60 protein-coding genes, 1 other RNA gene, 1 pseudogene and 1 other annotated feature (1 of these 63 running past the window's edge) are annotated in these 56,681 nt (G+C 44.9%); of the genes and pseudogenes, 3 read left to right on the plus strand and 59 right to left on the minus strand.

Going from position 1 to position 56,681, the window contains the following annotated elements; genetic code table 11:
- Positions 1 to 170: 170 nt before the first annotated feature.
- The 14 genes from AC2JF7_RS06800 to AC2JF7_RS06865 form a co-directional block, all read right to left on the minus strand.
- A complete protein-coding gene (locus AC2JF7_RS06800) occupies positions 171 to 692 on the minus strand; it encodes a TetR/AcrR family transcriptional regulator (protein WP_500727938.1) in 522 nt (173 codons plus the stop codon).
- 253 nt (positions 693 to 945) lie between these two features.
- Complete coding sequence (locus tag AC2JF7_RS06805) at positions 946 to 2,307, minus strand: DEAD/DEAH box helicase (protein ID WP_500727939.1); 1,362 nt, start codon at positions 2,305 to 2,307, stop codon at positions 946 to 948.
- A complete protein-coding gene (locus AC2JF7_RS06810) occupies positions 2,300 to 3,256 on the minus strand; it encodes a DHH family phosphoesterase (RefSeq protein ID WP_500727940.1) in 957 nt (318 codons plus the stop codon). Before AC2JF7_RS06810 ends, AC2JF7_RS06805 begins: the two co-directional genes overlap by 8 nt.
- Before the next feature lie 53 nt (positions 3,257 to 3,309).
- The gene (dinB, locus tag AC2JF7_RS06815; protein ID WP_500727941.1) at positions 3,310 to 4,446 is read right to left on the minus strand and encodes a DNA polymerase IV; all 1,137 of its coding nucleotides are present in this window, start codon (positions 4,444 to 4,446) and stop codon (positions 3,310 to 3,312) included.
- Positions 4,439 to 5,887, minus strand: coding sequence for a glucose-6-phosphate dehydrogenase (gene zwf, locus AC2JF7_RS06820; protein ID WP_500727942.1), 1,449 nt, complete (start codon positions 5,885 to 5,887; stop codon positions 4,439 to 4,441). The genes dinB and zwf overlap by 8 nt, the downstream gene beginning before the upstream one ends.
- Positions 5,888 to 6,071: 184 nt before the next feature.
- Complete coding sequence (gene yajC, locus AC2JF7_RS06825) at positions 6,072 to 6,521, minus strand: preprotein translocase subunit YajC (RefSeq protein WP_500727943.1); 450 nt, start codon at positions 6,519 to 6,521, stop codon at positions 6,072 to 6,074.
- Positions 6,522 to 6,586: 65 nt separating this feature from the next.
- A complete protein-coding gene (gene ruvB, locus AC2JF7_RS06830) occupies positions 6,587 to 7,609 on the minus strand; it encodes a Holliday junction branch migration DNA helicase RuvB (RefSeq protein ID WP_500727944.1) in 1,023 nt (340 codons plus the stop codon).
- A 36-nt stretch (positions 7,610 to 7,645) separates the two neighbouring features.
- Positions 7,646 to 8,230, minus strand: a complete 585-nt coding sequence (gene ruvA / locus AC2JF7_RS06835; protein WP_500727945.1) for a Holliday junction branch migration protein RuvA — start codon at positions 8,228 to 8,230, stop codon at positions 7,646 to 7,648.
- A 7-nt stretch (positions 8,231 to 8,237) separates the two neighbouring features.
- Positions 8,238 to 10,118, minus strand: a complete 1,881-nt coding sequence (mutL, locus tag AC2JF7_RS06840) for a DNA mismatch repair endonuclease MutL (RefSeq protein WP_500727946.1) — start codon at positions 10,116 to 10,118, stop codon at positions 8,238 to 8,240.
- 2 nt (positions 10,119 to 10,120) lie between these two features.
- The gene (mutS, locus tag AC2JF7_RS06845; RefSeq protein WP_500727947.1) at positions 10,121 to 12,721 is read right to left on the minus strand and encodes a DNA mismatch repair protein MutS; all 2,601 of its coding nucleotides are present in this window, start codon (positions 12,719 to 12,721) and stop codon (positions 10,121 to 10,123) included.
- Between the two features lie 146 nt (positions 12,722 to 12,867).
- Positions 12,868 to 13,515, minus strand: a complete 648-nt coding sequence (gene pcp, locus AC2JF7_RS06850) for a pyroglutamyl-peptidase I (protein WP_500727948.1) — start codon at positions 13,513 to 13,515, stop codon at positions 12,868 to 12,870.
- 197 nt (positions 13,516 to 13,712) lie between these two features.
- Positions 13,713 to 15,344 (minus strand): chaperonin GroEL, encoded by a 1,632-nt coding sequence (gene groL / locus AC2JF7_RS06855; RefSeq protein ID WP_500727949.1) that lies wholly within the window; start codon positions 15,342 to 15,344, stop codon positions 13,713 to 13,715.
- 16 nt (positions 15,345 to 15,360) lie between these two features.
- Positions 15,361 to 15,645 carry a co-chaperone GroES gene (gene groES / locus AC2JF7_RS06860; protein WP_500727950.1) on the minus strand — a complete coding sequence of 95 codons (285 nt, stop codon included), beginning with the start codon at positions 15,643 to 15,645 and terminating at the stop codon, positions 15,361 to 15,363.
- Positions 15,646 to 15,830: 185 nt separating this feature from the next.
- Positions 15,831 to 16,466, minus strand: coding sequence for a redox-sensing transcriptional repressor Rex (locus AC2JF7_RS06865; RefSeq protein WP_500727951.1), 636 nt, complete (start codon positions 16,464 to 16,466; stop codon positions 15,831 to 15,833).
- Positions 16,467 to 16,731: 265 nt separating this feature from the next.
- On the opposite strand from AC2JF7_RS06865, the gene AC2JF7_RS06870 reads away from it, so the two are divergent.
- On the plus strand, positions 16,732 to 18,654 hold the full coding sequence (locus AC2JF7_RS06870; RefSeq protein WP_500727952.1) for an ABC-F family ATP-binding cassette domain-containing protein: 1,923 nt from the start codon (positions 16,732 to 16,734) through the stop codon (positions 18,652 to 18,654).
- Between the two features lie 205 nt (positions 18,655 to 18,859).
- Here the strand turns inward: AC2JF7_RS06870 and tsaD are convergent, their stop codons facing one another.
- From tsaD to AC2JF7_RS07070, 40 genes are all read right to left on the minus strand, one after another.
- Positions 18,860 to 19,909, minus strand: coding sequence for a tRNA (adenosine(37)-N6)-threonylcarbamoyltransferase complex transferase subunit TsaD (tsaD, locus tag AC2JF7_RS06875; RefSeq protein ID WP_500727953.1), 1,050 nt, complete (start codon positions 19,907 to 19,909; stop codon positions 18,860 to 18,862).
- Between the two features lie 2 nt (positions 19,910 to 19,911).
- The gene (gene rimI, locus AC2JF7_RS06880) at positions 19,912 to 20,475 is read right to left on the minus strand and encodes a ribosomal protein S18-alanine N-acetyltransferase (RefSeq protein ID WP_500727954.1); all 564 of its coding nucleotides are present in this window, start codon (positions 20,473 to 20,475) and stop codon (positions 19,912 to 19,914) included.
- Complete coding sequence (gene tsaB, locus AC2JF7_RS06885) at positions 20,459 to 21,199, minus strand: tRNA (adenosine(37)-N6)-threonylcarbamoyltransferase complex dimerization subunit type 1 TsaB (protein WP_500727955.1); 741 nt, start codon at positions 21,197 to 21,199, stop codon at positions 20,459 to 20,461. The genes rimI and tsaB overlap by 17 nt, the downstream gene beginning before the upstream one ends.
- A gap of 25 nt (positions 21,200 to 21,224) precedes the next feature.
- Entirely contained in the window at positions 21,225 to 21,743 is a 519-nt protein-coding gene (locus tag AC2JF7_RS06890; protein ID WP_500727956.1) for a folate family ECF transporter S component, read from the minus strand.
- A 52-nt stretch (positions 21,744 to 21,795) separates the two neighbouring features.
- Entirely contained in the window at positions 21,796 to 22,533 is a 738-nt protein-coding gene (locus tag AC2JF7_RS06895) for an acyl-[acyl-carrier-protein] thioesterase (RefSeq protein ID WP_500727957.1), read from the minus strand.
- Between the two features lie 9 nt (positions 22,534 to 22,542).
- Positions 22,543 to 23,397 carry a 16S rRNA (cytidine(1402)-2'-O)-methyltransferase gene (gene rsmI / locus AC2JF7_RS06900; RefSeq protein ID WP_500728014.1) on the minus strand — a complete coding sequence of 285 codons (855 nt, stop codon included), beginning with the start codon at positions 23,395 to 23,397 and terminating at the stop codon, positions 22,543 to 22,545.
- A gap of 1 nt (position 23,398) precedes the next feature.
- On the minus strand, positions 23,399 to 23,743 hold the full coding sequence (gene yabA / locus AC2JF7_RS06905) for a DNA replication initiation control protein YabA (protein WP_500728015.1): 345 nt from the start codon (positions 23,741 to 23,743) through the stop codon (positions 23,399 to 23,401).
- Between the two features lie 9 nt (positions 23,744 to 23,752).
- Entirely contained in the window at positions 23,753 to 24,613 is an 861-nt protein-coding gene (locus tag AC2JF7_RS06910) for a DNA polymerase III delta subunit-related protein (RefSeq protein ID WP_500727958.1), read from the minus strand.
- Positions 24,613 to 24,936: a cyclic di-AMP receptor DarA gene (darA, locus tag AC2JF7_RS06915; RefSeq protein WP_500727959.1), complete on the minus strand. Its 324-nt coding sequence runs from the start codon at positions 24,934 to 24,936 to the stop codon at positions 24,613 to 24,615. Before darA ends, AC2JF7_RS06910 begins: the two co-directional genes overlap by 1 nt.
- A gap of 5 nt (positions 24,937 to 24,941) precedes the next feature.
- Positions 24,942 to 25,589, minus strand: a complete 648-nt coding sequence (tmk, locus tag AC2JF7_RS06920) for a dTMP kinase (RefSeq protein WP_500727960.1) — start codon at positions 25,587 to 25,589, stop codon at positions 24,942 to 24,944.
- Between the two features lie 186 nt (positions 25,590 to 25,775).
- A complete protein-coding gene (locus AC2JF7_RS06925; RefSeq protein WP_500727961.1) occupies positions 25,776 to 27,293 on the minus strand; it encodes a glycosyltransferase in 1,518 nt (505 codons plus the stop codon).
- Positions 27,294 to 27,396: 103 nt separating this feature from the next.
- Positions 27,397 to 27,627: a YaaL family protein gene (locus tag AC2JF7_RS06930; protein WP_500727962.1), complete on the minus strand. Its 231-nt coding sequence runs from the start codon at positions 27,625 to 27,627 to the stop codon at positions 27,397 to 27,399.
- The gene (gene recR, locus AC2JF7_RS06935; RefSeq protein WP_500727963.1) at positions 27,627 to 28,226 is read right to left on the minus strand and encodes a recombination mediator RecR; all 600 of its coding nucleotides are present in this window, start codon (positions 28,224 to 28,226) and stop codon (positions 27,627 to 27,629) included. The genes AC2JF7_RS06930 and recR overlap by 1 nt, the downstream gene beginning before the upstream one ends.
- A complete protein-coding gene (locus AC2JF7_RS06940; protein WP_500727964.1) occupies positions 28,227 to 28,556 on the minus strand; it encodes a YbaB/EbfC family nucleoid-associated protein in 330 nt (109 codons plus the stop codon).
- Between the two features lie 18 nt (positions 28,557 to 28,574).
- Positions 28,575 to 30,398 carry a DNA polymerase III subunit gamma/tau gene (gene dnaX, locus AC2JF7_RS06945; protein ID WP_500727965.1) on the minus strand — a complete coding sequence of 608 codons (1,824 nt, stop codon included), beginning with the start codon at positions 30,396 to 30,398 and terminating at the stop codon, positions 28,575 to 28,577.
- A 53-nt stretch (positions 30,399 to 30,451) separates the two neighbouring features.
- Positions 30,452 to 30,548, minus strand: an RNA gene (gene ffs, locus AC2JF7_RS06950) — signal recognition particle sRNA small type.
- A gap of 27 nt (positions 30,549 to 30,575) precedes the next feature.
- The gene (gene tadA, locus AC2JF7_RS06955; protein WP_500727966.1) at positions 30,576 to 31,103 is read right to left on the minus strand and encodes a tRNA adenosine(34) deaminase TadA; all 528 of its coding nucleotides are present in this window, start codon (positions 31,101 to 31,103) and stop codon (positions 30,576 to 30,578) included.
- Entirely contained in the window at positions 31,103 to 31,723 is a 621-nt protein-coding gene (locus tag AC2JF7_RS06960) for a class I SAM-dependent methyltransferase (protein ID WP_500727967.1), read from the minus strand. Before AC2JF7_RS06960 ends, tadA begins: the two co-directional genes overlap by 1 nt.
- A gap of 434 nt (positions 31,724 to 32,157) precedes the next feature.
- Positions 32,158 to 32,946 carry a CAP domain-containing protein gene (locus AC2JF7_RS06965; protein ID WP_500727968.1) on the minus strand — a complete coding sequence of 263 codons (789 nt, stop codon included), beginning with the start codon at positions 32,944 to 32,946 and terminating at the stop codon, positions 32,158 to 32,160.
- Positions 32,947 to 33,434: 488 nt separating this feature from the next.
- On the minus strand, positions 33,435 to 33,800 hold the full coding sequence (gene rplL, locus AC2JF7_RS06970; protein ID WP_500727969.1) for a 50S ribosomal protein L7/L12: 366 nt from the start codon (positions 33,798 to 33,800) through the stop codon (positions 33,435 to 33,437).
- A 49-nt stretch (positions 33,801 to 33,849) separates the two neighbouring features.
- Complete coding sequence (rplJ, locus tag AC2JF7_RS06975) at positions 33,850 to 34,359, minus strand: 50S ribosomal protein L10 (protein ID WP_500727970.1); 510 nt, start codon at positions 34,357 to 34,359, stop codon at positions 33,850 to 33,852.
- Between the two features lie 32 nt (positions 34,360 to 34,391).
- Positions 34,392 to 34,517 (minus strand) — a sequence feature (ribosomal protein L10 leader region).
- A gap of 33 nt (positions 34,518 to 34,550) precedes the next feature.
- Positions 34,551 to 35,219 (minus strand): phosphate signaling complex protein PhoU, encoded by a 669-nt coding sequence (gene phoU / locus AC2JF7_RS06980; RefSeq protein ID WP_500727971.1) that lies wholly within the window; start codon positions 35,217 to 35,219, stop codon positions 34,551 to 34,553.
- 15 nt (positions 35,220 to 35,234) lie between these two features.
- Positions 35,235 to 35,990, minus strand: a complete 756-nt coding sequence (gene pstB, locus AC2JF7_RS06985; protein ID WP_500727972.1) for a phosphate ABC transporter ATP-binding protein PstB — start codon at positions 35,988 to 35,990, stop codon at positions 35,235 to 35,237.
- A 12-nt stretch (positions 35,991 to 36,002) separates the two neighbouring features.
- Positions 36,003 to 36,803 (minus strand): phosphate ABC transporter ATP-binding protein PstB, encoded by an 801-nt coding sequence (gene pstB, locus AC2JF7_RS06990; protein WP_500727973.1) that lies wholly within the window; start codon positions 36,801 to 36,803, stop codon positions 36,003 to 36,005.
- Positions 36,804 to 36,812: 9 nt separating this feature from the next.
- Positions 36,813 to 37,706 carry a phosphate ABC transporter permease PstA gene (gene pstA, locus AC2JF7_RS06995; protein ID WP_500728016.1) on the minus strand — a complete coding sequence of 298 codons (894 nt, stop codon included), beginning with the start codon at positions 37,704 to 37,706 and terminating at the stop codon, positions 36,813 to 36,815.
- Between the two features lie 7 nt (positions 37,707 to 37,713).
- Positions 37,714 to 38,706 (minus strand): phosphate ABC transporter permease subunit PstC, encoded by a 993-nt coding sequence (gene pstC, locus AC2JF7_RS07000; RefSeq protein WP_500727974.1) that lies wholly within the window; start codon positions 38,704 to 38,706, stop codon positions 37,714 to 37,716.
- Complete coding sequence (locus tag AC2JF7_RS07005) at positions 38,699 to 39,574, minus strand: phosphate ABC transporter substrate-binding protein (RefSeq protein WP_500728017.1); 876 nt, start codon at positions 39,572 to 39,574, stop codon at positions 38,699 to 38,701. The genes pstC and AC2JF7_RS07005 overlap by 8 nt, the downstream gene beginning before the upstream one ends.
- Before the next feature lie 372 nt (positions 39,575 to 39,946).
- Complete coding sequence (rplA, locus tag AC2JF7_RS07010) at positions 39,947 to 40,639, minus strand: 50S ribosomal protein L1 (RefSeq protein ID WP_500727975.1); 693 nt, start codon at positions 40,637 to 40,639, stop codon at positions 39,947 to 39,949.
- A gap of 71 nt (positions 40,640 to 40,710) precedes the next feature.
- On the minus strand, positions 40,711 to 41,136 hold the full coding sequence (gene rplK, locus AC2JF7_RS07015; protein ID WP_034980336.1) for a 50S ribosomal protein L11: 426 nt from the start codon (positions 41,134 to 41,136) through the stop codon (positions 40,711 to 40,713).
- A 123-nt stretch (positions 41,137 to 41,259) separates the two neighbouring features.
- On the minus strand, positions 41,260 to 41,808 hold the full coding sequence (gene nusG, locus AC2JF7_RS07020) for a transcription termination/antitermination protein NusG (protein ID WP_500727976.1): 549 nt from the start codon (positions 41,806 to 41,808) through the stop codon (positions 41,260 to 41,262).
- 104 nt (positions 41,809 to 41,912) lie between these two features.
- Positions 41,913 to 42,083, minus strand: coding sequence for a preprotein translocase subunit SecE (gene secE / locus AC2JF7_RS07025; protein WP_500727977.1), 171 nt, complete (start codon positions 42,081 to 42,083; stop codon positions 41,913 to 41,915).
- Positions 42,084 to 42,089: 6 nt separating this feature from the next.
- Positions 42,090 to 42,239, minus strand: coding sequence for a 50S ribosomal protein L33 (gene rpmG, locus AC2JF7_RS07030; protein ID WP_500727978.1), 150 nt, complete (start codon positions 42,237 to 42,239; stop codon positions 42,090 to 42,092).
- 188 nt (positions 42,240 to 42,427) lie between these two features.
- Entirely contained in the window at positions 42,428 to 42,646 is a 219-nt protein-coding gene (locus AC2JF7_RS07035; protein ID WP_500727979.1) for a P8 family protein, read from the minus strand.
- Positions 42,647 to 42,712: 66 nt separating this feature from the next.
- Positions 42,713 to 43,288, minus strand: coding sequence for a sigma-70 RNA polymerase sigma factor region 4 domain-containing protein (locus AC2JF7_RS07040; protein WP_500727980.1), 576 nt, complete (start codon positions 43,286 to 43,288; stop codon positions 42,713 to 42,715).
- 249 nt (positions 43,289 to 43,537) lie between these two features.
- Entirely contained in the window at positions 43,538 to 44,296 is a 759-nt protein-coding gene (gene rlmB, locus AC2JF7_RS07045; protein WP_500728018.1) for a 23S rRNA (guanosine(2251)-2'-O)-methyltransferase RlmB, read from the minus strand.
- Complete coding sequence (locus AC2JF7_RS07050) at positions 44,283 to 44,726, minus strand: Mini-ribonuclease 3 (protein WP_500727981.1); 444 nt, start codon at positions 44,724 to 44,726, stop codon at positions 44,283 to 44,285. Before AC2JF7_RS07050 ends, rlmB begins: the two co-directional genes overlap by 14 nt.
- Positions 44,719 to 46,149 carry a cysteine--tRNA ligase gene (gene cysS, locus AC2JF7_RS07055; RefSeq protein WP_500727982.1) on the minus strand — a complete coding sequence of 477 codons (1,431 nt, stop codon included), beginning with the start codon at positions 46,147 to 46,149 and terminating at the stop codon, positions 44,719 to 44,721. Before cysS ends, AC2JF7_RS07050 begins: the two co-directional genes overlap by 8 nt.
- Before the next feature lie 382 nt (positions 46,150 to 46,531).
- Positions 46,532 to 48,037 (minus strand): glutamate--tRNA ligase, encoded by a 1,506-nt coding sequence (gene gltX / locus AC2JF7_RS07060; RefSeq protein WP_500727983.1) that lies wholly within the window; start codon positions 48,035 to 48,037, stop codon positions 46,532 to 46,534.
- 75 nt (positions 48,038 to 48,112) lie between these two features.
- Positions 48,113 to 49,489 carry a DNA repair protein RadA gene (radA, locus tag AC2JF7_RS07065; protein WP_500727984.1) on the minus strand — a complete coding sequence of 459 codons (1,377 nt, stop codon included), beginning with the start codon at positions 49,487 to 49,489 and terminating at the stop codon, positions 48,113 to 48,115.
- Positions 49,490 to 50,041 (minus strand): dCTP deaminase/dUTPase family protein, encoded by a 552-nt coding sequence (locus AC2JF7_RS07070; protein WP_500727985.1) that lies wholly within the window; start codon positions 50,039 to 50,041, stop codon positions 49,490 to 49,492.
- Between the two features lie 115 nt (positions 50,042 to 50,156).
- Between AC2JF7_RS07070 and AC2JF7_RS07075 the strand changes: the two genes are divergently transcribed.
- Both AC2JF7_RS07075 and pepC read left to right on the plus strand, forming a co-directional pair.
- Positions 50,157 to 50,459, plus strand: coding sequence for a hypothetical protein (locus AC2JF7_RS07075; RefSeq protein WP_500727986.1), 303 nt, complete (start codon positions 50,157 to 50,159; stop codon positions 50,457 to 50,459).
- Between the two features lie 258 nt (positions 50,460 to 50,717).
- A complete protein-coding gene (gene pepC, locus AC2JF7_RS07080; protein ID WP_500727987.1) occupies positions 50,718 to 52,064 on the plus strand; it encodes an aminopeptidase C in 1,347 nt (448 codons plus the stop codon).
- 86 nt (positions 52,065 to 52,150) lie between these two features.
- On the opposite strand, the gene AC2JF7_RS07085 is transcribed toward pepC, so the two are convergent.
- From AC2JF7_RS07085 to AC2JF7_RS07105, 5 genes and pseudogenes are all read right to left on the minus strand, one after another.
- Positions 52,151 to 52,444: a nucleoside triphosphate pyrophosphohydrolase gene (locus AC2JF7_RS07085; protein ID WP_500727988.1), complete on the minus strand. Its 294-nt coding sequence runs from the start codon at positions 52,442 to 52,444 to the stop codon at positions 52,151 to 52,153.
- Positions 52,445 to 52,464: 20 nt separating this feature from the next.
- Positions 52,465 to 53,944, minus strand: a pseudogene (galT, locus tag AC2JF7_RS07090) (UDP-glucose--hexose-1-phosphate uridylyltransferase).
- Positions 53,945 to 53,957: 13 nt separating this feature from the next.
- Positions 53,958 to 55,124, minus strand: coding sequence for a galactokinase (locus AC2JF7_RS07095; RefSeq protein WP_500727989.1), 1,167 nt, complete (start codon positions 55,122 to 55,124; stop codon positions 53,958 to 53,960).
- Positions 55,125 to 55,360: 236 nt separating this feature from the next.
- Positions 55,361 to 56,296: an AAA family ATPase gene (locus AC2JF7_RS07100; protein WP_500727990.1), complete on the minus strand. Its 936-nt coding sequence runs from the start codon at positions 56,294 to 56,296 to the stop codon at positions 55,361 to 55,363.
- Between the two features lie 102 nt (positions 56,297 to 56,398).
- Positions 56,399 to 56,681 carry the 3' end of a 2,3-bisphosphoglycerate-dependent phosphoglycerate mutase gene (locus AC2JF7_RS07105; RefSeq protein WP_500727991.1) on the minus strand. It continues 392 nt past the right edge of the window, so only the last 283 of its 675 coding nucleotides appear in the window; its start codon lies beyond the right edge, outside the window; the stop codon is at positions 56,399 to 56,401.

Here is a 56,681-nt window from a genome sequence, read left to right on the forward strand (position 1 = left end):
AGCTGCTCTTCTTTGTCAAGCGCTTTTGCTTAAGATTTTTGCTGCCAGGCCCTTGAATTCTTACTGCTCTGTGCCTGACGACAGTTATTAATACTAGCAAGAATCTAGCCCTTTTGCAAGTCTTTTTTATATAAAAAAGGATGTTATTTTTTACATCCTTGAAAAAGCCTTTAGTAGATGCCCTTCTTACTAGTGTTTTCAATATGTGTTAGTAGCAAGTTGATGCACTGGTATACATCCCTAACGTCTTGTTTGCACTCATGGAGTACCCAGTTGTATACCACAGCATATATCCCATTTGCCACCAGCTCAACTTGTCTAACTGAAAAAGCTCCACGCGGCCTAATATAATTTTCAATTGATTGGGCTAATTCTTTTCTGAGCCCATTATAAAACTGGCGCGGATCTTTTGAAAGCAAAATAATATTCATGAAAAAGATTTTGTTTTCCCGGATTTTTATGAGCGTACGGTAAAACATTTGCCCTATTTTTTCTCCATCTGCAGCGCGCAAATTTCTTCTCAACTGCAACTTTAAAACAGATAAAAACATGTCGCCCATGTCATGATAGTGCTGGTAGAAAACGCCCCGTTGCAACTTAGCCTCCCGACAATAATCAACCACAGTATATCTAGTTTTAGTATACTTGGAGAGCCTACGTCGCAAAATCCGCTCTGAAGTGGTCTGTGCCATCTCTTACTTCCTCCTCTCTAGACATCTTTTGTTATGTAAACGATTTTACTATTAATTTATCAAGGATTATATTAGCTGACAAGTGCAACTTGGATTTTTTATAAAACAAAAGATGTCAATTCGATTTTGCTGGCGCTGCAAGACGTAGACGGTGCGGTGCTTAAGAATATTTGTGTAATAAAAACCGTACAAAAAACGTCTACTGGGCTTTAAACCTGCAGTAGACGTTATTGATTGAATAGCGATGACTATTTTACTCTTTTTCAGCGCGGCGGGCTTTGCGTTGCCGCTTGGCCTTTCTGATCTGATGGCGCTGCTCAAGCTTACGTTTTTGAGCCTTGTCTTTTTGAATTACCTGCTTGATCTTCTTCTTATAACCCGGCTTGCGCTTGTTCTTGACCTTTTTAACGTAGCCTTTAATCTTGGTATCAACTTCATGAGTCTTGAGATTGCGGTTATTACGACTGTGATAATGTTTGCGGGGCACTAACTCCTTATTTTTGATTTCAACAAAATCAAAGTGGATTCCCATCTTTTCCAGACCAGCAATGCGGTTCATTTCTTCTTCGCGGATCAAAGTTACGGCATGGCCTGACAAGCCGTTGCGGCCTGTGCGACCAATACGGTGAACCACAAATTCCAGTTCACGTGGAATTTCGTAATTGACCACAAGGCTTACGCCATCAATGTCTAAGCCGCGTGCAGCCAGGTCCGTAGCCACTACATACTGGTATTGGTCAGCCTTTACCTCACGCAAAGTACGTTTGCGCTCGCGCTCAGTGATGCCGCCGTGAATCTTGGCAACGCGCAAGCCCTGATCCTGCAGGAAAGATGTTAATTCATCCACTGTCTGCTTGGTATTTGCAAAAACCAGGGCCAAATATGGCTGTCCCATTGTCAATAATTGGTACAAAATCCGTTTGCGGTTCTTTGAACCAACATCAATTAGATCATTCTTAATTGTAGGCGAAATTACCGCGGGATTATCAATAACAATTTGCTCAGGCTTAGACATGTACTTGCGCAAAAAAGTCGTCAATTTAACCGGAATAGTGGCTGAAAAAGCAGCTTGCATTGTCGCCTTAGGCAGGCGCTGAGCAATAAAGTCAATGTCAGCCAAAAAGCCCATATCTAACGTCATATCAGCTTCATCAATGATAAAGTCTTTAACATAGTCTAAAGGCAGAAGCTTCTTTTCGACAAAGTCCTGCAAACGACCAGGTGCGGCAATAACCACTTGTGGTCGATGGCTGGCAATCTTCTTTAACTGCCGCTCACGATCACTGCCACCAGCGAGGTAAGCAATTACAATTTCCAATCCAGCCGCATCCCGCAGTTGTCGAGCCACCTGGTACAACTGGTCGGCCAATTCTCGACTTGGCGCTGTCAAGATGACCTGCGGATAAGCCAAACTTTCGTCGACATCATTTAATACCGGAATCAAAAAGGCATGTGTCTTACCGGAGCCAGTAACAGCCTGCACCACTGCATTTTTGTGTGCCAACAAGACTGGAATGACCTCTTCTTGCACCTTAGTCGGCATGCGGAAGTTGATCTTTGCTAGACCTGCCCGGATCTCGGCTCTTATGCGTTCATCGCTAAAAATATTATTCATGTTGTTCTTGATATTCCTTTGTTGCTTGGACTAGTTCTGCAAAAATCTGCTTGACCTCGTTCATATCCTTGGCATTGGCTCCACTGGCCAGAGCATGACCACCGCCATCATGCTGGGCAGCCAACTCATTGATAATTGGACCCTTAGACCGGTAGTGTACGCGAAATGTACCGTCAGGCTTTTCCACAAAAACGTTCCACGCAATGATGGTTTTAATTCGACCGGGAGTCGAAACTGTGCACGATGCCTGGTCAGAGTTCACACCAAGCTTAGTCAATGTGTCCTGGGTTAAGACCGCATAAGCAGCACCGCTCGGGTCAACTTTCATGTATTCCAAAACTTCGGCCTGCAGCTTAGCCTGCTCAAAGGTCACATCACTAATATTAAGGGCAATTTCATTAATGTCGATGCCGGTAGCAGCCAACTTAGCTGCTACCATAAAGGTATGCTCAGTGGTTTCAGGGTACATAAATCGGCCTGTGTCACCAACAATGCCGGCATAAAGCGGGTAGGCAACTTCTGCTGTAATTGGCAGGTGTTCTTCCAGTAAAAAGTCGGCAACAATCTGCGAAGCAGCTGGAGCCTCATCATCGACAAAGCTCATGTCTGCATATGGTTCAACGTCGGGGTGGTGGTCAATCTTAATCAAGAACGCACCTTGGTCGTACATTTTGTTAGAAATACGGGCAGCATTGCCAGTATCAGTTGTAATTACCAGGGCACCCTGGTAATCTTTGGCAGTCACTTGGTCCATCTGGTTGATCCAGGCCAGGTCGCCTTCGTCGTTTTCGCCAGCACACAGGATCCGCTTGTCTGGGAACTTGAGCCGCAAAGAGCGGGCAAGTCCGGCTTGAGAACCTAGTGCATCAGGATCAGGACTCGTGTGCCGGTGCAAGATAATGGTGGGGTATTGTTCAATTTTTTGGTATATTTGCGCAAATGTATTCATTTATTTCTCCTTCAGATATTTTTTATACTTTACTAGTTTAACAGAAAAGTGACTTATTCAGAAAACAAGTCCAAATCAACATTTTCAAATTCCGCTTCAGTAAAATCAGTAGCTGTCACTCCGAGCAGTCTGATCCCATCCCGCAGAAAAGGAGACGAAATCGGTTCAAACAACTCACGGGCCGCCTCATAAATTTCCCCTTGCTGGTTGGTTGCATGGTCTAATTTCCGTCTTTTGGTAACTGTTTCAAAATGATTGTTGCGTATTTTCAGCACAATCGTATGGGCATAAAAATCGTGCTCCTGCAGCTTCTGCACCAATTCGCCCACATAGGTTCTAATCTTGGTTAAAGCGGCCTGCTCTTCATACACGCAAGGTTCATAAGTCCGCTCAAGGCTAATTGACTTGAGGTTGCGCTCATCGTCTGGAACCACTTGCGACAAGTCGATGCCATGCGCATGTGCAGCCATTAAGTATCCCATCCGGTTGAAGTGCTTGATCAAGTCGCGCACAGGCATCTTTTGCAAACCAGCACCCGTATAGATGCCCATATCAGCCAGCTTTTCCTGGGTCTTGGGACCAATACCATGAAACTTGGCGATCTTCTGCTCGGCTAGAAAAGTTTGAGCCTCATTAGGCAAAATAACTGTCCGCCCAAAAGGCTTGGAATATTCTGAACCCATTTTGGCTAAAAATTTGTTGTAGGTGACCCCAAAAGAACAGTTGAGTCCAACTTCTTTTCTAATCTGCATCTGCAAGTCAATAGCCAGCTGCACGGCTGAAGTTGCGCCCAGCTTGTTAGTGGTCACATCCAAGTATGCTTCATCTAGAGCAATGGACTGGACTGTATCCGTAATTTCATGCATCATTTCATGGATTTCTGCAGAAACCTGCCGATACTTGGCGAAATCCGGTGGCAAAAAGACCAGCTTGCCTTGAGGAACCAGTCGCAAGGCCTTGATTGCAGGCATGGCCGAATGGATGCCAAACTTGCGGGCAGCATAATTGGCAGTGGCAACTACCCCGTGACCATTATTTTCGCGCGGATCCTGGCCAATTACCAGTGCCTTATCCTTGAGCTCAGGGTGGTCCCGGGTTTCAACTGCAGCATAAAAGGCATCCATGTCAATATGAATGATTCGCCGGTGCGTATCATTTTGGGGCAATAGCAGCTCGCTTTCATTACTCATAAATCCAGCGCTCAGTTGGCGTTTCAAAAATATTGTTGGCAGCTTTCGGGCCCATCCGGTAAGGCGCATACTGGACAGGACCCTGACCATTTTGGTTATCCTGATCCCAGGCTGCTTCAACCGCATCAATGAATTTCCAATAGTTTTTCAGTTCGCTCCAGTGCGTAAAGTTGGTTGAATCATTGACAAAGACATCATGCAATAAGCTCTCATAGCCATCGGGCACCTGGTTGACTTCTTTCTCAGTGAAAGTGTAGTTCAGGTTTTCACGTCGAATGCCAGGAGCCGTGATCTTCTTGCCATTAATGGTGATGTAGATCTGCATGTCAGGGTCAATGACAATGGTGATGTTGTTGGAGTGGGCTTGACCATAAAGATTGGACATGTGCTTCAAGACAATATCAATTCGGCTCTTCTTCTCCCGCATTTCCTTGCCCGTCCTAAAGTAAATAGGCATTCCAGCCACAGGACCCTGGCCAAACTTAACTTCACCGGCCACATAAGTCTCCGTATTAGAATCAGGGCTAACATTCGGCTCCTGCCGGTAGGCAAAGGTTGAATCACTGCCCAGGTACTGCCCCCGGACAAAGTGACGGGTAATTTCAGCTTGGCTAGGAATAATCAAGCTGTCCAAGAGTTCTTGCTTAGCCGCATGAATGCTCTTGGCAGTTAGGTCGGCAGGCTCCGGCATTGCCAGTAAGGTAATAATTTGAAAAATATGGTTTTGAACCATATCGCGTAAAGCCCCCGATGTTTCATAGTACCCGCCCCGAGCCTCAACGCCTAATTGCTCACCTAGTGTCACTTGGATATTTTTAATTGTGTCCTTATTCCAAACGTTCTTAATCAAGGGGTTGGTCAGCCGCAAAGGCAAGATATTCTGGACCATCTCCTTGCCCAAGTAATGGTCTATTCGAAAAATATCGTCTTCAGCAAAGGAAGCAGTAATCTGCTGGTTCAATTCCTTAGCGGAAGCTAGATCCCGACCAAAGGGCTTTTCCACCACAATCCGGTTAAAACCTGAGCTAGTGAGGTGTTGGTCATTGATGTGTTCTGCAATTGTGCCAAAAAAGCGCGGTGCCATCGCCATGTAAAAAATCCGGTTGCCGCGTGCACTGTACCAGTCGTCAAGCTCTTGAGCCAGGGTCTTAAGCGTCTCGTAGTGGTCAACATTCGTCACGTCGTGAGATTGGTAGTAAAAGTGACTAATAAAGGCGGCCAGGTCATTCTCGTTGACTTCGCTGTGGGTTTCATGAACAGCCTCTTCTACCTGCTCACGTAAATATTCATGTGTCCACGGACGCCGGGCAGTCCCAATGACGGCGAAATTATCGTGAATCAGTCCCTGCTCATACAGGTTAAATAGGGCTGGATAAAGCTTGCGGTGGGCTAAGTCGCCACTACCGCCAAAGATAATCATAATGACTGGAATATTTTTCATGAAGAGATCCTTTCCACTAACTACTCTGTGTCAATCTTATTTTATAATACTTTGCCTGTAAACTGCAGATATTGACCAACAATAATTAAGAATCCTTAATTTTACGGCTAATGCCCCTAAGAGGCAAAGAAAAAAGTGCCGATTGGCACTTTTTATTGCTTAATTTGACCTGATCAAATTAGTCTTATTCTTTTTCTGATTTTTGCTCAGACTCTGCTTTAGAATCTTGCTTATCTGCTTCAGGCTTGTCTGCTGGTGCTTCTGCTTTACCTGCTTCAGGAGCCGTAGGTTCTGCTTTTCTGTCACTACTTGCAGCAGGAGTTTGTGTTAGAGCCGGTGCTTCAGGAAGAATCTGTTGCACTGCCATGCGACTGAAAGTCAGGTAGATCCCGTCGGCATCAACAACCACTGTCTTGTCCTGGGTATTAACAGAATCGATTTTGCCGTGCAAGCCATCAATTAAGACAACGTGGTCACCCTTCTTCAGTTCATTCATCATTTCCATTTTCTTTTGTTGCTGCTTCTTTTGCGGCTTAATCATTGTAAAGTACATCAGGGCAATCAAGCCGATGAAAATAGCAATTGTCCATACATTGCCCATACCATTATTAGCTGCTAAAAATAAATTATTCACATTTACACCTCATCATTTAAAAAATACCAATTACTTAATTATACAAAAATTCGTATCCCTTTGCACTATTTGTGTGGAACCTGCAACCCTAATTGCAGATACGCCTTTTCAGTCACCATCCGACCACGGGGCGTCATCAAAAGAAAACCATGCTGAAGCAGGTAGGGCTCATAAAGAGATTGGATGGTCTCAACATCTTCGCCCGTGTTGGCAGCAAGGGTGCGAATGCCCACGGGGCCTCCGCGATAATTCTTAATGATCACTTCAAGTATCTTGCGGTCGGTCTGGTCTAAGCCTTCATCATCAACCTGCAACTGCTTAAGCGAACTTGCCGTAGTTGCAAAGGAGATTACTTTTTCACCCTTGACTTGGGCAAAGTCACGCACGCGCCGGAGCAAGCGGTTGGCTACCCGGGGCGTCCCACGTGACCTGCGAGCTAATTCATGGGCGGCCTGGGGTTCAATCTCAATATCAAAGACATTGCTGGAACGTGCAATAATCTTGCCTAATTCTTCCACGCTGTAATATTGCAAGTGTTCAACAATGCCAAAACGCCCACGCAAAGGGGCCGATAATTGTCCAGCCAAGGTTGTAGCACCAACCAAAGTGAATGGCGGTAATGGCACATGGACCGCATGCGTTGTCTGACCCTCGCCAATAACAATATCAACATAATAGTCTTCCATTGCTGAGTAGAGTACTTCTTCAATCGGCTTGGCCAGCCGGTGAATTTCATCAATAAACAAAATATCGCCAGGGTTAAGGTCGGTCAGCAGGGCTACTAGGTCTCCGGCCTTCTCAATTGCTGGGCCGCTAGTGCTCTTTAGATGGACGCCTAGTTCATTGGCAATCACAAAGGCCAGCGTAGTCTTGCCAAGGCCTGGTGGTCCATATAACAAGACATGGTCAAGGGCCTCGTCGCGCTTCTTAGCAGCCGCAATATAGACGGCCAGTTCTTTTTTAACTCGTTCTTGTCCCAGATACTCACTTAGGGTCTGTGGACGCAGTGAAAATTCTGCCTGCTCTTCTTGCGTTCCTTGGCTTTCACTGGAAACGACTGGTTTTTCTTTATCTGCCACTGACTTCACTTCCCTTTTGCTTGTTTATTTCCATTATAACAAGAATTACTTCTTCAAGAGCAGGGCCAAGCCTTTTTTAATATATTGTTCGGCTGTGGTCTCGTCTTCTGCCGCCAATTTTGGCGTGATCCGGTCAACCTCTTTTTTAGTGTAGCCCAGCGCAAGCAATGCCAGTAGTGCATCGTTTAATTCCGGCGAGACATCCTGGTCGCTCACCTGATCAAGCCGCTGGACATAGTCGCCCAGCTTGCCTTTTAGATCAAGCACAATCTGCGAGGCTGTCTTCTTGCCTACGCCTGGAAAGTGGGTCAAGTACTTGACTTCCCCTTCTTCAATTGCTGCTGCCAGTGAATTGCTATCCTCTGCGGCCATAATTGCCAGGGCTGATTTGGGACCAATGCCGCTGACGCTAAGCAATTTTAAAAATAGGCCCTTATCCTCAGCAGACTGAAAGCCGTAGAGTGTAATACCAGTGTCGCGTACCACTTGTTCAATAAAAACGCGCGCCTTTTGTCCTTCTTGGTATGCAAAAGGCGTGGGACTATAAACTTGATATCCTACTCCGCCCACGTCAACAACGATGTAGTTGGGCTTGATTGCGGTAATTACCCCACTTAAATATTCATACATAAGTTATTCATCCTTTTTTAAACATTTTGCGCACTTCGCCTTGGCGCAGACGGACAAGTACGACATTGCCCTTGGCATCGTGGTAGGGATCAGCCAGTTGGCGCAAACTGGTCAAAAGCTCCCCGCATTCAGCTGCAGTGAGCTTTTTGCGACCCGAAACCTGCCGCTGTGCCTGGTCAGCTGCGACGCGCTTGATTAGACTGGCTGCATTATTGCGGTCTACATTCAAGTAAGAATCCAAAATTGCCCGCACATTGCTCTCCACGTCGCCATCCAGCCAAGTGGGGTAAGACCGCAAGATAAAGGTATCCTGCCCGAAGTCTTCCAAAAAAAGACCAATCTTGTTAATTTCCTTAAGCTTACCCTTAATTTGCAGAAAGTCCAAACTGCCAAATTCTAAAATCAGTGGTGTAAGAAGACCCTGCTGGGCAATTTTCTGTGCGGTTAGTTCTTTTTTGATCTTGTAAAAGGCAATCAAGCGGCGAGCTGCCACTTGGTCAACCAGGTATAAGTCCCCAGCTGCTGTTGCAATAATATAAGCATCGGTTTGACCCACTAGCTTGAGTTCTGGCAGGCTGCTGGCCAAAACTTCATCCCCACTTGAAACAGTCACCTGCTCCTTGGGAACGGGAGAAAAGGGAGTGAGTTGCTTTTGTCTAGCAACATTTTCACGCCATGTTTTAGTTAGCAAGTAGCGGTCATCATCGCGCGGAACCGTCAAATCAACGTACTGCGTTTGCTTTTGCCCTTCAAGCTTAACGGGTTCGGCTTCATGCACCTCATCATAATCAGATTTCTGGCGGGTAGTTTCAACCACATTTTTATTCAAGTTGAACTTCAGCTGGTCGACCAGTGTTTCAGTTTTGGCCGCATTTAGGTTGTCCAGCGCCCCTCCTTGAACAGTCTGCGAAGACAATACCTTGCTAATTGCCCTTGTAATCAGCCGTCCAAGTTCTCTTTCCTTAGACAGCCGTACCTCCCGCTTGGTGGGATGAACATTGACATCAACTAGCAGGGGATCTGTCTTAATCTTAATCACGGCAACAGGATAATGTTTTGCGGCCAGGTTCATCCCATATCCATCCATTACTGCAGCAGCCAGGTGAAAGTTTTTAATGTAGCGGCCATTGAGCAAAATGGAGACATAATTGCGGGTAGAGCGCGTCAATTCTGGTTTTGAAACCATGCCGGAAAGCTCAAAGTCCGTGTCGCTGTCCTTAATAGGCAGCATCTTTTCTGCAATATTGCGGCCATAAACACTGGCAACAGCCTGGCTCAAACTGCCATTGCCAGCCGTCTTGAGCAGCGTCCGGCCCTCATTGACCAGTGTAAATGCAACTTGGGGATAACCGAGTGCTATTCGGTTTACAATATCAACAATTTTCATCGTTTCAGTACGGGGGCTGCGTAGGTACTTAAGCCGCGCCGGGGTGTTGTAGAACAGGTCGCGCACTGTAATCTGTGTACCCTTGGGAGCTGCTGCATCTTCTTGAACTTTTTTAACACCGGCATCAAATTCAGCTCGACTAGCAATTGTTCCCGTTGAATTGGTCAGAATCTCGCAATGGCTGACAGCTGCAATTGAAGCTAGCGCCTCACCGCGAAAGCCTAATGTAGCAATGTTGAACAAGTCACGTTCGGTTGCAATCTTGCTGGTTGCATGACGCGTAAATGCCAGGTCAATCTGGTCACTGGCAATACCGCGGCCATTATCTTGAACCACAATTTGCTTGAGACCAGCATCTACAAAGTCGATATAGACACGGCTGCTGCCCGCATCAAGCGCATTTTCCACTAGTTCTTTGACCACACTGGCTGGCCGTTCAATCACCTCACCGGCTGCGATTTGATTGGTTAAATTAACTGACAGTTCATGAATTTGTGCCATGATTAGTGTTCATCCTTTAAATCTTCCTGCCAGTTTTCAACCAGCTGCATCACTTGCAGCGGTGTTTGGTCGGCCAAGTAAAGATTAGAAATTTCATCAAGAATATCCCGCTCCTTGTCCGTCAGGTTGTCAGCAGCAGGTTCTGGTGCAGGTGCAGCTTCTTCACTGACATCACCGCTGCTAAACAAGTCCAGTTGGGCGGCAGTCGGGGTCATGCTGCTGCCTTGCGCTTCCAGACGCTTTAGCAACTTGGTTGCCCGGCGCAATACCTTGCGCGGCATCCCAGCAAGTTGAGCTACGTGGATTCCGTAGCTTTGGTCTGCTGGTCCTGGTAAAATTTTATGCAGGAAAATCAGCTTGCCATTCTCCTCGGTAGCACCGACGTGGATGTTTTTCAGGCGCGAGAACGTTTGTTCCATCACCGTCAACTCGTGAAAGTGCGTCGCAAATAGAACCTTGGCTCCCACCTCATCATGCAAATACTGAACAATTGCACCAGCTAGTGCCATGCCGTCATAAGTGGCTGTCCCGCGGCCAATTTCATCAAATAGGACTAGGCTGCGCTTGGTGGCATGCAAAAGTGCATCATTAGCCTCAGTCATTTCAACCATGAAGGTGCTTTGACCAGAAATCAAGTCATCTGCTGCTCCAATACGGGTGAAGATTTGGTCAAAAATCGGCAAGTTAGCCTGCTCAGCCGGAACAAAAGAACCAACTTGGGCCATCACCACAATTAGAGCCAATTGCCGCATGTAGGTGCTTTTACCTGACATATTGGGACCGGTAATAAGGAAAATATCAGTATCTTCGGCCAACTTGACGTCGTTAGGAATGTAAGAACCTGCCTTCATTACTTGTTCTACTACCGGATGGCGACCCAAAGTCACTTTAACATCCTGGTTGTCAGTATGAAAATGAGGACGGCAATAATTGTTTTCTTCCGCAATCTGGGCAAAGGAACAGTAAACATCAAGTGCTGCAACTTGGCCAGCCAGTTCCTGCAAGGCCGGAATATACTTTTTAACTTCGTCGCGCAGTTTGACAAACAAGTCATACTCCAAGCCAGTAGACTTGGTCTGGGCCTCCATGATCAAGTTTTCATGCTCTTTCAACTCCGGCGTAATGTACCGTTCTACATTGGCCAGAGTCTGCTTGCGCGTGTAGCGATCCAGTGGGACTTTACTCTTGTTGGAATTTGTCACCTGCAAATAGTAACCAAAAATCTTGTTGTAGCCCACTTTGAGCGTTTCAATGCCCGTTTTTTGGCGCTCTGATTTTTCCATTTCAGTTAGCCACTTTTTGCCGTTGTTCATTGCATCGCGGTAGCGGTCCAACTGACCATCCACCCCACTACGGATCAAGCCTCCTTCAGTTGTTGACACAGGGGGTTGATCAACAATCGTTGAACTGATCAATTGGGCTATGCCCTTCAAGGGGTCGACTTTTTGCGCAAAGCTTTCAAGGACCTTGCTGCCGGATTTTTCCATCGCTGCAATAATGCTAGGAATAGCCCCCAGTGAATGCGCTAACTGCAAAAGTTCCCGTGCATTTACATTGCCAAAAGCAATATGTCCGGTCAGGCGTTCCAGGTCATAAACACCTTTAAGCGCGTCAATCACGTTCTCACGCGTAAAGTAGCCATCAAGCAGGGCCTGGACCATTTCTTGACGCTCAGTCAGTTCTTCAACTTCTAGGAGGGGCCGAGCCAACCACTGCTTAAGCAGGCGTCCACCCATTGCCGTATGCGTCTTGTCAAGCACCCAAAATAGGGAGCCCATCTTTTTACCAGTTTTAGCTGATGCAGTTAGTTCCAGGTTATCCTGGACTGTATGTGACATTTGTAAGAACTGACTAACTTCATAGCTGCGGGCAACTTGCAAATGGGCCAAGCTACGCTTTTGCGTTTGCAGCAAGTAGCCTACCAATTGCTTAACTGCCTCTTTTTCCGCATTATTAGTCAGCTTTTGCTGGGCAAAGGAAACCTCGGCATGTTTACCCGTTAGTTCAGCCGGCGCAGATACTGTGATATTGGCCTTATGCAAAAACTCTTTGTCCTGATCGCTCAAGTGGCCATTATAGACTACTTCCTTGGTCCTAAGCGACAGCAATTCATTTGAAACAGCCGCAAACGTCTTCAAATGCGTCGCAAAAATTTCACCAGTCGACAGGTCGCTGTAAGCCAAGCCAAAGCAGTTTTTGGTCATAACGACCGAGGTCAGATAGTTCGACTCTTTGGCCTCGCTGGGCTTATCTCGCATCAGCGTTCCAGGCGTTACCAACTGGATGATTCCGCGCTTAACCATGCCGTTAGCCTTCTTGGGATCTTCCAACTGTTCACACAGGGCAACCTTGTAGCCCTTTTCGACTAGCGTATTGAGGTATGAGTCAACGGCAGAATGCGGCACGCCTGCCATCGGAATCGGATTTTCAGACTTATTAGACCGGTGTGTCAAGGTCAATTCTAAAATTTGGGCACCCTTGATTGCATCTTCTTCGAATAATTCATAAAAGTCGCCTACCCGGTAAAAAAGGAAGGCATCAGGATATTGCTTTTTGATTTCATGGTATTGTTCCATCATTGGAGTGAGATTATTATTTGCCATATATTCCTCTTCTTCTCTGACTTGTTATTATTATACGCTAAAGACCCCTTCAAAAGAAAAAAAGACCGCGTTTAAAACGATCTTCTTTCCATATTGAACTAGTAGTCTAGATGAAATCTTTGTCATCTTAGCCAAATACGCAATGGCTATGCGATATAGCCTTCAACAATCTTGCTGTCCTCTTGGCCATCCAAATACACAATTGCTTCAATTGCAGCCGTGATTCCCCGGACATCATCAAGCAGACTAAGACTAGGCATGCCAGTGTGGTTGACCACTTGTTCCGGTAGAAAAGGGATATGGAGAAAGCCAGCCTTGAGACGATGAAATTCCTTGTCAATCATATACTGGACTTGGTACATGATATGGTTACAAACAAAGGTTCCAGCCGTCGTTGAAAGAGTCGCTGGCAGACCGACCTGGCAAATCGCCTGGACCATCGCTTTAACTGGCAATTGACTGAAGTAGGCATTTTGTCCATCCTTTTGGATTGGCGTTCCTATTGGTTGGTGACCCTGGTTGTCAGCAATTCGGCCATCATCAAGGTTGATGGCCACAAGTTCTGGCGTTATGGCAGACCGGCCACCAGCTTGACCGATATTCAAGACATAGTCCGGCTTTGCTTGAACAATTGCACCGTGCACAACACGAGCACATTCACCAAAAACCGTTGGAATTTCCTTTTTAATAATTTGGGCACCTGCAATTTCATTAGGCAGGCGTTTAACCGCCTCAATTGCTGGGTTAACCCTGTCCTCTCCGAAGGGATCAAAGCCTGTGACTAAAATTTTCATGCTCATACGCTTTCAATATCAGTATCAATAATGTGTTTTTGCTAAAGTCATGCTTATATACTGCCATGAAAACAAGTCAATGACAAGCAAATAGGAATTATACCAAGGGTAGCAAGCTTGTTCCTATGCAGTTTAAAGCACCTGGAAAACAAAAAAGGACCGCACGTGTGCGATCCTTTAAATATTGGGATTTTTAATTACATCATGCCAGGAGCACCAGCGCCTGCACCCGCAGCTGGATCAGCAGCTGGCTTGTCTTCAGGAATTTCAGCAACAACTGCTTCAGTTGTCAACAAGAGGGCAGCAATTGAGGCAGCATTTTGCAAAGCAGTCCGCGTAACCTTGGTCGGGTCGATAATACCAGCCTTAACCATGTTCTCCCACTTGCCGTTAGCTGCGTTGTAGCCGACTTCGTTGTCTTGGCCTTCCAGCTTGTTCAAGATAACTGAGCCATCTTCACCAGCATTTTCAGCAATTTGGCGAACTGGAGCAGTCAAGGCATGGAGAACAATGTTGATACCTGTTTGTTCATCGCTATTGTCACCTTTGAGGTTCTTAACAACGTCCATTACATTGATCAAAGCAGTACCACCACCGGCAACATAGCCTTCATCAACGGCAGCCCGAGTTGAATTCAAAGCGTCTTCAATCCGGTAACGGCGTTCCTTAAGTTCAGTTTCAGTAGCGGCACCAACGTGGATAACTGCTACGCCACCAGTTAACTTGGCCAGGCGTTCTTGCAGCTTCTTCTTGTCAAAGTCTGAAGTGGTTTCTTCAATCTGCTTTCTGATTGAATCTTCACGATCTTTGATTGCTTCATCAGAACCAGCACCATCAACAATAGTTGTGGAGTCCTTGGTAATGGTGATACGACGTGCTTGACCTAATTGATCAATCTTGGTGTCCTTAAGTTCAAGACCTAAGTCTTCCGTAATAACTGTACCACCAGTCAAAGCAGCAATATCTTGCAATTGTTCCTTGCGCCGGTCGCCAAAGCCTGGAGCCTTAACAGCAACAACGTTAAAGGTTCCACGGATCTTGTTCAATACCAGAGTTGGCAGAGCTTCGCCCGAAACATCGTCAGCAATAATAAGTAATGACTTGCCTTGTTGAACAATTTCTTGCAAGAGTGGCAAAATGTCTTGAATGTTGGAAATCTTCTTGTCAGTGATTAAAACGTAAGGATTATCCAAGTCTGCTTCCATTTTGTCGTTGTCAGTTACCATGTATTGTGACAGGTAACCGCGATCAAACTGCATCCCTTCAACTACAGACAGTTCAGTTTCGATTCCACGGGAATCTTCAATTGTAATCACACCGTCGTTGCCCACCTTCTCCATTGCGTCAGCAATCAAGTCGCCAACTTCTTTGGAAGCTGAAGAAACAGAAGCAACTTGGGCAATTTGATCCTTGGATGAAACCGTGTGGCTAATCTTGTGCAATTCATCCGTCACGGCTTTAGTGGCCTTCTCAATTCCGCGGCGAACGCCCACTGGGTTGGCACCGGCAGTAACATTCTTCATGCCTTCACGGATAATTGCTTGGGTTAATACAACTGCAGTCGTAGTCCCGTCACCGGCAATATCATTGGTCTTTTGTGCAGCTTCGGCAACCAACTTGGCGCCCATGTTCTCGTAGTGGTCCTTAAGTTCAATTGCCTTAGCAATAGTCACACCATCGTTAGTGATGTCTGGATTGCCGTAAGATTGCTCCAAAACAACGTTTCTGCCCTTAGGACCAATTGTGGCCTTAACAGTGTCAGCTAACTTATCAACACCCTTTAATAAAGAACGTCTTGCTTTCTCTGAAAATTTAATATCTTTTGCCATTTTATCTGCTCCCTAATTACTTAACGATTGCTAGAATGTCTTTTTCATGAAGGACTAAGTACTTCTCACCATCATACTTAACGTCAGTGCCAGAGTACTTATCGTAAAGAACAACGTCACCCTTCTTCACAGTCATTGGGATCTTGTTGCCATTTTCAGCATAAGTTCCTTCACCAACAGCGATAATTTCGCCCTCGGTTGGTTTTTGTTTAGCATTAGAAGCAAGGACGATTCCGCCTACGGTCTTTTCTTCTTCATCTTTAACTTTAACGATCACGCGATCACCTATTGGTTGTAACACGTTTGTCCCTCCTAATTATTGAAATATTTTTTTGTCAACTGTTAGCACTCATATTTGCCAAGTGCTAACTTACAATTAAGATAATAACCCCTTTGCGCTAAAAATGCAAGAAAAAATTAGCACTTTTTTAGTTAAAGTGCTAATTTGCTTTTTTCTTAATATTGGCGGTTTTTTAAAAGGTCTTGCTATTTGCTTTTGTCACTGTCAAGAAAGTAGATCAGAGTTTGGAGCTCGGTGGCCAGGTCAACATTTTGAATCCGCACGCCAGTCGGCGCTGAAAGTCTAATCGGCGTGAAGTTCATAATTCCCCTAATGCCAGACTCAATCATTTCATCAGCAGTGCTCTGGGCAGTGTCAGCCGGGACGGTGAGGATGGCAATTGAAATCTGTTGGTCACTCAGCTGGGTCTTGAGCTCGCTCATCTCATAAACGGGAACGCCGCTCAGAATTTTACCCGTAATTTTAGGATCTATATCAAAAGCACAGGAAATGCGAATATTGTTGCTACGCTTAAAATTGTAGTTAAGCAGGGCATGACCTAAGTTGCCCACACCTACCAGAGCCACATTGGTCAAAGTATCCTGGTTCAGAATCTTTTTAAAAAAGGAAAGCAAACTCTTTACATCATAACCATACCCACGCTTGCCTAAAGCACCAAAGTATGAGAAGTCGCGCCGAATCGAAGCACTATCAACCTGAACTGCCTCTGATAATTCAGTTGAAGAAACTTTTTCTTTGCCCGCTTCATTCAAGATGATCAGATAACGGTAATAAAGTGGTAACCGTTTGGCCGTTGCCGTGGGTATTTTTATTTTTTCCATTTTTTAAAGAGCCTCCAAATTTGTTCTTGTGATTTGTTCATCAATCAGTATTATTCTACCTACATTTTAGCAAGATATGCAAATATTTTTTTCACAATCTATCAAATTTTATCATAATGTTATGGTCTTGTATAATTGACTTTATTATTGTAACCCAGTAAGGATGCCTGACTTAATATAGGAAAACAACAAACCAGCGAGCAGGCTGGGAATCTATTCCAGCTTTTCCCTTTCGTATGCTAAAATGGTCACTAGGTGAAAAAATATGATAATTGCACAAGGACACGACTTAGAAAAACAATTTGGGGCTAACACACTCTTTAGTCACGTCAATTTTTCAATTGCAGCAAACGCACGCATTGGATTAGTAGGACCAAACGGGGTAGGCAAGACTACCCTGCTCAAAATTATGACTGGCGAAGAAGAGGCCACGCACGGAGAATTTACTGTTAACAAGGATACCGCTGTTGGCTACATTGCCCAGGAAAATGGCTTAAACGAAGAGAACAGTATTTGGGATGAAATGGAGAGTGTTTTTGCTCCTATCATCAACATGGGGAAAAAGCTGGCCCAGATGCAGCAGTCAATTGCAGACCATCCCGAAGACCGGGCCTTGCTCAAGCAATACGACCAAATGCAGTTCAGCTTCGAAGAAGAAGGCGGTTATACTTATCAGGCTGATATCAAGAGTATTTTGAATGGCTTTAACTTTCCTTCAAGCACGTGGACCAAGATTATTGGCAGCCTTTCAGGCGGTGAAAAAACTCGCCTGGCCTTTGTCAAACTCTTATTGCGCAAGCCACCCCTGCTCTTGCTTGATGAACCAACCAACTACTTGGACATGGACACGCTGGACTGGCTAGAAAACTTCCTTAAAAGTTATACAGGTGCCATCTTGGTAGTATCACACGACCAGTACTTTTTGGACCACCTGGCCACGCAGATTTTCGAATTGCAGTTTGGTCACTTGACTGCCTTTAAGGGCAACTACTCTGACTACGTAAAAGAGCGCGAATTGCGCGACCGCCAACAGGAAGAAGCCTTCGAAAAGCAGCAAGAAAAAATTAAAAAAGATGAAGAATTCATCCAGAAAAATATCGTCCGGGCCACAACAACTAAACGGGCCCAAAGTCGGCGCAAGCAACTGGAAAAAATTGAGCGAATTACGCCACCCAAACATAAAAACAAGGTGCGGATCAATTTTGCAAGTGAACGACCGTCAGGCAAGGAGGTACTGATCCTGCATGACTTGACCATCGGCTACCCTAACAAGACGATGGTGCAAGATATTTCTTTGCAGGTCAACAAGGGCGACCGGGTTGCCGTTATCGGTGCCAACGGCATTGGGAAGTCAACCCTGCTTAAAACTATTATGAAAAAGCTAACTCCTAAAGGTGGATCCATTAAGTATGGTGCCTCTTTGGATATCGGCTACTACGACCAGGAGCTTCAGCTATTGCAACCTGGTAAAACCGTATTAGACACGATTTGGGACCGCCACAAAATGATGCCCGAAAAAGATGTGCGGTCAATTTTGGCTAGTTTCCTGTTTACGGCCAAGGACATTGACAAGACTGTCGGACAACTATCTGGGGGCCAAAAGGCTCGGTTGACACTGATCGTTTTAGCGCTGGAACACAACAACTTTTTATTGATGGACGAGCCCACCAACCACTTAGACCTTGAAGCCAAAGAGGTCTTAGAGCAGGCACTGCAGAAGTTTGACGGCACCCTGCTCTTTGTCTCTCATGACCGCTACTTTATCGACCAATTAGCCAACAAGATTGTCGAAGTTAAAGATGGATCTGCCCAAGTGTACGACGGTGACTATACTTACTACTTGGAAGAAAAAAACAAGCGCGAAAATGCTGCCAGCACGGCTGAAGCTTCTTCGATAGCTACGAATCCATCAGGGGAAAAGACGACCAAACTATCCTACCAGGAGCAAAAGCAGCGTGATTCGCAAAAGCGCAAGTTGGAACGGGCCGTTGATGATCTTGAAGCCAAGATCGACCAACTTGAACAAGAACAAGAAAATATCCAAAACCAGATGGCTGACCCAGAAATTGCGACCAACTTTGACAAGCTGGGGCCGCTGCAAGACCAGCTGACTGCAATTCAAACAGACTTGAACAAGGCCAACAGTGACTGGGAGCAAGCCTTGACAGAACTAGAAGATTTTGAATAAAAATTAAAAATGATTTGGAACAGTACTGCTGCTCCAAGTCATTTTTTGTGTCTAATTTTATTTTTAACAATTTATTCGCCACGTCAATGGACGTGATGGAAGTGTCACCTGCTTGCAATCAAGGTAACCTAGTCGCATTCTGCCGCAAATTCTAGGCAAAGAAAAATCCAATCTCCAAAATAAGGGACTGGATTTTTTAATGTTATTAATCAAGCATGGTGTGAGCATAGGGCAGTTCCAGCGATGGATCTGCGTTCAAGGTCAGGTCCGCAAACTTGCCTGCTTGATAAAGGTTGTATGCAGCTGCCCCAATCATGGCTGCATTGTCGCCGCACAACTTCAATTCGGGCAGGATAACCTTGGGCGTCAGACCATCTGGCAAAGCAGCAATTTCAGTCCTCATCCGCTCACGCAAGCCGTGGTTAGCCGCAACGCCGCCGCCCATGATAAAAGTTTGCGGCTGGTATTGCTTGATTGCCCGGATTGTCTTGTGCGCCAAGACATCAATGACAGAAGCTTGGAAGCTGGACGCAAGGTCATACTTGTCCATTTTTTGGTGAATCTGGTCAGCATGGTGGCAGGTGTTGATGAAGGCACTCTTTAAGCCAGAAAAAGAAAAGTCATAATCATCATCTTCCATCATTGCCCGTGGAAAGTTAAAGGTATCCTTTCCCTTTTGCGCCCACTCGTCAATCGTCTTGCCTGCAGGATAATTGACGCCTAGTACGCGTCCAATCTTGTCGTAGGCCTCGCCAGCAGCATCATCCCGGGTGTCGCCAACAATTTCGAAGTGAATTGGGTCTTTTAACAAAACAATTTCCGTATGACCGCCTGAAACTTGCAGTGCTAGTGCTGGATACCTAATCTCATCTGTCAGCTGAGCGGCTATGATGTGACCCATAATATGGTCCACGCCAATTAAAGGCAGGCCCGTAGCCATCGACGCTGCCTTGGCCGCACTAACACCAATCAAGAGCGCACCAACCAGTCCGGGCCCGTAAGTCACAGCAATTGCATCAATATCCTGCCAAGTTGCATTGGCTTCAGCCAATGCCTCCTTGGTAATCTGACTGATGACCTCAATATGGTGGCGACTTGCTACCTCGGGTACCACGCCGCCAAAGCGTTGGTGGCTTTTAATCTGCGTGGCCACGATCAGACTTTCAACCTCGCGGCCATTTTTAACCACAGCGGTAGAAGTCTCGTCGCATGAGCTTTCATAGGCTAAAATACGGATATCTTTTTTACTATCCAAAACTAATCCCCTTCTTTAATTGCGGTGAGCTGCAGCACCATCTTCAGACCATCCTGGTGCACGTCCTGGTAATAATTGGGGTGCACACTGGTGGTAACAAAGCCCATATTCTTATATAAACCTTTTGCTGCTTCATTATCAGCACGCACTTCCAGACTCAAACTCTGACAGCCCCATTTTTGGGCCTGTTGAACCAGAATACTTAGCATGCGGCTGCCAAGGCCCTGCGCCTGCCATGCAGGCGTCACCGCCAGGTTTGTAATGTGAGCTTCAACCTGCTCCCAACGCAAGCCAGCTAGGGCAACCAAGGCAGAGGCTTGATAGACGACCAGGTACAGTGCATTTTTTTGCCGCAGCTCCTGGTGAAAAATCGCAGCACCCCAGGGCGTATGCCCATGGTAGGCCTTGCTTTCAAGCTCCACAATATTGGCAATGTCACTTGACCGAGCTTGCATCACCTGTAAGACTTGTCCTTTCCAACTAAAGGCAAAAGGCTTAAAAGTTGTTCCAACTTGCCTGCTTTGATGCGATGCAGCCCATTGCAAAAAGTCAAACTTCTTCCACATAATCGCTCTCTGGTCCAAATGGCTGACCGGTCTTCTTGTGCCAGTCAACTTCAGCTTGCGTGCGCCGCAAATACAAAGGCAAGAGTTGGTCTGGATCAACGGGTTCTAACTCAAGTGCTAGTTGGCCAATCAAACCAGCATGAACTTGATTTTGTTCATCTGCTCCAAAATTATAGGGAATCCCCAAGTCCTGCAGCTTTTTTTCTTGTTTGGCAAAACCTGAACCTACAAAAACAAGCTCTTTAATTTCCTGTCTTGCAGCATAATCCTTGATTGCACCCAAAAGCGTGTCGATGTGGTAGTGGCCATCAGCAATCACGCTAATAGGGCAGCCAGCAGAATTGACATAAGCACCGGCAAAATAGTTGTCGTTGCGGGCATCAATTCCTGTAACAATAAGGGCATTAGTAGTGGGACAGCTAGCAGCCAAAGCTGCCAAGGTTGAAACGCCCACAACCTCCTTGTGCAAAATACTGGCAAACATCTTAACCGTAGTCACCCCGATGCGCAGACCAGTATATGAACCTGGTCCTATTGCCACAGCAAAACGGTCAATATCGCTTAACTCAAGCTTATTGGCCGTTAGTATTTCAGTAATTAACGGGTCAAGGTGTTCACTATGGTTGCGCTGGTCGAGTTCGCCTTTTTCAACAATTATATTGGCATCCTCGTTGAGTGCAACGCTCAAATGATTAGTAGCCGTTGACACACTTAAAATTTTCATTTCAGATTATTTACCCTTTTCCAAATCACTTTTTTATCTTAATACGCGAAAGAGCAGTCAAGACAAAGTAGTCCACAAGCATCTGAATCCAAGGCAAGATTGCTTCTTTGGGCAGTCGCTGGATTAGTGCTGCTCGCAGGTCCAAGCCATAGAGCAGGTGCACCCAGTATGTGTTGAGTCCAATGTTAATGATGACCGTTACTAAGAGAGTGGCCAGGATAATGCGCCATATTTTGACTGGCTTTTGGTAAAAAAGCAGGCCGTAGATGAAAGGTCCAAGCATGGCAGACAGTGTGAAGCCAATAAAAAAGCCCCCCTGGTTGCTGAACAAGACTGATGAAATCAGATCACTGATCCCACCTCCAACAGCGCCCCATACAGGGCCAAATAAATAGCCCAGCATCACACTGCCAATAAAGCCTAATCCCACATGCACCATATTGGTACCCACGCTAAATCGGCCTAAAATAATTTTCATTGCAACAATAATCCCCAGAAGGATCAGGTCTCGTAATTCAACCTTGAAATATTCCTTGGTAGTCATATGCAACACTTCTTTCTTTAATTAAACATGATCTGTTTCATGCTTAATTATATTATAAGTTGCGCCAAGTTAGTTCACAAACGGCTTTGTCGTTGCGCTCATCGTCAGCAATTGCATGGTAGGTCTTAGTACTCGCCCCATCTTCAACCATGCTGATATAGGCCAAAGAGTCCTGACCATAACGAACTTCTTGGTTAAATTTAATGTCAATTGTCTTTACCATGTGATTTTTTAAAAAGTCCCGGTCCAGCATGTCAATAAACCAGTTGAAGTAGTGGCCATTAGTCATATGGTGGTTGGTATCAAGGTCATCATACCGGACGCGGTAGTTCCGCTTTTCTTGGTAGTCTTCTTGCAGACGCATACGCGGAAAGCGAGGCAACTTAGGCAGCAAAGGCACGCCCAACTCAGCCATTATCTCCTTGTCAGTGGATACCATTTTGCGCTTTTTAAGGTCGAACATGACCCATTCGCTTTGAGCCTTGACCAATTCATTACCGGCTGCATCGCTAAAGATAAAATTACGATACTCTAAAAAACGGTTGTAGCCTACTGGTTCTGTTGCTATCGTAACTTGTTCACCTGGGTGGGGCAACCTGGTCACTTCAATGTGGTACTGGGTAATTACCCAGCCGAGTCCCCGTTTAGTTAAAGCATCAGTACTAGCCGCACTTTGGGCCAATTGATGTTCAGACACGCTCATCATCAAGTCTACCATTGCTGGCAGCTTCAGATTGCGGTTTTCGTCACACTCATAATAATTTACTTGGTGGTCTTCACTATATTTCATAATTCTTCCTTACTTTTGGTGGTAGCGCTCATATAATTCATTCTTAGAAACATGGTTCTCCTGGGCAACTGCCTTAATTGCCATCTTCTTGCTTGTACCTTGGTCAACCTGCTCCTTAACTAAGGCAAGCAGCTGCGGCCATGATAACTGCTCAGGTGAAGCAGTGCTTGGCGATACTAAAATTACGAATTCGCCCCGGGGCTTGTTCTGAGCAAAGTAGTCACACAGTTCACTTACTGTGCCCCGGATAAATTCCTCATGAATCTTGGTTAGTTCGCGTGCAGCCACGATTTTGCGGTCCGAAGAAATGATGGTCGCCAAATTATTAAGCGTCTTCAGCAGGCGGTGCGGCGCCTCATAAAAAATAGACGTGGCATGTGCTTCATTCATTTGCTCAAAAAAAGGCTTTTGTTCGCCTGCCTTGCGCGGCAAGAAACCGTAGTAAGTAAAAGGTTGGGCATCAAAGCCAGATGCAATCAGGGCCGTTGTGAAAGCCGCAGCGCCCGGAAGCGGGACAACAGGCACGTCTGCTTGGATGCACTCTTGCACCAAGACATAGCCCGGATCAGAAATGACCGGCATGCCCGCATCGCTTATTTCAGCGATTACTGCTCCATCTTGCATTAACTTGACTAACTCTGGCGCCCGTTCCTTAGAATTATACTTATGAAAAGAAAGCATGCGGTTGTGCACGCCAATTTTTTCCAGCAATATTCCACTTGTTCGTGTGTCTTCGGCCGCAATATAGTCTGCTTCTTGCAAAATTCTCTTGGCCCTAATGGTAATGTCTTCTAAGTTGCCAATCGGCGTTGGTACCAGGTAAAGCTTGCCCTTGTCCTGAGCGTAGCTATTTTGCTGCTGCATTTTATCGGTCCTTGTATGCTTTCTTTTTTTCACCAAAATTGTCGAGAATGTCTAAGCAAAACATGCAGTCTGAACTCGGATCACGGTGTGAGCCATAGTACATGTTGCAGATATGGTAGCCCGAATTGTAAATTTGCCGCAGAGACTCAAGGCCGCTTTGGGTTTTAATTGCACCATTATGGGCATTATTCAGCTTATCCATCTTTTCACGCAATAATTTGTTTTCGACTTTTAGTTCAGTATTTTCTTTTAACGTTTCTAAGATACTATTTTCCATGCTCTCGATTGTCTTAGTCATGCTGACCATTGAATCATGAAGCTGTTGGAGTTTTGAATAAGAATCCACCATAAACACCTACTGTTTCCATTGCAGGGCAAGATAATCAAGGAGGTTGCGCAAGCCAACGTTGCTATACCGCATTCGGTCAACCTCAAGCAGATTTTTAAGCATCCTTGCTGCTGCCTGTTGCCTGTCACTATTTAAATCTGCTTGCGCCTTTTCCTTCAGCTCAAGCAAGAGGTAATCCTGCTCTGCTCGACCCTTAGCCATTTCAGCCAACTTGTGTGCACTGACTAGTGCCAAGGGGTTGTGTTCCAGCAGCTCTTGATAAAAATATTTAATGGTCTGATCCAAATTGCTGGTATCGCTCAGTTCAGCAATTGCACTTTGACTAAATCCTTTGCTGGTCAAGAGTTCAGTCCGGTTGCCCGCTTGCATGTCACTAGCAAAGTTGATGAGCTGGGTGCGTGAACGAATAGTGGGCAAAACTTGATCAACGTTTGTCGCAATCAAAATTGACACTACTGGTGCAACTGGTTCTTCTAGCAGGTTAAGCAGGGCATTAGCCGCAGGCAAGGTCAGTTTTTGAGCCTCATTGATAAAAAAGAAGCGCGTGCTGCTCTGCACAGGACTTTTGGCTAATTCCTCCTTCAAAAAGCGGATCTGGTCAATACCTAAGCTCTGCTTTCCTTCGGGAGTGACCAACAAAACGTCAGGATGGTTGCTCGAAATAATTTGCTGGCAGTTTTGACAAGTACCATCAGGCTTATTTTTACCCGTGCAATTAAACAAGCAAGCCAACCAGTAGGCAGTATTTAATGCTAACTCCTCATTTTGACTGCAAAACAGGTAACTGTGGGCTAACTTGTTCTGGTCAAAGGCCTTGTGCAAAAAGGCAACCTGACTCGGGCTGGACTTGGCAATCTCGACTTTCATTAAAACTGTTTAAATTCTTCTACTGGCAGCACAAAGCAAGTAGCTCCGCCAACAGTAAACTTAACTGGCTGGTTGCTGATATCCAGGCTATTCATTACCACGCTTGGATTCATATACTCTTCGCGCGACTTGGATTCGTCCTTGATCACCCGCAAAACTTGCTTGACGTGGTTGTCATCAATCCCGATCAAAAAAGTCGTGTTGCCTTCACTTAAAAAGCCGCCAGTAGTAGCCAATTTCGTTGCCCGAATATCTTCTTTGACGAAGGCGCGTTGCAATCTATTGGCATCTTCTCTTTGTACAATTGCGATTATTAGTTTCATTTTACTCAGTCCTTTAGCAATTCTGCTGGTAAATGGTTTGCGATAATTTTAACACAGGCAGCTACCACTTGTTCAAGCGGTTTGGTTGCATCAACCACCTTGATGCGCCCACTATTACCCTTGTTAACTTCTTGGTAACCCGCATAAACTTTTTGATGGAAAGCAATTTTTTCTTGTTCCAATCGGTCTTGGCTGCCAGCACGTTCTTGGGCAATACGGGCTAATCCCACTTCAGGCTTGACATCCAAAAAAATAGTCAGGTCAGGGGCAATTCCGCTTGTGGCAAAATCATTGATTTCCTTAACCGGGCCAATTCCCAGATCTCGGCCAACTCCTTGGTATGCCAAGGAACTGTCAACAAAGCGGTCGGAAAAGACCACTTTCTTGGCTCTTAGTGCAGGAATAACCGTCTCAGCCATGTGCTGGCTTCGGGCCGCAGCATAGAGCAAAGCTTCGGTGCGCGGGCTCATTTGTTCATTATCGGGATTTAAAATCAACTGCCTGATTTTTTCGGCGATTACCGAACCACCTGGCTCACGCGTCACTAGATATTGTATTTTTAAGCGTGGGCCAATTTGGGCAACTACTTGGGCTAAAACTGTGCTTTTGCCGGACCCATCAGGCCCCTCAAAACTAACAAAATAACTTTTCATAAAACTCTCCATATGTCTATTTTACAAGAGTTGAACCTTTTTGACACGTTTAATGAAAGTTTTTTCGAGAAATTAAAAAAGCTGCTCTTTCCCGAGCAACTTTTGATTTGAAAAGCGTTAATGCAACCACTAAATATTGTGTGGTGTCTGGAAGCTTCACTTCACTTGAATTTTACCTAAAGTTTCCTACTTATCAATGACATACTTTTGCCAAAGTTGCCAAACATTGGCGCCCGAAAAACGTTTAGCATTTTCATAAGCTGAGGCACTCATACTCTCCTGCATGGCTGGATCTTCAAAAAAGCCACTGATTTTACTTGCCAGTTCATCGACCTGGCCACTATTTACCAGAAGGCCGCTTGCACCATTGTCAATCAAGTCTCTAGGGCCATAGTTAATATCATAAGAAATAACTGGGACACCATGGGCTTGGGCTTCAACAATTGCAAGTGAGGCCCCTTCATAACAAGATGTAACCAGTAGCAGCTGTGCATTATTGTAGACCGTCTCTATATCTTGGGTGTATCCCATAAAGTGAACTGCCTGCTCAAGTTGCAAGTCGTGAACTAACTTCTTTAGTTTCCTTTCTTCTTGATAATTATCACTGCCATCGCCGTAGCCATAGATATCTAAACTCAAAGACGAGTTGCTTTGGTGAGCTTGGGCAAAGGCATTAATCGTATCATCCAGACGCTTTTCCGGAAAGAGCCGCGCAATAGCAATAATCTTGCCCTGAATGCGCTCACTCATTGCAACATGCTTAGCTTGCAATTGTTCATCTGACACAATACCTACCGGAATGGCAACGATTGGTACCTGTGTCCGCAAGCGTTTGCGCATATCTTCTGCTTGCCTTAGTCCAGGAGTAATCACCAAGTCCGTTTTGCTCAACAATTCGTTATTAGAAATGGAATTATACGTCAGAGGGGAGTTGGAATCCCAATAGTCGCGAAAATGAATGCTGTGAAAGTGCTCAATCTTCTTGACTGGCGTCTTCATGTTAATCATTGGAACGTTGGTAATATTGCTGCGGTCTGAAATAAAGGTCGACGGCTCGCCGCCATCTTGCTCATTTAATTCATCAAGCATGATAGTAAAGGCTTGCCCGCTGTTCATCAAAGAATGCTGCTTGCCCCGGCTATCAGTCAATTGAATATTGGTCGCTGCCAGCCACTTTGGCTTTTGTTCATAGGCAATTTCATAATAAATCGTGCCGTCTGGTCGATAGAACAGTTCATATACCAGGTTGCCCGTGCCCGTATCAAAAATTTGGGTCAGACTCTTAAACCCGCGAGTATCGTAAAAGTCTTCTTTAGTCCTGTGGCCGTCACCATTAAAGTATTGCACAGTATCGATACTGCCATTAGCAAACAAGCTGATGGTCATCGTTTTAAAAGAACCATCATAAACCTCATATTCATTAGCCCCTTCCTTTACCTGACAAAAGTCAGGCAGGGCAAGATCCTCCAGGGTCACCACCTTGCTAGAAAAATTGACGGTATTGGCAAAGAAGTCAAACATATTAACATAATCTTCATCAGTTAGGCCATATAGTGGCAAGTTGTCGTGGGCAAACCGGTTAAATTCTGACATCACTATCTTAGCCTTAACGCCATTATGCTTAAAAAGCTTCAACCGTTTGACTTCAGCGTGCTCTATTCCTGAACTGTTCACATCCAACCGATTATTTAAAAAATAATACATTTTCTTCCCTCTCGCATGTACTTTACTGCTAACAACTTACTAACATTAATTATCCATATTATATTCCAATAGCACTAAAAAAGCTCGCACCGGCGAGCTTGACTTATTCAGAGATTGCATTGGTAAAACCAGTAAAACTGGTGTGCCGGATCCTTGCCTCATCATACAGGAACGAGTACTTGGCTCGCAATATTTTACTGGCAATTATGTTGTCTTCTGACATGTCCAAAGTCGTTGGGTCCAGACTTTTTTGAACCGCAATTTCCTCTTGAAGTCGTTCAATAATAGCGTTTAAGCGCGCATCACCTAGTTTTTTTACTTCGTCATGTGCCATTAGATTGCTGTTCTCCCTTGAACTGCCCGCTTGAGGGTAATCGAATTAGCGTATTCAATGTCGCTGCCCACTGCTAAACCAGCAGCCAAGCGAGTTACCTTTATGCCTGCTGGTTTGATCAGCTTGCTGATGTACATTGCAGTCGACTCTCCTTCTGGCGTTGAATTTAGCGCTAGAATAATTTCCTTGACCTTATCCTGCTTTTGCAGACGAACAATCAGCGACCTAATGTTGATCTCTTCTGGACCAATACCGTCCATTGGCGATAAGACACCGTGCAAGACATGGTAGAGGCCATTGTATTCACCCATGTCTTCAAAGGCCATCACGTCCTTGGGCTGTTCCACCACCATAATGGTGGTCTGCTCGCGCCCAGGATTGGAGCAGATAGCGCAGGGATCTTTTTCTGTAATATTGCCACAAATGGAGCAGCGGTGCAGCTTTTCTTTGACTTCATTCAAGGCACTAGAAAAGTTGTGCACATCGTCATTTGGCATGTCTAACGTGTAAAAAGCTAGCCTTGTGGCTGTTTTTTCACCAATACCAGGCAACTTCATGTATGAGTCAATTAGGTGCGCAATTGGTGCTGGATACTGCAATTAAATCATGCCCTTCGTGTACTTGCCTAAACTGGCCTGCGTAGTCTCATCGATTGCAGCCAGTCCCTTGTTGATTGCATCAATAATCAGATCTTGCAACATGTCTGGATCATCGGGATCAATTGCATCCTTATTGATAACGATATCCTTTAACTTACGATCACCGCTAAAAGTAGCAACCACTAAGTCGTCAGCAGACTTGCCAACAAATTCTTGTGCAGTAATAGTCTGTTGTTCTTGAGCCATTTGCTCCTGCATCTTCTTAGCATGCTTCATCATCTGCTGCATGTTCATGCCGCCCATACCACCAAAGTTTGGTCTTTTACTCATTGTCTTCTCCTCTTATCTTTAATCTTTAACGTTGACGCGGTCGCCAAAGATGTCCTTGGCCTTTTGCACCACTTCGTCTGCAGTCTTGTCACTGGCCTCATCTTCTAACGCCTCACTGCTTGCTTGCTTTTTATGCAGCAGTTCATCGCGGTGGGTCTGCAAAAATTCCTTGCGGACCGTAAACCAATCTTCATCTGGAACCAGCACAATCTCATAGTCATGCTTGGTAAACTTGGCTATTTGGCCTGTTAAGACAGCTAGCAAGTCATCATCAGAGCTAGCCTTTTCAAACCACAAAGTATACTTGCACTTCATCACAACCTGGTCTGGACTAGCCGCAACTGGCTCAAGCACATCAAGGAGTGCCCGCTGAGAAACAGCCAACACAGACTGCAAGTCAGGCCAAACATCCTTAATAGCCTGCAAATTCTTTTTGGTCGCATTTTCCAAGACATGATACACTTGCTGGCGATTTTGTTTGTCAACTCGTGGCTTATTTTTGCTAGCTTTCTTTTCCTGCTTTTTAACCTTAGGTGCCTTATTTTTGCTTGTTTTTCCAGCTTTAGCACTTGTGTTATCAAGATGAAATACATGGTCGCTGCTTCTTGGGTGTTTCTGGCCCAGTGCAGAAACCTTAGCCGTCAAATCAACAACCTGCTTTTTTAAGGCAGCAATTTCTGCTTGCAGGCCGGACCCATCTGTTTTAGCTACCTGTTGTCCAGTATCAGTTGGGCTAACTGCTTCAACGCTCTTAGTCGTTTTTACCGCGGCCTTTGTGGTACTTTCCACCAAAAAAACTTCTAATGGAATCTGCTGCTGATTAGTATACCGCAAATCGCCCAAAGCCGTATTAGCAGATGCAATCATCTGAAGAAAACGTTCTGGCTGAATATTCTTAATTTCAGTAACGAAATCCTGGTTTAAGAAATTAACTTCATCTTCATTTCCAGTTTTGACTACCATCAAGGCATTAGTTGCCAGATCAATTAACTCATCCAAGATATTCTTGGAACTGGCACCTGCTTTTAGCTGGGCCTGGGCCAAGGTAAGAGCCTGCTTAGTATCCTCATTTAAGATTGCTAGCAAAAGCTCTTCAACTTTTTCTTTGGCCGCAAAGCCGGTTATTTCAAGCGCTGCTGGGTATTCCACCTTGTCTTGCTCGTAACTAAGGAGCTGATCTAAAATACTCAAGGCATCTCGCATACCACCGTCTGCAACTTGAGCAATGACGGCTAGCGCCTTATCGTCATATGTTATTTTTTCCTGGTCTAGAATGTGTTCCATCCGGTTAAGCAGGTCCTTTTGGGCAATTCGCTTAAAGTTGTAGCGCTGCGTCCGCGAGATGATCGTTGCCGGCACCTTCTGCAGTTCTGTGGTAGCCAAGATGAAGACCACATGCTCTGGTGGCTCTTCTAAAGTCTTAAGCAGAGCGTTAAAAGCGCCCATTGACAGCATATGGACTTCATCAATAATGTAGACCTTGTACTTGCCTTGGGTCGGAGCGTATTTGACCTGATCACGAATTTCGCGAATCTCGTCAACCCCGTTGTTGGAAGCAGCATCAATTTCCATGATGTCTGCCATTGCGCCCTTGTCTGCTGCCAGGCAGTTAGCGCACTCATTGCAGGGCTCGCCATCTTGCAAGTTAGTGCAATTCAAGGCCTTGGCGAAAATCTTGGCACATGAAGTCTTGCCGGTACCACGTGGCCCGGCAAAAAGAAAGGCATGTGAAATTGTGCCCCGCTTAATCGCGTTTTTCAGCGTATCAGTAATATCTTTTTGGCCAACAACACTGTCAAAGGTGCGTGGCCGCCACTTACGGTATAACGCTTGATAAGCCATGATCATTCTTTCCTAGTAAAAAACTCTTAACTCTTCGAAAGAGTTAAGAGTTTGTCAATGTCTAATAAAAGGCACATGCCTGAGCAACCTTAGTGCTGCTACCTTCCGGTCCTGACACGCTTTGGAAGTCAAACATTGCCCATAGATAATACTACCGTATTTAGCAAGATTTTTCCACTAATTTGCTGAATTTTTCTCAGCTTCATTATTTGCAGCTGCAATCTTAGCCTGCTTCTGCTTTTGCCGAATTGACCGGAAAAAGTTTTTCAGCATTTGGCTGGCTTCATCGTGGTATAGTCCGCGAATGACTTGGGGGTGGTGGTTAAATTTAGCCACATCAAAAAGGTTGACCACGCTGCCAGCAGCTCCAGCCTTGGGATCAGACGCTCCATAAAAGACAGTTTTTATTCGCGCATTAATAATGGCTCCCGCACACATCGGACAGGGCTCAAGCGTCACCAAAAGGCTGCAATCAACAAGCCGCCAAGTCCCTAAACGAGCACAAGCTTGTTTGATAGCAATCAATTCAGCGTGCTGGGTAGCATCTTGGTCTAACTCGCGGCGGTTATAGCCGGTCCCAATCACATTTCCGTCTGGATCTACTATAATTGCACCAATCGGCACTTCATCTTGGTCTCGGGCTTTATGTGCTTGATCTAAGGCCAGCTGCATGTATTTTTGCTTAGCACTGCTCGACCAGTCCATTAGGCTTTCACCGCCTGCAAGACATAATAACCCTTATCCCGCAGCAAAATAGTGCAGTTGCCAAAGGTGCTTTGAAGCAGCTTGCGGGCGCTGGGTTCACCTTGCTTCTTCTGGATCACAACCAGTAAGATACCGCCGGCTACTAAGTGATCAAACGCTCCGGTCAAAATACTTGAAACTACGCCCTTGCCAGCCCTAATTGGTGGATTAGTTACAATCAGGCCGAATTTTTTAGCTGCATCAACTTGGGCATACACGTCCGACTGGTAAATCTGCACGTTAGTAATGCCGTTGACTTGAGCATTCTGCTGGGCTAGTGCCAGCCCGCGCTCGTTAACATCGACCAGTTCAATGGTCTGCTCAGGCCAAAACTTAGCAGCAAACAAACCTAGGGGGCCATAACCAGCACCCACATCCAAAATATTGTGCGGCGGAAAAACCACCTGTGCCATTTGCTTAATTAAAACACCCGTTCCATAGTCAACCCGCATCTTGGAGAAGACCCCTGCGTCAGTTGTAAACTTGAGGTCAATATTGCCAGCGTGGTAATCAATGATGCGTTCATCATGCTTGGACGTTGGGTGAGCTGCATAATACATTTGGTTTTCTTTGTTATCCATTATCTGCCCGTTTCTATCTCAATCTATCTGAATCAATTTTAACGGATAGTAGCCTTTTTGCAAATCACTTTAGCCTAATCAGGTAAGATTGCTTCTAAAATAAAAAGCAAAAATCAACTCAAATTAATGAGTTGCTGAAGTTATATTAACAAATATTTATTAGTTTTGCGTCTTGTGATAATTTCTCCCAAAACACTAACTAGCAATACGTCATTAATCACTATTAAAGCGATATTTGAATACCATCGTGCATTAGATTAGGCAGAGTTCCTATCTTGACACTTGCATTGATTACTAGCACCAAAATAATCAAGACCAAGCTAAGAGGGCTATGCCCGATTGAATATCGGTATCTAGTCTTCAGCCAAAATTTGATAAACTATCTTAATTTCAGGATTTACAACAGTATTTTATACTTTTATTTATAGTCTTTATTAAGGGGTGACGCTAATTGATGAATAAACTTGACCATTACTGTTGACAGCACCTACACCAATTGTCTTATTCTGCGGCTTAAGAAGGATATCACGGTGGCCCCAATTCGAATCAGCATCATTATAGATATATTCATAGATCATGTTTTCTGCAACCAGTGCGCTTGACGAGGTCGTGGCAGAGACTAACTCTTTAGTCTTATGATCAACTGTCCACCCCCAAGGAAACTCTGCAATGCACTCAGAGATGCTGGTGATAGAAATTCCGGCCTTTTTAAAATAGTCCTTCAAAATAAAATTACCAGCCTTATCAACGTGACTAAAGTTAGTTGGAAGCAATTTCGTCCGCTTTTGCGTTACAGCATCATAATGTAAATTTTCGGAAACTGGTGCTAGATCGCGCTTATTGCGTTCTTTATTTAGTTCCTGTAAAAACGCCTTCCTAAATTCCTTAAGGGAAAAATCAGTACTTGCTTGTTGCTGGGATTGTTTTGCAGACTCAGTAGCCTTTTTGGGGATCCCAACATTTTGCATTTTGATTCGATTAGCTGGCACAAAGCTACCAGCTCGTAACATGTAATACTTCTTGCCTCTAATCTTGATTTTATTGATAATTTTAATCTTCTTGCCCTTCTTGAGAGCCGGCTTCTTGAGTTTATGTCCCTGGCCATCATATAGGTATGTCTTTTTGTTTATCTTGCCCTTGCGGGAAGCAGCAGCCTTAACCTTACGACCCTGACTGCCATACGTAGTACCTGCTAGAGTGAGCGTCTTCTTTTCTGCCGGCATATTTAAGGTAAGTTGACTAGAAATTGTTTCAGCCTTTATCTGCCTTATAGGTAAAAATATTGTCCCAAATATACTAGTGCATACTAGATTAGCAACTAAGATTTTATGATATCTGGTTTTTTTCATTATATTTCCTCTTCTTAATCATGTTTATATTGCCTCGTAATAGGCTGTTAACATGCACAATGTTTTTGCTTTCATCATCAAGCAATGTAGCTATGAAGACAACTCCCCCTTGCTGCTACCGGCAAGGCAGTAACCAATTATTAACACCTCTTGCAATTTAAACATTAACTTTGTTTTTAGGCAACTAAAATTGGTACACTTATTCTACCTGTTGCTGATGAAGAATAATAGCATAACTGGCATTTTATTTCTAAAATCTTTTGAAAGTCACCGCAAGACAACAATTTCCCCAACACAAAAAAGCGTAAGCCCAAATTGAGCTTACGCCTTTTCTGTGTTTGCTTGGTCCAGTTGGACTGTAACTATTTTAAGGTTACAGAAGCGCCAACTTCTTCAAGCTTAGATTTAATGTCATTAGCTTCGTCTTCAGAAACGCCTTCCTTAACGTTCTTAGGAGCGCCATCAACAAGATCCTTTGAGTCCTTAAGGCCAAGTCCAGTGATGTCACGAACTACCTTAATAACCTTAACCTTTTCTTGACCAGCTTCAGTCAATTCAACATCGTAAGTTGATTTAGCAGCAGCTTCGCCACCAGCAGCACCAGCTGCAGCAACAGGAGCGGCAGCAGAAACACCAAATTCGTCTTCAATTGCCTTTACCAGGTCATTTAATTCAAGAATTGAAGCACTCTTCAAGTCTTCAATAATCTTTTCAGTATCTAAAGCCATACTTATTTATCCTCCGAAATTTTAATATTAGATAAAAATTACTTTATTTTTATTCTGCAGCTTCGTCTTTTGAATCAGCAACAGCTTTAACAGCATATGCGACGTTGCGTACAGGAGCTTGTAATACAGAAACAAGCATTGACAGCAAGCCTTCACGGCCAGGGATAGCGGCAAGTTCCTTGATTTCTTCTTTCGAAGTCAATTTGCCTTCCAGCACACCACCCTTAATCTCGATTACGTCAAAGTCGTCTTCATACTTAGAAACGATTCTTGCTGGTTCAGTAATGTCATCGGCATTGTCTGTATAAATCACAGCAGTTGGACCAACAAAAGTATCGTCAAGGCCTTCAATACCAGCCTTAGCAGCAGCACGTCTGAGGTAAGTATTCTTAACAACCTTCATCTTGACATCGTTGTCGCGAAGTTCCTTACGCATGTTAGTAACTTCTTCAACAGTTAAGCCAAGGTAGTTGATTACCAAGATGGCCTTAGCAGCCTTTAATTCCTCAGCAAACGCATCAACCAACTTTTCCTTTTCAGCAATAGCAGCTTTACTCAATCAAATTCACCTCCATAAATTATTAATAAATTCCATCGGCCGAAAAAACTCCATGCCAGGAAGGACATGGAGCATTAAATATCTTCATTATCTTCTGGCCTCGGCGGGAAATTAAGGCGTCATGCCACCCGAGTCTTAGGTAGAATTTACTTTATTAACTATAGCAGGACCAGCAAGCAAATGCAAGTCAATTACTTCTTTTCTTCTTTAATTAGCTCAAACAACTCGCCAGAAGTTTTATAAATAACCCAGCTAGCCAAGTTGACAATGTGGTCGCTAATTCTTTCCAGCAGGCGAATAATGACAAAGTAACTGGCGGCCGCAATTGCAGCATTAGGATCCTTTTCAACTCCGTCAATCGTCATCTTGCGGGCCCGTTTATAGTCTTGGTAAACTTCTTCATGTCCCTGTACCATTTCACGTGCCGTTTTTTCATCTTCTTGAACATAAGCAGTCAGAACTTGGATGAGCATCATGCGCACCTTGTGGGTCATGCGTGAAATAATTGTTTCAACCTCATGAATCCGTGGATTGCCCTTAACCCGTACCGTTTCCACTGCAATACTGTTAGCATTTTCACCGATTCTTTCCAGGTCAGTGGTTGCCTTTAAGATACTAATCACCACTCGAAAGTCCGTAGCCACAGGCTGCTGCAGGGCCATTAGCGAAAGCGCCTTTTTTTCAATTCGAATTGCTTCACGGGCAACTTCTTTGTCCTCAGCAATCATTTCTTCAGCCGTCTTCTTATCGTGGTCGACGAAGGAACGCGTTCCCTTGTCGATCAAATCGTTAACCAGCACGCCCATTTCCATAAACTGGGTGTTCAACTTTTTTAATTCATCCAAAAATATCTCGTGCATAATCCACCTCCAAATTTAGCCAAAGCGGCCGTTAAGATAATTACTTGTGATTTCCTGCTTAGGTGCTAGGAACATCTCCTCCGTTGTGCCTGCTTCAACTAGCTTGCCATCCATCAAAAATGCCACTTGGTCAGAAATTCGACTTGCCTGTTGCAGGTTGTGCGTCACCATAATAAAAGTATATTTTTGTTTCAAGCCCATCAGGGTTTCTTCAATTTCCGCACTAGAAATTGGATCAAGAGCTGAAGTTGGTTCATCAAGCAGAACCACTTCGGGTCTAATTGCCAGTGCCCGGGCAATACAGATGCGCTGCTGCTGACCACCTGAAAAGGCCAAGGCATTGCGCTGTAGGCTGTCTTTGGTTTCTGTCCAAATTGCTGCCTGCTTCAGGCTCTCTTCCACCCGCTGGTCAATCAAATCCTTATCCTTAACACCTGCAACCCTGAGGCCATATGCAATATTGTCATAAACAGAAAAAGGAAAGGGAGTTGGCTGCTGGAAGACCATGCCTACACGCTTGCGCAGGGCAACTAAGTCCAAGTGCGAACCGTAGATGTCTTGTCCTTCCAGGAGAATCTTGCCCGTTATCTTAATATTTTCAATGTCATCGTTCATCCGATTGAGACAGCGCAAGAAAGTCGACTTGCCGCACCCTGAAGGACCAATCAGAGCTGTCAATTTTTGTGCTGGAAATGCCAAGCTGATACCGTGCAGGGCTTCAAAGCTGCCATAATGCAGTTTAACATTTTCTGCTTCCATAATATTGGTCATAATGCTGCCTCCTTAGCCAAAACTACCCTGAATATATTTTTCAGTAATTTCACCCTGCGGATTAGTGAAGATATTATTAGTAGTATCGTATTCAAGGGCATGTCCCAAGTGAAAGAAGGCGGTATATTCGCTGATTCTTGAAGCTTGCTGCATGTTATGGGTCACCATGACCATGGTGTACTTCGCACGCAATTGCTTCAGCGTATCTTCTAACTTAGCCGTAGAAACAGGATCAAGCGCACTGGCTGGTTCATCTAAGAGCAATATTTCTGGCTTGAGCGCAAGTGCGCGGGCAATACACAAGCGCTGCTGCTGACCACCTGATAAGGCCAAGGCACTTTGATCAAGCTTGTCCTTAACCTCGTCCCAAAGTGCAGCTGCCTTGAGACTTTCTTCAACTACCTGGTCAAGCTTGTCCTTATCTTGCTGGCCGTTAGCCTTTAACGCATAGACGATATTTTCTCTAATAGACTTGGGAAAGGGATTAGGTTTTTGAAAGACCATCCCAATCGCTTTGCGCAGTTCGTAAACATTGATTTTCTGCGCATTGACGTCCAGATCATGAAAGATAATCTCGCCATCAACTCGGGCCACACGGTCGTTCATCCGGTTTAGACTCCGCAAAAAAGTGGACTTGCCAGACCCCGATGCGCCAATCAGGGCGGTAATCGAGTTCTTCTTAAATCCTAAACTAACATCAAAGAGCTTTTGCACCACGCCTCCATAAAAGACGCTCAGGTCTTTTGTGTAGATTGCACAATTAGACTCATCAAAGGTCTTAATGTGGGCTGAATTTTGTTGCCAATTATCCATAACTTACCCCTATTTCATTTTGGCTGCGGTTAAACGAGCATAAACCCAATTGCCTAAAACGCGCGCACCAAAGTTAAAAATAATTACGACAATGACTAGCAGGGCTGATGTAGCAGCCGAAACGGCACTCACATCTGGAATGATGCCTTCAGTATTAACCTTCCAAATGTGCACAGCCAAAGTCTCTGCTGGTCGCATCACATTTAAAAAACTAGTAGGGCTGAACATGTTCCAGTTGGAATAGTCAACTGTCGAACCACTTTGTCCAGCTGTATAAATTAAGGCGGCCGCTTCACCAAAGACGCGACCAGCACTCAAAATAACTCCGGTAATGATGCCGGGAAGAGCTGCTGGTATCACAATGCCGCGAATGGTTTTCCAGTTGGACAAGCCCAACGCCCAGCCAGCTTCGCGCTGCGTCTGTGGAACGCCCTTAATGGCCTCTTCAATGTTGCTGGTTAAGATGGGCAAGTTGAAGAAGGTCAGCGCCAGAGCACCAGCGATAATTGAAAAGCCCAGGCCAAACTGGACAACAAAGAGCAAGTAGCCAAATAGTCCAACAACAATTGAAGGCAATGAACTCAAAATTTCAATTGTCGTCCGTATTAACTGGGTGAACCAATTATCCTTGGCATATTCGGCTAGGTATATTGCAGCCCCTAGCGCAATTGGAAAAGAAATCAGCAGCGTAAGTACCAACAGGTATAACGAATTAAAAAGTTGATCACGAACACCCCCACCTGCTTCAAAAGAAGAAGCAGTAGAGGCCAAAAAATGCAAGGACAAGTGGGGCAGACCTGATAGCAGGATATTGCCAATAATGCCTACTAACAGCAGAATAACAATTCCCACTAAAAAGTAAATGACCCCTGTCGCTAGACGGTTGTTTTTTTTGGAATTCATCATATGGCTAACTCTTCTTTCCGATCAGGTGGACTAAAAGATTGAATACGAGTGACATTGCCAGTAATAAGAGAGCCAAGGACCACAATGCATTGTTTGGCAAAGTGCCCATTACGGTATTGCCCATTTGGCTGGTTAATTGACTAGTCAAGGTGGCTGCTGGACTAACTAGGTTGGCTGGCATCAAAACCGCATTGCCAATTGCCATCTGGACAGCTAACGCTTCGCCAAAGGCCCGGGCCATCCCAAAGACAACTGCCGTCATAATTCGTGCCCGCGCAGCCCGCAGAACCACATGGAAAACTGTTTGCCACTGCGTTGCCCCTAGAGCAGCTGACGATTTGCGCAGTTCTTTAGGAACCGCCTTGAAGGCATCAACTGTTAGTGAAGTAATCGTTGGCAGAACCATCACAAACAAGATCAGCGTTGCCGTTAAGATCCCAAAACCAGTCCCGCCAAAGATAGTTCTTACTGCTGGAACAATCACAGTCAGTCCCAGGAAACCATAGACTACTGAAGGGATACCGACCAAGAGTTCCATCACCGATTGCAGTAGACGTGCACCTTTGCCGGATTCATATTCAGTCATAAAGAGAGCTGCGGCAACGGAAAATGGCGTCGCCAAAACTGCTGCTAACAAGGTAACTGCAAAGGAAGTAACAATCATTGCAGCTGCACCCACATGCTCCTTGCCCGCATTAGGATTCCAATCCGATGAAAACAAAAAATGAACCAAGTTAACGTGGTCAACAAAAAAAGTGGCTAGACCTTTACTAGCAACAAAGCCAATAATAGCTACAATCAAAACGCCGATAATAGCAATAGCTAGAAAGGTCAGTCCCCTGCCCCAGCGTTCTTGTCTTGTTTCTTTAGAAGGACTAGTCAGTCTTGCCAGATCAACGTTTTGCGGATCGATCTCATTAAATTTAACATGCGGTACCTTTTGTTGGGCGATTGCTTTTTCAACTACCCTTTGCAAATCTTGCTTCTTTTTAGCCATGCGTCTTACCTAGTTTCGTTACCTTATTCTGGCTGGTGCGCTCAACTTTCATTTCATGAATGCTGAGATAGCCAATCTTGGGCACCAGCCCCGCTTGCACTTCCTTGCTCAGCATATACTTGATGAAGCCGGCTGTCTTCGTGTTGGGCTTGCCCTTAGTGTACATGTGTTCATATGACCAGAGTGGCCACTTGTTAGTTGGAATATTTTTGTTTACCGGTTGCACATGATTGATGCTCAATTTTTGAATATTTTGGTCATTAGCATATGGGAAAGAGATATAGGAAATTGTTCCTGGAGTCGAACTCACAATTTTCTTGACCGTGCCATTGGAATCCTGTTCTTGCGAATTAACAGCTTCCTTGCCATGCAGAATTAAGTCTTCAAAAGTAGACCGGGTACCACTACCGCGCGAACGGTTAATGACAATAATTGGCAGGTCTTTGCCGCCAACCTGGTGCCAGTTCTTAATGTGCCCGGTAAAAATAGCTGCTAGTTGGCTTTTAGACAGGTTGGCTACGCCCACGCCCTTGTTGGCAATAGGGACAATGCCGACAACAGCAACAGGATAATCCCTTAGTTTGCTAGCATCAATTCCCTTTTGGGTATCAGCAAAGACATCAGAAGTGCCAATCTGTGCAGCACCAGCTTGAACTTGACTAAGGCCAGTTCCTGAACCGCCGCCTTGGACAATAATGTTGCTGTCCAGGTGAGCCAGATGGTAGTCATTCCCCGCCTGCTCAACTAGTGGCTGCAGGGCGCTTGACCCCACAATTGTAATCTTCTCTTGGTTCTTGTTGCAGCCCACTAAAAAAAGCGGTACAGCCAAAAAGAAGACCAGCAATTTGCTCAAATATTTTTTTTGCATCATAATTCCTCGATTAGACAATTACATTAACCTTAGTTTACCAAATAATGCTCTGTCGATAAACTATAAACACACTAGGGACTAAAAAATGGTACTTGCTTGGATCTCTTTGATTGTGGTCGTGTTGACATATATTAACAAGCACAAATAGAAAAGGACAGCCGCACAAAAATCTTCGCAGATTATGGGCTTGGTCTCTGATCAAATAACAATAATTTAGCAGATTAACCTTGACACAGGTGCCCAAAATTCAAAAAATGGCTTGTCATCACCAGTCTTCTTTTTATTGTTATTACAACACAATCATTTAGCGTAACTAAAAATCCTGCTACCAGAATAAGTTCTAGTAACAGGATTTTTTAAATTCACTTATTAATCTAAGTTGAGTGGATCCAGCTTGATGCCAGGGCCAAAAGTTGCGGCAACAGCCACACTCTTAATGTATTGACCCTTAGCAGCTGATGGACGGGCACGTAAAATAACGTCGCGCAGTGCATCAAAGTTTTCGATCAACTGTTCATCAGTGAATGAAACCTTACCAATAGCAGCGTGAATGGCAGCTTGACGGTCAACCCGGTATTCAACTTGACCAGCCTTAACGTTCTTAACAGCCTTTTCAATGTCCATGGTTACAGTACCAGTCTTAGGGTTTGGCATTAAGCCCTTAGGTCCTAAGATCCGGCCTAAGCGACCTACCTTAGCCATCATTGTTGGTGTTGCAACAACGACGTCAAAGTCTAGGTAGCCATTTTGCACCTTTTCAACCAAGTCGTCAGAGCCAACTTCGTCAGCACCAGCGGCCTTGGCTTGTTCAGCTTGTGGGCCTTCAGCAAAGACAACCACCTTCTGCGTCTTACCAGTACCGTTTGGCAGTACCAGTGAGCCCCGGATTTGTTGGTCAGCTTGCTTAGGGTCAACGCTCAAGTTGTATGAAACTTCAACTGAAGCATCAAAGCCTGCATATGAAGTTTCTTTAACCAACTTCATAGCCTCAGCAACTGAATATAGCTTCTTTGCGTCTACTTTTTTAGCAGCTTCTAAATATTTTTTACCATGCTTTGGCATGTGATTTCCTCCTTAATATGTGGTCAAGCAAGCCAGCGGCTCTCCCACCTAAAATGTTATAAATAACAGGATTAGTCTTCGACTTCGATACCCATGCTTCTAGCAGTACCTTCGATCATCCGCATAGCAGCTTCGACATCAGCAGCGTTAAGGTCCTTCATCTTGGTTTCAGCAATTTCCTTAACCTGATCCTTAGTGACCTTACCAACTTTCTTGGTGTTTGGTTCACCGGATGCCTTGTCGATCTTAGCTGCTTGCTTCAAAAGAACTGGAGCTGGTGGAGTCTTAGTTACAAATTCGAATGAACGATCTTCGTAAACTGTGATGACTACAGGAATAATCATGCCTTTTTGGTCAGCAGTTCTAGCATTGAAGTCTTTGGTAAAGCCAACAATGTTAATTCCCGCTTGACCTAAAGCAGGACCAACTGGGGGTGCAGGCGTTGCTGCACCAGCTGGTATTTGTAATTTGACAACGTTAATAACTTTCTTTGCCACGGTCAATACCTCCTTGATTCCGTGCGTGGTTAAAATGGGAAATAAATACTTCCCTCCCACAATAATAAAAGTACCTTAATATGATACCATCGTTTACCTAGTTTTGCAATGTTTCAAACAAGTTTAGCTAATTTTCTTAACCTGATCGTAATCTAATTCAGTAGTAGTTGCACGGCCAAACATGTCAACTGAAACAAAAAGCTTATAACGATCTGGCTGGACCTCGGTGATTTTACCTTCAATACCATTGAAAGCCCCATCAGTAATCGTGACCATCTCACCCACTTCAAATTCAATTTGTGGCCGCTTGGCTGGTTCACCCTGCTGGCGCAATAGTCGATTCACTTCTTCTTCTAATAATGGCGATGGCTTGGAGCCACCACCGTGTGAACCAACAAAGCCGGTAACGTTAGGCGTGTTACGGACCACAAACCAACTTTCATCCGTCATTACCATTTCAACTAGCACGTATCCTGGGAAGACTTTTTCTTCAACTTTTTTCTTCTTGTCGTTGACCTTTTCGACTTTTTCTTGTTCTGGCACCATCACCCGAAAGATGTAGTCTTGCATCCCCATGCTTTGCGCACGTGACAACAAGTCGGACCTAACCTTGTCCTCATAACCTGAATAAGTATGGAGCACGTACCATTGCTTCTTAACTGTTTCAACCATTATTGCTTTTTCTCCTTTAATTTTTTGGCAAACAAAAAAACCTCCACGCCAGAGGTCTTTTTCAGTTATATTTATTGTAACACACATAGAACGACATTTCTATTTTACATTACCAATTGGGTTAAACTGCTAAATAGCAAGTCGAGCAAGCCCAAGTATGCAGCAAACAAGATTGAAGTCACAATGACGGTCCCTGTATCGTGCCGGTTCTGCTTAGCGCTTGGCCACGTTACCAGTCGCATTTCTTCGCCAACACTCTTAAAAAACTTAATCATTACCTCTTACCTCGTTTCCTTATGTAAAGTTATTTTGCCACAATGCTTGCAAAACTTTTTCAATTCAAGCCGCTGAGTGCGATTCTTCCCTGCGGTGATCGAGTAATTACGCGAGCCGCATACGCTGCAGGCCAAAGATGCTTTTTTCACTGCCATAATCTCACTTCCAAACTACTATATTATAGCAAAAATTTTTTAATAAGCAATTTACTAGTAATCTTAATTGATTCTTTATTTGCTTTTACTTACTTAGGAATAAAGGCAGCTGCCTTTTTGTAAGCAACTGCCTTATGGTGGCCAAACATTGCGTGACCACCAGACGTAGAACATTGGATTAGTCGGATTTACTTCTTAAGATTTTCATTTACGAAGGATTCGATCTGGTCGTCAGAATAATCTAGGAACGGAAGCATTGCCTCTTCCGTCTTGATGGTATCTCTACCATTCTTTTCCATAAAATAATCCCACAAAGTATCTCTAACTGGAACATCTGAATTGCTCCAGTCAAATACCTCCTTCATGTGACGATCTAACAGTGCAGTCTTAATAACATCTTCAGCCATCTTAATTACCTCCTAAAAATATCCTACACAAGTTATTATAACGCGTTTTAGCAAGCATGGTTAATATTAGCTAAGAAGTACCTTGCGCATCTTTTGCAGAACACGCGAACGTGCCCGCAAGAGCATAACGGAATCAACATTCTTTGATGAGCATACCTCTTCAGGCTTAATAGTGCCAAGTACTATTAAAAGTGCGCAAATTTCAAGATTTGACAAGCTATCAACCAGTTCAGCCATAGTCTCACTCAGGGGAACAGCAGGGGTCTGGCAAAAGTTTTGGCGTAATGGATTCAGCCCGCTATCTATGGCTTTTTCAAGTGAAATTGCTTCGGTCAGAGCTTTGCGTCTGTATGCCGTATCATATCTGACCAAGGTCTTGGCATGGTTGGCTAACCGCGTCTTATAATAGCTGCCAAAACACCCGCGACTAGCATTATAATCCAAAGCCGACTGGTAACAAACAATTAGTGCATCCTGCTCCCAGTCCTGGTTGTCATAATAGCGCACATGATACTTGCGCTTGATGCTGGCAATAAGTGGTTGATAAGCATGACACAAGTCTGTTAAAGCATCATCATTGCCAGCTTTAACCTGAGTGATCAATTTTTGCTCCAATGCCAAAGCGCGTTCAAAATTTTTCATTGCCGTTCTCCTTTTCTTGTATTCTTAACTTCAAAGTGAAGAATACAAAGACAATGCGTTGGACAACATCGAACCGCTGTTCATTTATAACAATAAAATTTAAATGTCATTTGATTTTAAAACGAACAAACCGGTCCGTTAAATTAGTTATCTTTCAGAAAAACTAGTGAAAGTCAGACCTTTTGCATCGGTCGTTCTTTTACTCAAAACAAAAAATCATCCCACTTGCTTTGGGATGATTTTGCCTGTTTATTTAGAAATAGGGTTGCGGCTGTTAAGCATCTGGTAGAGCAAAACTCCAGTGGCCACACTGGCATTGAGTGACTGGACGTGCCCGACCATTGGCAGGGTCAGCATCTGGTCCATCTGTTCCTTGAGCAGGCGAGAGATTCCCTTGCCTTCATTGCCAATAACTAAAACTGTCTTGCCGCGTGCACTCCACTTACGGTAGTCAGTACCTGCCATGTCAGTACCAAACAGCCAGTAGCCCCGCTTTTTAAGCATTTGACTGGTCTGTACGAGATTGTTGACCCGGGCAACAGGCACATAGTCCATAGCACCGGTAGCCGTCTTGGCGACTACCGAAGTAAGCCCAGTAGCCCGGCGTTTAGGGATAATGATAGCATCAACCCCCGTTGCATCAGCAGACCGAAGGATTGACCCCAGGTTGTGGGGGTCCTCGATTGAATCCAGCATTAGCAAAAATGGTTCTTTTTCATTGTGATCAAACTCATCTAAGAGTTCATCTAGGTCTGCATACCCAAAGCTAGCTACAGTCAAGACTAGGCCTTGGTGGTTTTCGCCCTGGACCAAGCGATCTAGTTTGCTTTTGGGAACCGATTGAATAATCAAGCCCTTCTTCTTAGCCAGGCCAACCACCTCGCTAGCAAAGCTTTCTTGTACCCCTTGTTGCAAAAAGACCTTGTTGATACGTCCACTATCTTGAGTCTTTAAAAAATCTAGCCCGGCATGTTTGCCAAAAACAAAATCCTTGTCAGTCGAAGTCATATTGATCAATGCCGCCTTCCTCTACCATTTTAATGCACCACAATGTTAACTCCTGGATGCGGTCTCTTCGACCCAGTAGTTCCAAATAACCCCAAACAGCCTCAAAGCCAGTAGATAGCTGGTAGGTAGCTAGACTCGTGTTTTTGGCCTTAGTGTGAGACTTGGAATTACGGCCACGGTGAAAGGTCGCCAATTCGTCTGGCTCGAGCAGACTGTCGTCTTGCAGCTTGGTAATCAATGAAGCCTGTGCCTTGGCTGACACATAATGGGTCGCCTGCCGCTGCAAAACTTGCGGTTTGACAATGCCACACTTGATCAGGTGCCGGCGAATGTCTATTTCATACACCGCATCACCTAGATATGCCAGCGTTTGCCCGTTCAATGTGTCCGGATTGACGTCTTCTTCCACCATTTTTTTATTTTTAATCACGTTTCCACCTTGTTCCTTGTGGGGTATCTTCTACGGTAATGCCCATCTTCTTCAATTGGTCGCGGAGCTGGTCGCTCTTGAGCCAATCCTTGTTCTTGCGCGCCTCTTCGCGCTCCTTAATCAACGCGGTGATTTCGGCATCACGATTGTCTGGCACGTGCGCCTTGGCCACCAATTGCTTTGCATCAATTCCAAAGATTCCTAGCCAGTCGGTGAGCAATTTTTGGGCAAGCTCAAGTGTCTCCTTGTCAACACTTGGCGCATTTAAATTGGCGTTGATTTCTGGCAATAGGTCATAAATGGCAGCGAGTGCATTCTGGACATTAAAGTCATCATCCATAGCGTCAATAAAATCATGCTTAGTCTTGGTTAAAGCCTTTACCAAAGTCTGCGATCTTACCCCAGTTGTCTCATCGTTTAACCTGTAATCCACGTTGACCAGTGTATTTTTAAAACGGGTAAGAATAGTCTGAGCCTGGTCTAAATTAGCATGTGAATAGTTAATCTGCCTGCGGTAGTGGACACTGGCCATGAAAAAGCGTAAGACTTGCGGATCCACTTCTTTGAGCAATTCGTGCACTGTGACAAAGTTGTGCAGGGACTTAGACATCTTCTCTTGGTCCGAACCTACCGTGACAAAGCCGTTATGCATCCAGTAGCGGACAAACTTTTTGCCTGTTGCAGCTTCGCTTTGGGCCAGTTCATTCTCATGGTGGGGAAATTCTAAGTCTTGGCCGCCACCGTGAATGTCAATCGTTTCGCCTAAATATTTCGTCGCCATGACGGAACATTCAATGTGCCAACCGGGTCTGCCCTTGCCCCAAGGAGAGTTCCAGGCAATTTCATCAGGCTGCTTCTGCTTTTTCCATAGGGCAAAGTCAATTGGGTCTTCTTTGCGAGCCTGGTCTCTAGTACTGATGTGTTCAGATGCCCCTTCTTCCAGCTCGCTAAGATTCTGACCACTGAGCTCCCCGTAGTGCTCAAACTTGCGTGCCCTGTAATAAACATCTCCATCTATTTCATAAGCATAGCCTTGGGCAATCAGCTTCTGGATAAAAGCAATGATCGCCTTAATTTCATGTGTTGCCCTTGGATTTAGGGTAGCCGGTAACACATTAAGCGCCGCCGTATCCTCTTGGTAGGCCTTGATGTAGCGGTCAGCAAGTTCAGGTACGGAAGTCTTTTCAGCACGAGCTTCATTGATCATCTTGTCGTCTACATCAGTAAAGTTGGATACGAAGTTGACCCTGTAGCCCCGATATTCGAAGTAGCGGCGAATGGTATCAAAGGCAATCGCGCTGCGCGCGTTGCCAATATGGATATAGTTGTAAACCGTTGGCCCGCAGACATACATGGTGATCTGGCCGGGCTTAAGCGACCGGAATTCTTCCTTAGTCTTGGTCAAAGTATTGTAAATTTTCACGCGGCTAACTTCCCTTTCTAGTAAAACTATCATTTTCATTTTACCAGAAATTGACCCAGATGCTAAATGACAACACCAGTATAAATTACAGCTTTGCGCATCCTATCTCATGCAAAGATACCCTGATAGAAGAAAAGAGGATAGAAGATTTCTTTGGCATCCTAAAGCTAAAAACGTCCTGTGGTGTTTTAAATAGAATTTTTAAAACTTGTTACCCCCAGAAGATATATTGAGTACTACACAATCAAAGTAAACCAAAAAAACTAACTCCACTTATAAATATTGGAAGTTAGCCTTTAAGTTGAAACCTATTAAACTAATCTAATTTAGAGATTCACAATTGCTCCTGCTAAAGGAGCTTTTTTCGTTTTTATATAGTTAATTATAAGCCGTTCTCACTCATCTGCTTTAAGGTCAAGTCCAGGTGCTCAAGCACACGGTCCTTACCCAGCAGTTCCATAGCTTCGCCAATCCCAGGACCAACCATCGACCGAGTAGTCGCAATCCGAATAGGCATGAAGAGCCGTCTGCCCTTAATGCCGGTCTCCCGGCGAGTAGCCTGGACAGCATTCATGATTTGGACAGCTGTGAAGCGTGGAAGCAAGTCAAGCTGCTTTTTGAACTCTTCAATAACTGGCCGGGCGTCATCCTTACGGATCTCGTCAATTTCTTCAGACGACAAGTCCTTTGGCGCATCAAAGAAAATCTTAGCCAGGTCAATAATCTGCTTAGTATAAGACATCTGCACAGAATAAATATTGACCAGCTGGCGCACCCACTCCAGCTTTTCAGGAGTCGGATCTTTTTCAACCAAACCTTCTTCTTGCAAATTGGCTAGTGCCAGATCAAGGAGCGTGTCGCGGTCAGCTTGCTTGATGTGCTGGTTGTTAATCCATTCCAGCTTCTTGCGGTCAAAGGCAGCCGGCGATTTGGACAGGCGGCTTGGGTCGAACTGCTTGATCAGGTCGCGCTGATTGTAGATTTCGCCTTCGCCAACCGGAGACCAACCGAGCAACGTGATAAAGTTGAACATTGCATCTGGCAGGTAACCCATGTCGCGGTATTGCTCGATGAACTGGAGAATTGACGGGTCTTTCTCACGCTTGGATAATTTCTTGCCGGTGGCAGCATTGATAATCAAGGTCATGTGACCGAACTTGGGAGGTTCCCAGCCTAATGCCTGATAAACTGCCAGTTGCTTCGGCGTGTTAGACACGTGGTCATCACCGCGCAAGACGTGGGTAATTTCCATCAAGTGGTCATCGACAACAACGGCAAAATTGTAAGTGGGCATGCCGTCGCGCTTTTGAATGACGAAGTCACCACCGATGGTAGCAGATTCAAAGCTAAGGTGACCCTTGACGATGTCATCCCAAGAATAAGTTTCCATTTCAGGAATATGAATACGGACAACTGGCTTCAAGCCCTTAGCTTGGGCCTCTTTTTGCTTTTGCTCAATTTCAGCAGCCGTCATGCCTTCATATTCATAGGTATAGTGCGGTGCAATGCCCATTGCGCGCTGCTCTTCACGCTGCTCTTCCAATTCTTCTTCAGTCTTGTAGGAGTAATAAGCCTTGTCTTCAGCAATCAATTGCTGGATGTACTTTTGATACAGGTCCTTGCGCTCAGACTGACGATAAGGACCAAAGTCTCCGCCCTTATCAGGACCCTCATCCCAGTCAATGCCTAACCAGTGCAAGTTGTCCATCTGTGACTTCGAACCGCCCTCAACGTTGCGCTTTTGGTCAGTGTCTTCAATTCTGAGGACAAAAGTACCCTTGTTGTGCCGCGCAAACAAGTAGTTAAACAGTGCTGTGCGTGCATTACCGATATGTAAGTGCCCAGTTGGACTCGGGGCATACCTTACCCGTATTTTTTGTTTTGCCAAAATTCATGCCTCTTTCAATATAGAAAATTCAAACAATTTTAGTTTACCCGTAATACTGCAAAAGTTCAATGGATCCTAGCCCAAAACCAACTTTAGCGCCTGCGGGATACTGGAAACTGGAATCACTTCGATGCCTTGCTCTTTAAGACTTGCGCGCATGTTGTGCTTGGGAATGAAAATCCGCTTGAAGCCAGTCTTAGCAGCTTCTTTAATGCGGGCATCAATCTGGTTGACCCGACGCACCTCGCCCGTTAACCCAACTTCACCAACAAAGCAGTCAGTGGGCAGAATTTCTTGGTTCTTGTAGCTTGAGGCAACTGCCATAACCACGGCCAAGTCAACAGCGGGTTCGTTCAAGCGAATGCCACCAGTAGCCGTCAGGTAAACATCTTGGTTTTGCAGCATTAAGTTGCCCCGCTTTTCCAGCACTGCAAGCAGGAGGGAAGCCCGATTGTAGTCAATCCCTGATGTCGTCCGCTTGGCATAGCCAAAGGCAGTGGGCGTGACAAGAGCCTGAATTTCCGCTAATATTGGCCGCGTTCCTTCCAGCGAAACCACAACCGCCGAACCCGTTGACTGCGGCAGACGTTCGTCTAGAAAGATAGCCGATGGGTTGGTTACTTCCTGCAAACCCTTATGGACCATCTCAAACATGCCAATCTCGTTAGCTGCTCCAAAGCGATTCTTAACTGAATGCAAGATACGGTATGCATGGTGTTCGTCACCTTCAAAGTAGAGCACGGTGTCAACCATGTGTTCCAAGATTTTGGGGCCAGCAATTGTACCTTCCTTAGTCACGTGGCCAATGACAAAGATCGTGATGGCATCCATCTTGGCAATCTTCATCAATTCGCTAGTAACTTCTCTTACCTGTGAAGCTGAACCCGTCATCGAGTCCAGGCTAGGCTCATTCATCGTCTGGATGGAATCAATCACAACAAAGTCAGGTTGAAGTTCTTCAATTTGCTGGCGGATGTCTTCCATGTCGGTTTCGGGAAAGAGCAACATATCGCTAGCTTCAAGGCCCAAACGCGTTGCGCGCAGCTTGATCTGATTGGCTGACTCTTCGCCTGACACATACAGTACCTTGTGTTTGCGCGATAAGTCACTCATAATCTGCAACATCAGAGTCGACTTGCCAATGCCGGGGTCCCCACCAATAAGAACAAGAGACCCGGGGACAATGCCCCCGCCCAGCACCCGATTCAGTTCACCAGAACTGGTTTGAACCCGCTCTTCTTTTTCAGCCTTAACCTGGTCAAGCTTAACGGGCTCGCTCACACCAGTTTTCTTGATCAAGCGGCTAGGACTGCCCTTAGTCGACCGGTTGGCAACTGCCTCCGTTTCTTTTTCAAATTGATTCCACGCCCCGCAATTAGGGCAGCGACCCAAGTAACTGGCTGAAATATAGCCGCAAGAGCGGCACTTATACTTAGTTCTGATTTTTGCCATTTACTTCTCCTTCTTGTTAGTTGAACCAAAGCCACTTGCGCGCAATCGACTGACCGGTTCGTCGTCATCCGTCTTCAAGTATTGCACAAACACACCCTGAGCGATGCGGTCACCCTTAGAAATTTTAATCGGTCTGACGCCATAGTTAAGGAGCTGGGCAAAGATCTCCCCTTCATTATCGGCATTGTTGTAGTAGTCGGCATCAACCACCCCAATACCATTAGGCAGGCAAAGATTGCGCTTAAAAGTGTTGGAGGACCGGTTAGCCAAGATTAAAACCTCATCTTCCGGCATGTATGCCTTGACCCCAGTTGGCACCAAAAAAGGCTTCAAAACGCTATCGGCCTGGTCGTAGTCTGGTTCATACAGCTGGTGCCCATTTCTAATAATCCGAAAAATACGTACAAAGTTGAGCCGCCAGATGCTGGGAATTACCATGTCCTGCGCCGCTTCTAAATCATAACCAGCACTAGCAATGGTCTGTCGTCTGGGTAGACTGATGCTTTTGTCTTGATACTTAGATACAATTTCAAAACCCCGTGTTTTATCCATTTTTTCTCCTTATAAAGTTATCATCCACTATTCTACAATAAATTGCGCGTTTTATATGAAAATCAACTATAATTAACTACGTAATTATGCAAATTTTATTCTTAAAGGAAAAATCATGTTCAGTATTAATGACTCCCACCAGTATTTCGAAAACTATGATGACAATGACGTCTTGACCTGTCGCTGGACCATGGATAAGATTGAACGCACGGACGGTCAAGTCTGGATAATGAACCACATGTTTATCAACCCAGATGCAGACCAAGATCAGGTCTTGCGCGAAGAAATGGAAACCGTCCAGCTGCTTGCACAGGAATCACACTTGCCGGTCTGGCCACTGGACCCCATGGTCATTGACTACTTCAAGCACCATCCCGAATTTGACAAGATCTGGTACCACAAACCGGCTGACTCGTAATAGTAAAGGAAAGACTCGGGAATTTACATCTTTTTGCCTAATATTGGGACTAATTGCACTAGTTTTTAGGGTTGGGTTGCCATTTCAACAAGTGCTGGCTAGTTGATTCTGGTAAAGTCGTCAGCTTGCTTTTAGCTATCTTTATTTGTTTTTTAACTCCGAATGACATGTGAGCCAAAAGTTAGCTTGCCATAATAGACTAGCAAGCATAGATAGGCTAAAATAGTAGGTAATTAACTTTAAGGAGGAATAATTTACATGACAAAAGAAATCACCACTGATGCTGTTGCTAATTACACCGCTGACTTAGCCAAGCACGCCGGCTTTAACATTGCCAGTCACGCTGCCCAAGAAAACGGCATTTACAAGGCCAGCCAAAACTTGCAATCCAAGATTGACCTGACCCCGACTTTTTCAATTGAAATTGAAACGGGCAAGCCAGCTGATCAGAAGCAATCTGGCCGCTGCTGGATGTTCTCTGCATTAAACACCATGCGCCACCCATTGCAAAAGAGTTACAAGATCAAGGACTTCGAACTATCCCAAAACTACACTAACTTCTGGGACAAGTTCGAAAAGTCAAACTGGTTCTTTGAAAATGTAATTGCTTCAGCTGACAAGCCATTGGGTGACCGCAAGGTCAGCTTCTTGTTTGCCACCCCGCAGCAAGATGGCGGCCAATGGGACATGCTCTGCGGCTTGATTGAAAAGTACGGCATCGTACCAAAGTCAGTCTATCCTGAAACGGCTAACGCAACTAATTCCAGTGCTTTAAACGACACGCTGAACACGCTCTTGCGCAAGGACGGCTTGGTCTTGCGCGACTTAGTTAAGGCCGGCAAGACAGAAGATGAAGTTGCAGCGCGCAAGAATGAGTTCTTGAACGATGTCTTCCGCATCCTAGCTGTTTCTCTGGGTGTACCACCTAAGAAATTCGACTTTGAATACAAGGATGACGAGGGCAACTACCACCGCGATGCTGCCATTACTCCTAAGGAATTCTTTGATAAGTATGTCGGCATGAACTTAGAAGACCACGTTTCTGTCATCAACTCACCAACTGCAGACAAGCCTTACCACAAGGTCTTTTCTGTTGAATACTTGGGGAATGTAGTTGGCGGTCGCCAAGTCCGCCACCTCAACTTGAAGATTGAGGAGATGAAGGATCTTATCATCAAGCAGCTCAAAGCTGAGGAAGTGGTTTGGTTTGGTTCTAATGTGGGCAAGAATTCTGAACGCCAACTCGGTCTGCTGGATACTAACATTTACAAGCGCGATGAACTCTTTGACGTTGACTTTTCAATGTCGAAGGCTGAAAAATTAGACTCCGGTGAAAGCATGATGGACCATGCTATGGTTATCACTGGTGTTGACCTGGTTGACGGCCAACCAACCAAGTGGAAGATTGAAAACTCCTGGGGTGAAAAGCCAGGCTTTAAGGGCTACTTTGTTATGAGCGACTCTTGGTTTGACTCCTTTGTCTACCAAGCCGTGATCAACAAGAAGTTCCTGTCAGAAGACTTGCAAAAGGACTTTGACGAAGGTGCCAAGGACCCAATCGAGTTGCTTCCTTGGGATCCAATGGGTGCTTTAGCTTTCAAGTAAGTTACTAGTAAACTATTATATTAAAAGTCAAAAAGGTGTTGAGAAAGCTCAACACCTTTTTAATTTGCAAAAGTAACCGCCGCTTCTTATTGCTTCATCGACCAGAATTCACTGAAGCCGCCATTTGATGACCGTTTCTTTTCAACCTGCTTGAGAAAATCATCGTGGCTAATGCCAATATACTTTAAATAGGCTTGCAGAACTTCATAGACGTCGCCTAACTCTTCAATTAGGTTAGTCTCTGTCTTGGCCTCTACCACTTCGTTTGTCTCCTCAACTAGTTTCTTTTTCAGGGCCGGTTCGATCTCGGCTGCACTTAACTTGCAGAAGCTGGCTTTCTTTGCTAATTCAGGAATCTTATCCCGTACCAATTTTTCCATCTATCCTTATTTCTTTCTCTTTATACTAGGCCCACTACTTGTGCAAAGCGCATAAAGGCTGCATGACCCTCTTCGGTCTGCTTGAAGACACCAGCATCTTCTAAAACGCGAGCAAAGACTTGGCCTAATCCAGCTTGCAAGATCTGGTCCACATTTGCCGGTGTAATGTGGTTTCTTTGCTTAATTGAGCGGGCCCAGTCCAGATGTATAGGCGCCAACTCATTTGGTTCGTCCAATAAGTAGTGCTTCACTTCCAGCAGTTCTGACTTCAAGCGTGGAGGCAGAATAGCTAGGCCCATTACCTCAATCAAGCCAATGTTTTCTTTTTTAATGTGTTGAACATCAGGATGCGGGTGAAAGATGCCATCCGGATATTGGATTGAAGTTTGATTATCACGCAAAACCAAGTCAAGTTCAAAGTCAGACTCGCGGCGACGCGCAATAGGCGTCACTGTATGATGGCGCACGCCAGCTGTTTTTGCTCGCACATCCACTGTCTCATCGCTATACCTATTCCAAGTATCAGCAATCTTAGTTGCCAATTCCACCAACAGATCACGCTTTTGACTACGCAAACGAATCACGGACATGGGCCACTTGACGATTCCAGCCCGCACACTAGAAAAGCCCTTAAAGTTTAGTTCTGTGCTAATCTCGGCTTCTTCCATGGCAAACTTATGGCGACCGCCCTGGTAGTGCTCGTGGGATAAAATTGACCCTCCAACAATTGGCAAGTCGGCATTGCTACCAGCAAAATAACCAGGAAAAAGTTCGACAATATTGAGCAAGTTAGCAAAAGTCTGGCGGTTAATAACCATTTTTTCATGTTTGGGCGAAAGAAAAATGCAGTGCTCGTTGAAATAAGCATAGGGCGAATACTGAAAGCCCCAATCTTCACCGGCCAGTTTAAAGCGAATAATACGGTGGTTGCGCCGATCCGGATAGTTGAGCCGGCCTAGGTACCCCTCATTCTCCATACACAGCTGGCAGAGCGGATAGCCCACTGGCTGGGCAGAGCGGGCCGCCGCAATTTCCTTGGGATCCTTCTCAGGCTTGGAGAGGTTAATAGTAATCTCCAAGTCACCATACTTGCTGGCAGCAGTGAAATAGATGTTCTGGGCAATTGCACGTGTTTTAATGTAGTCACTGCGTTTGCTCATCTGGTAAAAATCTTGGATAGCCCGCGCTGGCGACTTCTGGTAGCTTTCCCAAAAAGCCTTATTCACCTGGCTGGGCGGTAGCACAATCATGTTCAAGAGCTGCGTGCCCAAGATCGCACTGGCGGAATTACCTGGTTCGCAATGACCACTCGCCTGGGCAGCCTGAACAAGTTCATCTTGCAGGTCAAGCAGACTGCTGGCAGCAGTTTCTTGCTTGCGGGCTTCATCCCCCTACTAGTCCTAATATCCGGTTGCGCAAGTAAATTCGATGCAGCTCTTCATATTCACTGTTAGCAATTACCTGGGTAACAAACTTCTCAACTAAATTTGCCTTACTCATTTCTTCATCCCATTTACTGTAAAACCTTTGCACCATCTGCTGTTTCTGCCAGGTAAAACGATGGTTCATAGCCGATGGCCTGGACATAGATTTTGGCCACATTTTGCTTAAATACATCAACTAGGTCGCGCTTAACTACTGCAATTGCACATCCACCAAAACCTGCCCCAGTCATGCGCACACCCAAAGTGCCCGGCTGCTTCCAAGCCGCGTGCACTAAGGTGTCAAGTTCCTTGCCAGTTACCTCATAGTCGTATTCAAGTGAAACATGGGAAGCATTCAGCAGACGCCCAAACCGGCTCAAGTCACCATCTTGTAAATCCTTTTTAGCCAAAAGCGTACGCTGATTTTCCCAAACCGCATGACGGCAGCGCCTGAGCAAGTTGGCTTGTGGCAATAAGTAGCTATATTCATCAAGAGTAACCTCATCCAGTTCACCCAAAGACCTAATTTTGAGCTGCTCTTGTATGAGTTGCAGCCCTTTCTCACATTCGCTTCGGCGTTCGTTATACTTGGAATCAGAGAGCTCGCGCCGCTTGTTTGTGTTCATAATGACAATGACGTTGTCTTGCAGATCAAGCGGCACCATCTCATAGTCCAGAGTAGTTGTATCAAGCAAGATGGCCTGGTCTTTTTTACTCATGGCAACAGCGAACTGGTCCATGATGCCAGAATTGACCCCGATGAATTCGTTCTCAGTTTTAACACCCAACTTTACTAAGTCAAGACGATCAATAGTCAGTTTAAACTGGTCCTTAACAATCGTGCCCACTAGCATTTCTAGCGCAGCTGATGAAGATAAACCTGCTCCATCAGGAATATTGCCCTCAACATAGATATTGAGACCGTGGTCAATCTTGGCCCCACCAGCCAGGATAAAGTGTAGCATCCCCTTGGCGTAGTTGGCCCAAGAATCTTGTTTGGCATACTGGAGCTGATCCAGGTCTGCCTCAATCACCCCCTCTTGTGCAAAAGTGGATGAGTAAAACTTGAACTTGCGGTCCCGGCGTACGCTGACCGCACCATAGATGCCTAGTGAAATTGCACATGGAAAGACATGGCCACCATTGTAGTCAGTATGTTCACCAATTAGGTTAATCCGACCTGGTGAAAAATAATAGTCACTTGCCTCTTCATGGTAGATTTTTTTAAAGCCTGCCTGTAAACTTGTTTTTTGCATTATTCTCACTCTTTTTCTTTTTACGCACTCATAAAAGCGATTACAAGTTAATTATACCGCTTTTTCAGTTGGGGGTTAGACCAAGCTTTCATAATTGCTGCACTGGCCAAGCTAAATTAACCACAAATAAGGCAGGATTAAAACCGAGTGCTATTGACCTCTATTTTGCCAAAACAAAGAGGAGTTAGACCCACATAAAACGTGAATCTAACTCCTCTTTTTACTTTTTATATTAGTTACCAAATATGAAGCAATCGGTCTGCTTGCAGCTTGTTCAAGTTAAACTGGTGAACATGCTGCGGTCTGCTCTGGGGATACTCGACCGTGAAATCAGCCAAATTGATTAGACCCGTGGAATATGTCCACACGCCCTTAACCTTCTTGATCGGATCCAGCATCTCATTTCTCACTGGATAAGCCGAAATCAGAAAGTGCTTATGGTGAAACTTAAAAACAAAGTAAGGCAAGCGGAATTCATCAATGATTTCTTCCCTAGTCTTGCCGATTGTCACAACATTACGATAAGTCCCATATTTTTCTGTAAACTTGTCATTAAATGAAAAGTAAAAATTAGAAATATGAACGTGGGGAAAGTCCTCTTCGGGAACTTGGTCAGGAACCGCAAAAACATGGGCGTAGTGGTCCAAGTTGCTTTCTCGCTGCGATAGCGCCCGGTTCAACTGGTTGGGGTTAATAATATGCGCCCACTCTGGAAGGTGCATGTTTTCCTGGTAACTCAGGTACATTTCCTTCACCACATGGGGCTTGACCCAGTCATATTGCTTACGAATTTCATTGCGGCTTAACAGATTCTGCAAGGTCTTGTGGTACATTAAATCAACCACAAACACCTCATACCGGTATCGTTCAACCCACGGCTGGTAATGTTCAATGTTCTCCTTGAAAACATGTGTACTGTCGACAATAACCGTTTCGCCGCGTTTCATTTTTTCTTCAACGAGATAGTCCACCATTCGCTCCGTCTGCTCATTTGCATACCGCGGAATCACTTGATGTAAGCAGTCGGTGTCTTCTTCATAATAATAAGTTAAATTCGCCAATAATAATCTTATTTGATCGCGACTAATCGCATAGGGCTGTAGATGATGACGAGCAATGAAGGAAGATTTACCGGAGCCGGGTGCGCCTCGTAATAAAAATATTTTACGCATGCCTTTACTCCAAACTAAGAATGTAAAATTAAATTGATATCATAATAAATTTTAACACATATCTTCCTAATTCCTTAGTCAGAATTAACAAGCACAACAAAATTAGCGTAAAACTTCCTTAGCAATAATTTGCAACGACGAATTAAGGCTGTAAACAATGGGTTCTGCGTTAGGAACTTCAAGTTTGACAATATCACGATCAGAAATGTTTTCCAGCTTTTTAATTAGTGCACGCAGACTTGAGCCGTGCGCTACGACCAGCTGATCTTCGCCCCGCAAAAGCCTGCTGGCAACCTGGTCGCGGTAATAGGGCAAAAGCCGCTGCTGCGTCTGGTAGAGGCTTTCAGACCGGGGCAAGCAGGCAGCGTCACAGCCGTTATAACGG

This window comes from Lactobacillus sp. XV31L (assembly GCF_059900865.1).

Bases quoted from the DNA above. Each gene is read 5' to 3' on its own strand.
- AC2JF7_RS06800 (WP_500727938.1), bottom strand. From the start codon at position 692: ATGGCACAGACCACTTCAGAGCGGATTTTGCGACGTAGGCTCTCCAAG.
- AC2JF7_RS06805 (WP_500727939.1), bottom strand. From the start codon at position 2,307: ATGAATAATATTTTTAGCGATGAACGCATAAGAGCCGAGATCCGGGCA.
- AC2JF7_RS06810 (WP_500727940.1), bottom strand. From the start codon at position 3,256: ATGAATACATTTGCGCAAATATACCAAAAAATTGAACAATACCCCACC.
- dinB (WP_500727941.1), bottom strand. From the start codon at position 4,446: ATGAGTAATGAAAGCGAGCTGCTATTGCCCCAAAATGATACGCACCGG.
- zwf (WP_500727942.1), bottom strand. From the start codon at position 5,887: ATGAAAAATATTCCAGTCATTATGATTATCTTTGGCGGTAGTGGCGAC.
- ruvA (WP_500727945.1), bottom strand. From the start codon at position 8,230: ATGTATGAATATTTAAGTGGGGTAATTACCGCAATCAAGCCCAACTAC.
- mutL (WP_500727946.1), bottom strand. From the start codon at position 10,118: ATGGCACAAATTCATGAACTGTCAGTTAATTTAACCAATCAAATCGCA.
- mutS (WP_500727947.1), bottom strand. From the start codon at position 12,721: ATGGCAAATAATAATCTCACTCCAATGATGGAACAATACCATGAAATC.
- pcp (WP_500727948.1), bottom strand. From the start codon at position 13,515: ATGAAAATTTTAGTCACAGGCTTTGATCCCTTCGGAGAGGACAGGGTT.
- groL (WP_500727949.1), bottom strand. From the start codon at position 15,344: ATGGCAAAAGATATTAAATTTTCAGAGAAAGCAAGACGTTCTTTATTA.
- AC2JF7_RS06865 (WP_500727951.1), bottom strand. From the start codon at position 16,466: ATGGAAAAAATAAAAATACCCACGGCAACGGCCAAACGGTTACCACTT.
- AC2JF7_RS06870 (WP_500727952.1), top strand. From the start codon at position 16,732: ATGATAATTGCACAAGGACACGACTTAGAAAAACAATTTGGGGCTAAC.
- rimI (WP_500727954.1), bottom strand. From the start codon at position 20,475: ATGTGGAAGAAGTTTGACTTTTTGCAATGGGCTGCATCGCATCAAAGC.
- tsaB (WP_500727955.1), bottom strand. From the start codon at position 21,199: ATGAAAATTTTAAGTGTGTCAACGGCTACTAATCATTTGAGCGTTGCA.
- AC2JF7_RS06890 (WP_500727956.1), bottom strand. From the start codon at position 21,743: ATGACTACCAAGGAATATTTCAAGGTTGAATTACGAGACCTGATCCTT.
- AC2JF7_RS06895 (WP_500727957.1), bottom strand. From the start codon at position 22,533: ATGAAATATAGTGAAGACCACCAAGTAAATTATTATGAGTGTGACGAA.
- rsmI (WP_500728014.1), bottom strand. From the start codon at position 23,397: ATGCAGCAGCAAAATAGCTACGCTCAGGACAAGGGCAAGCTTTACCTG.
- AC2JF7_RS06910 (WP_500727958.1), bottom strand. From the start codon at position 24,613: ATGAAAGTCGAGATTGCCAAGTCCAGCCCGAGTCAGGTTGCCTTTTTG.
- darA (WP_500727959.1), bottom strand. From the start codon at position 24,936: ATGAAACTAATAATCGCAATTGTACAAAGAGAAGATGCCAATAGATTG.
- tmk (WP_500727960.1), bottom strand. From the start codon at position 25,589: ATGAAAAGTTATTTTGTTAGTTTTGAGGGGCCTGATGGGTCCGGCAAA.
- AC2JF7_RS06925 (WP_500727961.1), bottom strand. From the start codon at position 27,293: ATGTATTATTTTTTAAATAATCGGTTGGATGTGAACAGTTCAGGAATA.
- AC2JF7_RS06930 (WP_500727962.1), bottom strand. From the start codon at position 27,627: ATGGCACATGACGAAGTAAAAAAACTAGGTGATGCGCGCTTAAACGCT.
- AC2JF7_RS06940 (WP_500727964.1), bottom strand. From the start codon at position 28,556: ATGAGTAAAAGACCAAACTTTGGTGGTATGGGCGGCATGAACATGCAG.
- dnaX (WP_500727965.1), bottom strand. From the start codon at position 30,398: ATGGCTTATCAAGCGTTATACCGTAAGTGGCGGCCACGCACCTTTGAC.
- tadA (WP_500727966.1), bottom strand. From the start codon at position 31,103: ATGGACTGGTCGAGCAGTGCTAAGCAAAAATACATGCAGCTGGCCTTA.
- AC2JF7_RS06960 (WP_500727967.1), bottom strand. From the start codon at position 31,723: ATGGATAACAAAGAAAACCAAATGTATTATGCAGCTCACCCAACGTCC.
- AC2JF7_RS06965 (WP_500727968.1), bottom strand. From the start codon at position 32,946: ATGCCGGCAGAAAAGAAGACGCTCACTCTAGCAGGTACTACGTATGGC.
- rplL (WP_500727969.1), bottom strand. From the start codon at position 33,800: ATGGCTTTAGATACTGAAAAGATTATTGAAGACTTGAAGAGTGCTTCA.
- phoU (WP_500727971.1), bottom strand. From the start codon at position 35,219: ATGCACGAGATATTTTTGGATGAATTAAAAAAGTTGAACACCCAGTTT.
- pstB (WP_500727972.1), bottom strand. From the start codon at position 35,990: ATGACCAATATTATGGAAGCAGAAAATGTTAAACTGCATTATGGCAGC.
- pstB (WP_500727973.1), bottom strand. From the start codon at position 36,803: ATGGATAATTGGCAACAAAATTCAGCCCACATTAAGACCTTTGATGAG.
- pstA (WP_500728016.1), bottom strand. From the start codon at position 37,706: ATGAATTCCAAAAAAAACAACCGTCTAGCGACAGGGGTCATTTACTTT.
- pstC (WP_500727974.1), bottom strand. From the start codon at position 38,706: ATGGCTAAAAAGAAGCAAGATTTGCAAAGGGTAGTTGAAAAAGCAATC.
- AC2JF7_RS07005 (WP_500728017.1), bottom strand. From the start codon at position 39,574: ATGCAAAAAAAATATTTGAGCAAATTGCTGGTCTTCTTTTTGGCTGTA.
- rplA (WP_500727975.1), bottom strand. From the start codon at position 40,639: ATGCCAAAGCATGGTAAAAAATATTTAGAAGCTGCTAAAAAAGTAGAC.
- nusG (WP_500727976.1), bottom strand. From the start codon at position 41,808: ATGGTTGAAACAGTTAAGAAGCAATGGTACGTGCTCCATACTTATTCA.
- secE (WP_500727977.1), bottom strand. From the start codon at position 42,083: ATGATTAAGTTTTTTAAGAGTGTTGGCGAAGAAATGCGACTGGTAACG.
- rpmG (WP_500727978.1), bottom strand. From the start codon at position 42,239: ATGGCAGTGAAAAAAGCATCTTTGGCCTGCAGCGTATGCGGCTCGCGT.
- AC2JF7_RS07035 (WP_500727979.1), bottom strand. From the start codon at position 42,646: ATGGCTGAAGATGTTATTAAGACTGCACTGTTAGATCGTCACATGAAG.
- AC2JF7_RS07040 (WP_500727980.1), bottom strand. From the start codon at position 43,288: ATGAAAAATTTTGAACGCGCTTTGGCATTGGAGCAAAAATTGATCACT.
- rlmB (WP_500728018.1), bottom strand. From the start codon at position 44,296: ATGACTTCGACTGACAAGGATTTTGTTTTTGGCAAACATGCCGGGCTA.
- radA (WP_500727984.1), bottom strand. From the start codon at position 49,489: ATGGCAAAAATCAGAACTAAGTATAAGTGCCGCTCTTGCGGCTATATT.
- AC2JF7_RS07070 (WP_500727985.1), bottom strand. From the start codon at position 50,041: ATGGATAAAACACGGGGTTTTGAAATTGTATCTAAGTATCAAGACAAA.
- AC2JF7_RS07075 (WP_500727986.1), top strand. From the start codon at position 50,157: ATGTTCAGTATTAATGACTCCCACCAGTATTTCGAAAACTATGATGAC.
- pepC (WP_500727987.1), top strand. From the start codon at position 50,718: ATGACAAAAGAAATCACCACTGATGCTGTTGCTAATTACACCGCTGAC.
- AC2JF7_RS07085 (WP_500727988.1), bottom strand. From the start codon at position 52,444: ATGGAAAAATTGGTACGGGATAAGATTCCTGAATTAGCAAAGAAAGCC.
- AC2JF7_RS07095 (WP_500727989.1), bottom strand. From the start codon at position 55,124: ATGCAAAAAACAAGTTTACAGGCAGGCTTTAAAAAAATCTACCATGAA.
- AC2JF7_RS07100 (WP_500727990.1), bottom strand. From the start codon at position 56,296: ATGCGTAAAATATTTTTATTACGAGGCGCACCCGGCTCCGGTAAATCT.